General features: G+C 65.2%; 57 protein-coding genes and 1 other RNA gene (2 of these 58 running past the window's edge). 21 read left to right on the forward strand and 37 right to left on the reverse strand.

All coding sequences use genetic code 11. From position 1 onward, the window contains the following. A protein-coding gene (locus AC07NK_RS15005) for a squalene/phytoene synthase family protein (protein ID WP_495171401.1) crosses the window boundary here: on the reverse strand, positions 1-391 show its 5' portion. The gene continues 257 nt to the left of window position 1, outside the view; 391 of the gene's 648 nt are visible here — the first part of the coding sequence; the start codon lies at positions 389-391; its stop codon lies beyond the left edge, outside the window. Positions 392-502: 111 nt separating this feature from the next. Here AC07NK_RS15005 and AC07NK_RS15010 point away from each other — a divergent pair, with 111 nt between their 5' ends. The 3 genes from AC07NK_RS15010 to AC07NK_RS15020 are packed head-to-tail and all read left to right on the forward strand — an operon-like array spanning position 503 to position 3,842. Further along, positions 503-2,566: a TadE/TadG family type IV pilus assembly protein gene (locus AC07NK_RS15010; RefSeq protein ID WP_495171402.1), complete on the forward strand. Its 2,064-nt coding sequence runs from the start codon at positions 503-505 to the stop codon at positions 2,564-2,566. After that, entirely contained in the window at positions 2,563-3,183 is a 621-nt protein-coding gene (locus AC07NK_RS15015) for a TadE/TadG family type IV pilus assembly protein (RefSeq protein WP_495171403.1), read from the forward strand. The genes AC07NK_RS15010 and AC07NK_RS15015 overlap by 4 nt, the downstream gene beginning before the upstream one ends. Further along, on the forward strand, positions 3,180-3,842 hold the full coding sequence (locus tag AC07NK_RS15020; protein ID WP_495171404.1) for a TadE/TadG family type IV pilus assembly protein: 663 nt from the start codon (positions 3,180-3,182) through the stop codon (positions 3,840-3,842). The genes AC07NK_RS15015 and AC07NK_RS15020 overlap by 4 nt, the downstream gene beginning before the upstream one ends. Before the next feature lie 44 nt (positions 3,843-3,886). Here the strand turns inward: AC07NK_RS15020 and AC07NK_RS15025 are convergent, their stop codons facing one another. The 4 genes from AC07NK_RS15025 to eno form a co-directional block, all read right to left on the reverse strand. After that, complete coding sequence (locus AC07NK_RS15025; protein ID WP_495171405.1) at positions 3,887-5,284, reverse strand: pyruvate dehydrogenase complex E1 component subunit beta; 1,398 nt, start codon at positions 5,282-5,284, stop codon at positions 3,887-3,889. 1 nt (position 5,285) lies between these two features. Next, positions 5,286-6,347, reverse strand: coding sequence for a pyruvate dehydrogenase (acetyl-transferring) E1 component subunit alpha (gene pdhA / locus AC07NK_RS15030; protein WP_495171406.1), 1,062 nt, complete (start codon positions 6,345-6,347; stop codon positions 5,286-5,288). Positions 6,348-6,452: 105 nt separating this feature from the next. Further along, on the reverse strand, positions 6,453-6,764 hold the full coding sequence (locus tag AC07NK_RS15035; protein WP_495162369.1) for an FtsB family cell division protein: 312 nt from the start codon (positions 6,762-6,764) through the stop codon (positions 6,453-6,455). A 46-nt stretch (positions 6,765-6,810) separates the two neighbouring features. Then, positions 6,811-8,088, reverse strand: a complete 1,278-nt coding sequence (gene eno / locus AC07NK_RS15040) for a phosphopyruvate hydratase (protein ID WP_495171407.1) — start codon at positions 8,086-8,088, stop codon at positions 6,811-6,813. 144 nt (positions 8,089-8,232) lie between these two features. Between eno and AC07NK_RS15045 the strand changes: the two genes are divergently transcribed. The 5 genes from AC07NK_RS15045 to AC07NK_RS15065 all read left to right on the forward strand — a co-directional run bounded on the left by AC07NK_RS15045 (position 8,233) and on the right by AC07NK_RS15065 (position 10,069). Beyond that, positions 8,233-8,721, forward strand: a complete 489-nt coding sequence (locus tag AC07NK_RS15045; protein WP_495171408.1) for a hypothetical protein — start codon at positions 8,233-8,235, stop codon at positions 8,719-8,721. 21 nt (positions 8,722-8,742) lie between these two features. Then, positions 8,743-9,096: a phage holin family protein gene (locus AC07NK_RS15050; RefSeq protein ID WP_495171409.1), complete on the forward strand. Its 354-nt coding sequence runs from the start codon at positions 8,743-8,745 to the stop codon at positions 9,094-9,096. Next, positions 9,093-9,428 carry a hypothetical protein gene (locus AC07NK_RS15055; RefSeq protein WP_495171410.1) on the forward strand — a complete coding sequence of 112 codons (336 nt, stop codon included), beginning with the start codon at positions 9,093-9,095 and terminating at the stop codon, positions 9,426-9,428. The genes AC07NK_RS15050 and AC07NK_RS15055 overlap by 4 nt, the downstream gene beginning before the upstream one ends. Continuing rightward, positions 9,425-9,760 (forward strand): hypothetical protein, encoded by a 336-nt coding sequence (locus tag AC07NK_RS15060; RefSeq protein ID WP_495171411.1) that lies wholly within the window; start codon positions 9,425-9,427, stop codon positions 9,758-9,760. The genes AC07NK_RS15055 and AC07NK_RS15060 overlap by 4 nt, the downstream gene beginning before the upstream one ends. A 93-nt stretch (positions 9,761-9,853) precedes the next feature. Next, positions 9,854-10,069: a DUF4170 domain-containing protein gene (locus AC07NK_RS15065; RefSeq protein WP_495171412.1), complete on the forward strand. Its 216-nt coding sequence runs from the start codon at positions 9,854-9,856 to the stop codon at positions 10,067-10,069. A gap of 145 nt (positions 10,070-10,214) precedes the next feature. On the opposite strand, the gene greA is transcribed toward AC07NK_RS15065, so the two are convergent. The 4 genes from greA to carA form a co-directional block, all read right to left on the reverse strand. After that, complete coding sequence (gene greA / locus AC07NK_RS15070; RefSeq protein WP_495171413.1) at positions 10,215-10,691, reverse strand: transcription elongation factor GreA; 477 nt, start codon at positions 10,689-10,691, stop codon at positions 10,215-10,217. Between the two features lie 80 nt (positions 10,692-10,771). After that, complete coding sequence (gene carB / locus AC07NK_RS15075) at positions 10,772-14,104, reverse strand: carbamoyl-phosphate synthase large subunit (protein WP_495171414.1); 3,333 nt, start codon at positions 14,102-14,104, stop codon at positions 10,772-10,774. Positions 14,105-14,109: 5 nt separating this feature from the next. Beyond that, positions 14,110-14,364, reverse strand: coding sequence for a hypothetical protein (locus AC07NK_RS15080; protein WP_495171415.1), 255 nt, complete (start codon positions 14,362-14,364; stop codon positions 14,110-14,112). Then, positions 14,361-15,524 carry a glutamine-hydrolyzing carbamoyl-phosphate synthase small subunit gene (gene carA, locus AC07NK_RS15085; RefSeq protein WP_495171416.1) on the reverse strand — a complete coding sequence of 388 codons (1,164 nt, stop codon included), beginning with the start codon at positions 15,522-15,524 and terminating at the stop codon, positions 14,361-14,363. Before carA ends, AC07NK_RS15080 begins: the two co-directional genes overlap by 4 nt. 146 nt (positions 15,525-15,670) lie before the next feature. Here carA and AC07NK_RS15090 point away from each other — a divergent pair, with 146 nt between their 5' ends. Genes AC07NK_RS15090 through rpoD form a run of 3 tightly spaced genes read left to right on the forward strand, consistent with a single transcriptional unit; the run spans position 15,671 to position 20,054 of the window. After that, the gene (locus tag AC07NK_RS15090; RefSeq protein WP_495171417.1) at positions 15,671-16,123 is read left to right on the forward strand and encodes a GatB/YqeY domain-containing protein; all 453 of its coding nucleotides are present in this window, start codon (positions 15,671-15,673) and stop codon (positions 16,121-16,123) included. Between the two features lies 1 nt (position 16,124). Next, on the forward strand, positions 16,125-17,978 hold the full coding sequence (gene dnaG / locus AC07NK_RS15095) for a DNA primase (protein ID WP_495171418.1): 1,854 nt from the start codon (positions 16,125-16,127) through the stop codon (positions 17,976-17,978). Between the two features lie 51 nt (positions 17,979-18,029). After that, entirely contained in the window at positions 18,030-20,054 is a 2,025-nt protein-coding gene (rpoD, locus tag AC07NK_RS15100; protein WP_495171419.1) for an RNA polymerase sigma factor RpoD, read from the forward strand. Positions 20,055-20,116: 62 nt separating this feature from the next. On the opposite strand, the gene AC07NK_RS15105 is transcribed toward rpoD, so the two are convergent. From AC07NK_RS15105 to AC07NK_RS15125, 5 genes are read right to left on the reverse strand one after another with little or no spacing between them, the layout of a single operon-like run. Beyond that, a complete protein-coding gene (locus AC07NK_RS15105; protein ID WP_495171420.1) occupies positions 20,117-21,256 on the reverse strand; it encodes an ABC transporter permease in 1,140 nt (379 codons plus the stop codon). Next, a complete protein-coding gene (locus AC07NK_RS15110; RefSeq protein ID WP_495171421.1) occupies positions 21,253-22,185 on the reverse strand; it encodes an ABC transporter ATP-binding protein in 933 nt (310 codons plus the stop codon). The genes AC07NK_RS15105 and AC07NK_RS15110 overlap by 4 nt, the downstream gene beginning before the upstream one ends. Then, on the reverse strand, positions 22,182-23,150 hold the full coding sequence (locus tag AC07NK_RS15115) for an HlyD family secretion protein (protein ID WP_495171422.1): 969 nt from the start codon (positions 23,148-23,150) through the stop codon (positions 22,182-22,184). Before AC07NK_RS15115 ends, AC07NK_RS15110 begins: the two co-directional genes overlap by 4 nt. After that, entirely contained in the window at positions 23,147-23,761 is a 615-nt protein-coding gene (locus tag AC07NK_RS15120; protein WP_495171423.1) for a TetR/AcrR family transcriptional regulator, read from the reverse strand. The genes AC07NK_RS15115 and AC07NK_RS15120 overlap by 4 nt, the downstream gene beginning before the upstream one ends. 21 nt (positions 23,762-23,782) lie before the next feature. Next, the gene (locus tag AC07NK_RS15125) at positions 23,783-23,938 is read right to left on the reverse strand and encodes a hypothetical protein (protein WP_495171424.1); all 156 of its coding nucleotides are present in this window, start codon (positions 23,936-23,938) and stop codon (positions 23,783-23,785) included. Positions 23,939-23,947: 9 nt separating this feature from the next. Between AC07NK_RS15125 and AC07NK_RS15130 the strand changes: the two genes are divergently transcribed. Beyond that, positions 23,948-24,613, forward strand: a complete 666-nt coding sequence (locus tag AC07NK_RS15130; protein ID WP_495171425.1) for a DUF6975 family protein — start codon at positions 23,948-23,950, stop codon at positions 24,611-24,613. Positions 24,614-24,656: 43 nt separating this feature from the next. Here AC07NK_RS15130 and AC07NK_RS15135 read toward each other — a convergent pair whose 3' ends face one another. Next, the gene (locus AC07NK_RS15135; RefSeq protein ID WP_495171426.1) at positions 24,657-25,109 is read right to left on the reverse strand and encodes an MliC family protein; all 453 of its coding nucleotides are present in this window, start codon (positions 25,107-25,109) and stop codon (positions 24,657-24,659) included. 142 nt (positions 25,110-25,251) lie between these two features. On the opposite strand from AC07NK_RS15135, the gene AC07NK_RS15140 reads away from it, so the two are divergent. The 4 genes from AC07NK_RS15140 to AC07NK_RS15155 all read left to right on the forward strand — a co-directional run bounded on the left by AC07NK_RS15140 (position 25,252) and on the right by AC07NK_RS15155 (position 28,036). Further along, the gene (locus tag AC07NK_RS15140) at positions 25,252-26,100 is read left to right on the forward strand and encodes an AAA family ATPase (protein ID WP_495171427.1); all 849 of its coding nucleotides are present in this window, start codon (positions 25,252-25,254) and stop codon (positions 26,098-26,100) included. A 98-nt stretch (positions 26,101-26,198) separates the two neighbouring features. Further along, on the forward strand, positions 26,199-26,645 hold the full coding sequence (locus tag AC07NK_RS15145; RefSeq protein ID WP_495171428.1) for an SRPBCC family protein: 447 nt from the start codon (positions 26,199-26,201) through the stop codon (positions 26,643-26,645). Between the two features lie 79 nt (positions 26,646-26,724). Next, on the forward strand, positions 26,725-27,618 hold the full coding sequence (locus AC07NK_RS15150) for a DUF817 domain-containing protein (RefSeq protein WP_495171429.1): 894 nt from the start codon (positions 26,725-26,727) through the stop codon (positions 27,616-27,618). A gap of 160 nt (positions 27,619-27,778) precedes the next feature. Then, the gene (locus AC07NK_RS15155) at positions 27,779-28,036 is read left to right on the forward strand and encodes a YjhX family toxin (protein ID WP_495171430.1); all 258 of its coding nucleotides are present in this window, start codon (positions 27,779-27,781) and stop codon (positions 28,034-28,036) included. A gap of 43 nt (positions 28,037-28,079) precedes the next feature. Here the strand turns inward: AC07NK_RS15155 and AC07NK_RS15160 are convergent, their stop codons facing one another. The 15 genes from AC07NK_RS15160 to AC07NK_RS15230 form a co-directional block, all read right to left on the reverse strand. Then, complete coding sequence (locus AC07NK_RS15160; protein WP_495171431.1) at positions 28,080-29,081, reverse strand: NADPH:quinone oxidoreductase family protein; 1,002 nt, start codon at positions 29,079-29,081, stop codon at positions 28,080-28,082. Further along, the gene (gene leuD, locus AC07NK_RS15165; RefSeq protein WP_495171432.1) at positions 29,044-29,673 is read right to left on the reverse strand and encodes a 3-isopropylmalate dehydratase small subunit; all 630 of its coding nucleotides are present in this window, start codon (positions 29,671-29,673) and stop codon (positions 29,044-29,046) included. Before leuD ends, AC07NK_RS15160 begins: the two co-directional genes overlap by 38 nt. A 91-nt stretch (positions 29,674-29,764) precedes the next feature. Next, complete coding sequence (locus tag AC07NK_RS15170) at positions 29,765-29,899, reverse strand: hypothetical protein (RefSeq protein WP_495162343.1); 135 nt, start codon at positions 29,897-29,899, stop codon at positions 29,765-29,767. A gap of 3 nt (positions 29,900-29,902) precedes the next feature. Next, complete coding sequence (leuC, locus tag AC07NK_RS15175; protein WP_495171433.1) at positions 29,903-31,339, reverse strand: 3-isopropylmalate dehydratase large subunit; 1,437 nt, start codon at positions 31,337-31,339, stop codon at positions 29,903-29,905. A 69-nt stretch (positions 31,340-31,408) separates the two neighbouring features. Further along, the gene (locus AC07NK_RS15180; RefSeq protein ID WP_495171434.1) at positions 31,409-32,059 is read right to left on the reverse strand and encodes a ferritin-like domain-containing protein; all 651 of its coding nucleotides are present in this window, start codon (positions 32,057-32,059) and stop codon (positions 31,409-31,411) included. An 84-nt stretch (positions 32,060-32,143) separates the two neighbouring features. Beyond that, positions 32,144-32,683 carry a hypothetical protein gene (locus tag AC07NK_RS15185; protein WP_495171435.1) on the reverse strand — a complete coding sequence of 180 codons (540 nt, stop codon included), beginning with the start codon at positions 32,681-32,683 and terminating at the stop codon, positions 32,144-32,146. Between the two features lie 130 nt (positions 32,684-32,813). Further along, complete coding sequence (locus tag AC07NK_RS15190; protein ID WP_495171436.1) at positions 32,814-33,767, reverse strand: NAD-dependent epimerase/dehydratase family protein; 954 nt, start codon at positions 33,765-33,767, stop codon at positions 32,814-32,816. 35 nt (positions 33,768-33,802) lie between these two features. Further along, positions 33,803-34,199, reverse strand: an RNA gene (gene rnpB, locus AC07NK_RS15195) — RNase P RNA component class A. A gap of 42 nt (positions 34,200-34,241) precedes the next feature. Continuing rightward, the gene (locus AC07NK_RS15200; RefSeq protein WP_495171437.1) at positions 34,242-34,622 is read right to left on the reverse strand and encodes a hypothetical protein; all 381 of its coding nucleotides are present in this window, start codon (positions 34,620-34,622) and stop codon (positions 34,242-34,244) included. 10 nt (positions 34,623-34,632) lie between these two features. Continuing rightward, positions 34,633-36,354, reverse strand: a complete 1,722-nt coding sequence (ilvD, locus tag AC07NK_RS15205) for a dihydroxy-acid dehydratase (RefSeq protein WP_495171438.1) — start codon at positions 36,352-36,354, stop codon at positions 34,633-34,635. Positions 36,355-36,365: 11 nt separating this feature from the next. Beyond that, positions 36,366-37,097, reverse strand: a complete 732-nt coding sequence (locus tag AC07NK_RS15210; RefSeq protein ID WP_495171439.1) for an N-formylglutamate amidohydrolase — start codon at positions 37,095-37,097, stop codon at positions 36,366-36,368. Then, positions 37,094-37,822 (reverse strand): enoyl-CoA hydratase/isomerase family protein, encoded by a 729-nt coding sequence (locus tag AC07NK_RS15215; protein ID WP_495171440.1) that lies wholly within the window; start codon positions 37,820-37,822, stop codon positions 37,094-37,096. Before AC07NK_RS15215 ends, AC07NK_RS15210 begins: the two co-directional genes overlap by 4 nt. 181 nt (positions 37,823-38,003) lie before the next feature. After that, positions 38,004-38,828 (reverse strand): 4-(cytidine 5'-diphospho)-2-C-methyl-D-erythritol kinase, encoded by an 825-nt coding sequence (locus AC07NK_RS15220; RefSeq protein WP_495171571.1) that lies wholly within the window; start codon positions 38,826-38,828, stop codon positions 38,004-38,006. Beyond that, positions 38,828-40,318: a tetratricopeptide repeat protein gene (locus tag AC07NK_RS15225; RefSeq protein ID WP_495171441.1), complete on the reverse strand. Its 1,491-nt coding sequence runs from the start codon at positions 40,316-40,318 to the stop codon at positions 38,828-38,830. The genes AC07NK_RS15220 and AC07NK_RS15225 overlap by 1 nt, the downstream gene beginning before the upstream one ends. 121 nt (positions 40,319-40,439) lie before the next feature. Continuing rightward, entirely contained in the window at positions 40,440-42,101 is a 1,662-nt protein-coding gene (locus AC07NK_RS15230) for an electron transfer flavoprotein-ubiquinone oxidoreductase (RefSeq protein WP_495171442.1), read from the reverse strand. 117 nt (positions 42,102-42,218) lie between these two features. Here AC07NK_RS15230 and AC07NK_RS15235 point away from each other — a divergent pair, with 117 nt between their 5' ends. The 3 genes from AC07NK_RS15235 to moaB are packed head-to-tail and all read left to right on the forward strand — an operon-like array spanning position 42,219 to position 45,251. Then, positions 42,219-42,950 (forward strand): uracil-DNA glycosylase, encoded by a 732-nt coding sequence (locus tag AC07NK_RS15235; protein WP_495171443.1) that lies wholly within the window; start codon positions 42,219-42,221, stop codon positions 42,948-42,950. Then, positions 42,950-44,734 (forward strand): lytic transglycosylase domain-containing protein, encoded by a 1,785-nt coding sequence (locus tag AC07NK_RS15240; RefSeq protein WP_495171444.1) that lies wholly within the window; start codon positions 42,950-42,952, stop codon positions 44,732-44,734. The genes AC07NK_RS15235 and AC07NK_RS15240 overlap by 1 nt, the downstream gene beginning before the upstream one ends. Continuing rightward, on the forward strand, positions 44,724-45,251 hold the full coding sequence (moaB, locus tag AC07NK_RS15245) for a molybdenum cofactor biosynthesis protein B (RefSeq protein WP_495171445.1): 528 nt from the start codon (positions 44,724-44,726) through the stop codon (positions 45,249-45,251). Before AC07NK_RS15240 ends, moaB begins: the two co-directional genes overlap by 11 nt. A 10-nt stretch (positions 45,252-45,261) precedes the next feature. Here the strand turns inward: moaB and AC07NK_RS15250 are convergent, their stop codons facing one another. From AC07NK_RS15250 to AC07NK_RS15265, 4 genes are all read right to left on the reverse strand, one after another. Beyond that, positions 45,262-45,741, reverse strand: a complete 480-nt coding sequence (locus tag AC07NK_RS15250; RefSeq protein ID WP_495171446.1) for a nuclear transport factor 2 family protein — start codon at positions 45,739-45,741, stop codon at positions 45,262-45,264. A gap of 118 nt (positions 45,742-45,859) precedes the next feature. Beyond that, the gene (locus tag AC07NK_RS15255) at positions 45,860-47,314 is read right to left on the reverse strand and encodes an amidohydrolase family protein (protein ID WP_495171447.1); all 1,455 of its coding nucleotides are present in this window, start codon (positions 47,312-47,314) and stop codon (positions 45,860-45,862) included. A 75-nt stretch (positions 47,315-47,389) separates the two neighbouring features. Continuing rightward, complete coding sequence (locus AC07NK_RS15260) at positions 47,390-49,159, reverse strand: reverse transcriptase family protein (protein WP_495171448.1); 1,770 nt, start codon at positions 49,157-49,159, stop codon at positions 47,390-47,392. Positions 49,160-49,295: 136 nt separating this feature from the next. Next, positions 49,296-49,871 carry a TetR/AcrR family transcriptional regulator gene (locus AC07NK_RS15265; RefSeq protein WP_495171449.1) on the reverse strand — a complete coding sequence of 192 codons (576 nt, stop codon included), beginning with the start codon at positions 49,869-49,871 and terminating at the stop codon, positions 49,296-49,298. 147 nt (positions 49,872-50,018) lie between these two features. Here AC07NK_RS15265 and AC07NK_RS15270 point away from each other — a divergent pair, with 147 nt between their 5' ends. After that, positions 50,019-51,233: an MFS transporter gene (locus AC07NK_RS15270; protein ID WP_495171450.1), complete on the forward strand. Its 1,215-nt coding sequence runs from the start codon at positions 50,019-50,021 to the stop codon at positions 51,231-51,233. 111 nt (positions 51,234-51,344) lie between these two features. Here AC07NK_RS15270 and AC07NK_RS15275 read toward each other — a convergent pair whose 3' ends face one another. Then, positions 51,345-52,547: an MFS transporter gene (locus tag AC07NK_RS15275; protein WP_495171451.1), complete on the reverse strand. Its 1,203-nt coding sequence runs from the start codon at positions 52,545-52,547 to the stop codon at positions 51,345-51,347. Between the two features lie 144 nt (positions 52,548-52,691). Here AC07NK_RS15275 and AC07NK_RS15280 point away from each other — a divergent pair, with 144 nt between their 5' ends. Beyond that, positions 52,692-53,132, forward strand: coding sequence for an MAPEG family protein (locus AC07NK_RS15280; RefSeq protein WP_495171452.1), 441 nt, complete (start codon positions 52,692-52,694; stop codon positions 53,130-53,132). On the opposite strand, the gene AC07NK_RS15285 is transcribed toward AC07NK_RS15280, so the two are convergent. Then, positions 53,129-55,021 carry an XrtA/PEP-CTERM system amidotransferase gene (locus tag AC07NK_RS15285; RefSeq protein ID WP_495171453.1) on the reverse strand — a complete coding sequence of 631 codons (1,893 nt, stop codon included), beginning with the start codon at positions 55,019-55,021 and terminating at the stop codon, positions 53,129-53,131. The genes AC07NK_RS15280 and AC07NK_RS15285 overlap by 4 nt on opposite strands. A 57-nt stretch (positions 55,022-55,078) precedes the next feature. Then, on the reverse strand, positions 55,079-55,870 hold the 3' portion of the coding sequence (gene xrtA / locus AC07NK_RS15290) for an exosortase A (RefSeq protein ID WP_495171454.1). The gene runs 744 nt beyond the window's last position; the window shows 792 of its 1,536 coding nt (coding positions 745-1,536); the start codon falls outside the window, past its right edge; it ends in the stop codon at positions 55,079-55,081.

Here is a 55,870-nt window from a genome sequence, read left to right on the forward strand (position 1 = left end):
CTGCCCCGGCGCCCGCCAGCCGCCCCGCAAGCTCGAACAATCGCGCACCGCGCTGCGCAAAGGCCTTCAGCCCCGCAGCATCCAGCTCTTCCTGCAACACCGCCTGCCAGGCCAGCGCAATCTCCGCCACCGCGGCCCCGTTCACCCCGTCGCGCAGCACGTCGCGCGCCACCGCCTCCAGCACCGGCTCGGCGGGCGCGGGCCCCGTGTCGAGCCGCACCAGCGCGTCATGCCACCATTGCAGGCGGATCTGGCCCAGCATCGGCTCGGTCGTCGTGCGCACCGTCTCCGCCAGCCGGTCGTCCAGCGTCAGCAGCGCCGCCAGTCCCCGCCCTGCCGCGGCACCCGGCGCATAGGACAGGATCATCCGCCGTTCCGGTTCCGCAATCACCGGCCTGCTCCGTCCCGGATCGAGCCTAGACGTTTCGTTAACCATGCGCTTTCAGCCGGCGTTAGCGGCACCTGCGCCATAGCCCCCCATCGAACCGGGGAAGACGCGCCGATGAACATGCGAGCAGGGGCTGCAAAGAGCGCCTCCACATGGCTGACCTCTCTCGCGCGCGACACGCGCGGCAACACGATCGCGATCATCGCGGCGTCGATCATCCCGCTTGCGGGCATGGTGGGCGGCGGCGTGGACATCAGCCGCATGTACATCGTCAAGACGCGCCTGCAACACGCGTGTGACGCGGGCGCGCTCGCGGGTCGCAAGATGATGGGCGGCGGTGGATGGTCCGCGAACAGTTTCGCCGCGCGAACCGAAGCCGAGCGATTCTTCGACGCGAACTTCAATCCCAACGCATATGGCACCACGCTCGAGGCACCCGCCACGCGCCGCAGCTTCTCCGAGAGCGCGGGCAAGGTGACGGGGAGCGGACGTGCGGTGGTGCCGATGACGCTGATGCGCGTCTTCGGCAAAACCTCGGAAACGCTCACGGTCGCCTGCGACGCCGAAATGCGGTTGCCGAACACCGATGTGATGTTCGTTCTCGATACCACCGGGTCGATGGATTATTGCCCGAACGGCGATTCGAGCTGCAACGGCAATGCGAATTCGCGGATCGCCGGGCTGCGGATCGCGGTGAAGTGTTTCTATCAGATCGTAGCCCGGCTGGACGTGGCCGATACCGATTGCGAGGGCGAGGAGCCGAGCGGCGGCACCGGCAGCCAGGTTCAGATCCGCTTCGGCTTCGTGCCCTATTCAACCAATGTGAACGTCGGCAGACTGTTGCCTAACGACTATTTCGTTGACCAGTGGGACTATCAGACGCGCAGGGCCAATATGGCCGTGCCACCGCAGAGCACCTCCACCTATTGGGAAACCTATGGCGGCGGCTCCATCAACCAGACCGATTGCCTGACATTCATGAAGAATGAGGCGTTCGGAAACTTCACCCCGACAGAGACCAACTCGGGCGGGCCGGCGCCAGAGCCAACCGTCGTTTCGTCCTTCCCGCATGACGGCGTAGCCACTCAGGGCGGCAGCAGCGGCGAATGGGGCTGGTCGAACGCGTCTGACACAAGTGGCACGACGCGCAGCTGCCGTCGCCGCCGCACCGATACCACGACCTTCTACGCTGAGAAGTTCGCCAGCTGGACCTATAACCAGATGCCGGTCATCGTCAGCGGACTCAAAGCCGGCGGAAGCAGCTGGAACAGCAGCTTCACCATACCAGGCTCGCTCGCCGATCCGGACACCAAGTCGATCGCAGACCCGGTGACCGGTTCCAGTGGCCGCGATGTTCCGCAGTCCACCATCTACTGGTCCGGGTGCATCGAAGAGCGCCAGACGGAAGCGACGACCAATTATAACCCGATCCCGTCGGACGCGCTCGATCTCGACATCGATCTGATTCCCAACAGCGACGAATCGCGCTGGAAGCCGGCGTTGCCGCAGCTGATGTTCACCCGCGGCACCACCAGCGGCACCAATTGGGACGGCACCAGTTGGGGGAGTGGCAGCACCAGCAACTGGAGCACCGCGCCGATCACGACGAGCACTGACTATAACAACCGCTCGACCTTCTTCTGCCCTACCGAGGCGCGCAAGCTGCAGACCTGGAGCGATGCGTCGACCTTCCAGGGCTATGTCAACTCGCTGGACCCGAACGGCAACACCTATCACGATATCGGCATCATCTGGGGCGCGCGCCTCATGTCGCCGACCGGAATCTTTGGCAGCGAAAATCGGGCGACGCCGAACGGCGGCGAAATCGAGCGGCACATGATCTTCATGACCGACGGTGACACCAACGCGAACGCCTATGACTATGCCGCTTACGGCCTGCCCTTTTTCGACGCCCGCCAGACGCCGGCGAATCCCACCAAGGCCCAACTCCAGGAGCAGGTGAACCTGCGTTTCCTCGCGATCTGCAACTGGGTCAGGAACAAGAACATCACGCTCTGGGTGATCAACTTCGGCGAAGGACAGAGTCAGGACACGCTGGATCGGCTTGAGGCGTGTGCCTCGACCGGACGCTATTTCTCCGCAGCCGATTCAGCCGCACTTCAAACGACCTTCCAGTCGATCGCCAACCAGATTTCGCAGCTGCGGCTCACCCGATGAACCGTCGCGCTCATCAGCCGCTCGCAAACGACAAGCGCGGCGCCGCGCTTATCGAGTTCGCGATCGTGGCGCCGATGCTGGGGCTGATGCTGCTCGGCGCGTTCGATGTGGCGCATACCCTTTATGTGCGCGCAGCGTTGCAAGGCGTCGTCCAGAAGGCTGCCCGCGACCTGTCGCTCGAATCGGGCCTGCTCACCGCCAAGCAGAACGCGCTCGACGACAAGGTACGGGATCAGGTGAAGGCGCTGGCCAATAACGGCACGGTGACGATCACCCGGCAATGGTATCGGTCATACGAACATGCAGCTGCGTCGAAATTCGAACCCTGGACCGATTCCAATAACAACGGCACCTGCGACGGGCCTCAGGGAAGTACACCGGGTGAGCCCTATGAGGATACGAACGGCAATAATCGCTGGGATGCGACGGGCGGCAATGCAAGCCAGGGCGGCGCAAAGGATGCGGTGCTCTATACCGCGTCGATCAGCTACGCCCGCTTCTTTCCGATGTACAACCTGATCGGCGGCTCGCGCACCACCAAGGTCACGGCCTCAACCGTGCTCCGCAACCAGCCTTATGGGGACCAGGGTGTGCCCGTTGTGAGGAACTGCCCATGACATTCCTCGCTTTGATCGGAAACACCGGCCGCCGGCTCGGTCGCGATACCAGCGGCCTGGCGATGCTCGAATTTGCCTTCGGGCTGCCGGTCCTGCTGACGATGAGCCTTACCGGTGCCGAACTGACCAACTACGTCATCGCCAAGATGCGCATCAGCCAGATCGCGCTTCAGCTGGCCGACAACGCGGCGCGCGTCGGCTCGGGCAGCCAGCTCGAATCCAAGAAGGTCTATGAAAGCGACATCAACGATCTGCTCACCGGCGCGAATTTCCAGTCGGGCGAGTTGAACCTGTTCACCAATGGTCGCGTCATCATTTCCAGCGTCGAGCCGCATGCGACGACGGCGGGCCGGTACCGGATCCGTTGGCAGCGTTGCAAGGGCAGCAAGACCGCCTGGACGTCGAGCTACGGCACGCCTGCCACCGCGACCAACGTCACCGGCGTGGGTCCGACCGGACGTCAGGTGATTGCCCCGCCCAACGGCGTCGCGATCTTCGTGGAAGTTCGCTACACCTACCAACCACTCATCCAGACTTCGCTGTCCCCGGCGACGGAGATCAACGAGGTCGCGTCGATGATGGTGCGCGATGCCCGCAATACGACGGGCGGGACCAACGGTCTCTATCAACAGAGCGGTGTTACCGCCTCGACCTGCTGACCCCCCCTGCCACCTCCCCGCGGGGGAAGGTGGCAGGCCGGCAATCAACCCTTGTAGGTCACCTTCTTCACCGCCGCGACGACCTTGTCCGCGGTGATCAGCGCCAGCTTCTCGAGGTTCGCGGCGTAGGGCAGCGGAACATCCTCGTTCGCAACGCGCACGACCGGGGCATCGAGATCGTCGAAGCCCTCTTCCATCGCTATCGTCACGATTTCCGACGCGATCGAGCAGGTCGGCCAGCCTTCCTCGACCACAACCATGCGGTTGGTCTTCTTGAGGCTTTCCAGCACCGTCGCCTTGTCGAGCGGACGCAGCGTGCGCAGGTCGATGACCTCAGCCTCGATCCCCTCGCCCGCCAGCGTCTCGGCAGCTTCGAGCGCCAGACCGACGCCGATCGAATAGGATACGATCGTCACGTCCTTGCCCTCGCGGACGATGCGCGCCTTGCCGATCGGGAGCACCCAATCGTCGAGCTTGGGCACGTCGAAGCTACGACCGTACATCAGCTCGTTCTCGAGGAACACGACCGGGTCTTCGCTGCGGATCGCCGCCTTGAGCAGTCCCTTGGCGTCGGCCGCATCATAGGGTGCGATCACGATCAGGCCGGGGACGCTGGCATACCAGGGCGCATAGTTCTGGCTATGCTGCGCGCCGACGCGGCTCGCGGCGCCGTTCGGGCCGCGGAACACGATCGGGCAACGCATCTGGCCACCGGACATATAGTTGGTCTTGGCCGCCGAGTTGATGATGTGGTCGATCGCCTGCATGGCGAAGTTGAACGTCATGAACTCGATGATCGGCTTGAGGCCGCCCATCGCCGCACCCGTACCGATGCCGGCAAAGCCATATTCGGTGATCGGCGTATCAATCACGCGCTTGGCACCGAACTCGTCGAGCAGGCCCTGCGTGACCTTGTACGCGCCCTGATATTCGGCGACTTCCTCGCCCATCACGAACACGCGGCCATCGGCGCGCATTTCCTCGGCCATCGCGTCGCGCAGCGCCTCGCGGACGGTGGTCTTCACCATCTCGGTCCCCGCGGGCACTTCAGGATCGGCCACGGTCGCCGCCTTGTCGCTGGCGAGCTGTTTGGTGCCGCTGTCGGCCTTTTTCGGTCCGCCGTCCTCACCCGGAGCGGGTTCATCGGCCTTCGGTGCCGCCGCGGGAGCAGGCGCCGGTGCGGGGGTCGAGGCGTCCTCGTCCTCACCCGCGATCGTCGCGATCACGGTGCCGACCTTCACGTTATCGGTGCCCTCGGCGATCAGGATCGATGCAATCGTGCCTTCGTCGACGGCTTCGAATTCCATCGTCGCCTTGTCGGTCTCGATCTCGGCGAGGATGTCGCCGGATTTCACGGTGTCGCCTTCCTTGACCAGCCACTTGGCGAGGGTGCCCTCTTCCATCGTGGGCGACAGCGCCGGCATCTTGAGCTCAATCGCCATCTCAGTAGGTCCCCACCAGAACGTCGGTATAGAGTTCGGCCGGATCGGGCTCCGGCGTCTGCTCGGCAAAGTCGGCGGATTCGTTCACCGCCTTGCGGATCTCGGCCTCGATCGCCTTGAGTTCGTCTTCCTTGACGCCAACAGCTTCGAGTTCGGCCTTCACGCCCTCGATCGGATCGCTGTTGTCGCGCACCGACTGGACCTCGTCACGGCTGCGATACTTCGCCGGATCCGACATCGAGTGGCCGCGATAGCGATAGGTCTTCATCTCGAGGATGATCGGTCCCTTGCCCGCGCGAACCCAGGCCAGCGCCTCTTCGGCTGCACCGCGGCACGCCAGCACGTCCATGCCGTCGACCTGAATGCCCGGGATGCGGAAGCTCTCGCCACGGCGATAGAGCTGATCCTCGGACGAAGAACGGTTGACGCTCGTGCCCATGGCGTATCCGTTGTTTTCGATCACATAGATGATCGGGAGCTTCCACAGCTCCGCCATGTTGAACGATTCATAGACCTGGCCCTGGTTCGCCGCGCCATCGCCGAAATAGGCCATCGCGACGCCGCCATCCTCGCTATATTTGTGCGCGAAGGCGAGCCCGGTGCCGAGCGAGACCTGCGCGCCGACAATGCCATGGCCGCCGTAGAACTTCTTCTCGGTCGAGAACATGTGCATCGACCCGCCCTTGCCGCGGCTGATGCCTGCGGCACGGCCGGTCAGCTCGGCCATGATTTCCTTGGGATCGATGCCATAGGCGAGCATGTGGCCATGGTCGCGATAGCCGGTAATCACCGAGTCCTTCTCGCCGTCGAGCGCCGACTGCAGGCCGACAGCGACCGCTTCCTGACCGATATAGAGGTGGCAGAACCCGCCGATGAAGCCGAGGCCGTAAAGCTGTCCCGCCTTCTCCTCGAAGCGTCGGATAAGCAGCATCTGGCGATAGAATTCCAGCAGCTGCTCTTTCGACGCCTTGTACCGATCTGGTTCGTTTGGACGTTCGCGGTTAGTTACAACCGGTTCTACTTTTCGGCCTTTGGCCGGCGCTTTTGCCACGATAACCCTCATCCTGGGGAGAGATGGAAGCGGCCCTATAAGCCGGTTATCCGCCGGTGCGCAATGATGACGCGCGCGTAAGGCTGCGACGGGGCGCAGCCTTACGGTAACCGGTGTTCAATTGAGCGGGACGATCACTTCGTCGGGGTGAACGACGTTCAGCTTCTTGCGTGTCAGCTCGTCCACCATATCAGGGTCAGCCCCCTTCTGGTTGAGCAGGCTGACGCGATTGCGCAGCTCAGACCGCTCCTTCTCGAGCTTGGCAAGTTCCCCCTGCTTCACCGCAAGCTGGCGCTTGTAATCGCCATAGGTGAGCACCCCGTTCGGCCCCAATACCGCCGAATAGGCGAAGAAGCCCATGAAGATGATCGCGACGGCCGGGAGACCGGCTCGCGTCAGGATCGCCTTGAACGGGGTTGCACGTGCCATAGTTAATTGTCGCCCAACTCGAATCGCCAATCAAGCCCGAAGGCCATCAAGCCCGCAAAATCGAGCGTCCGGCATAGACCGCCGCGTCACCCAGCTCCTCCTCGATACGGATGAGCTGGTTGTACTTGGCGAGCCGGTCCGACCGCGCAAGCGAACCCGTCTTGATCTGACCGCAGTTGGTTGCGACCGCCAGATCCGCGATCGTCGCGTCCTCGGTCTCGCCCGAACGGTGCGACATGACCGCGGTATAGGACGAGCGCTGCGCAAGGCTAACCGCCTCAAGTGTCTCCGTCAGCGTCCCGATTTGGTTGACCTTGACCAGCAGCGAGTTGGCATAGCCGCCGTCGATGCCACGCTTCAGGCGCTTGGGATTGGTCACGAACAGGTCATCGCCGACCAGCTGAACCTTGCCGCCAAGCTTGTCGGTGAGCAGCTTCCAGCCGTCCCAATCATCCTCGCCCATGCCGTCCTCGATCGAGAAGATCGGGTAGTTGGCGCACAGGCCGGCGAGGAAATCGGCATTCTCGGCTGATGAGAAGGTCTTGCCCTCGCCAACCATCTTGTACGCGCCGTCGCGATAATATTCGGTCGCGGCGCAATCGAGCGCCAGCATCACATTGTCGCCGGGCTTATAGCCCGCCGCCTCGATGCTCGACATGATGAAGTCGAGCGCGTCGGTCGTGCTCGCGATGTTCGGCGCAAAGCCGCCCTCGTCGCCCACGCCGGTTGCAAGACCCTTATCGTGCAGCTTCTTCTTCAGCGTGTGAAAGATCTCCGCGCCGCAACGCACCGCTTCCGCCAGGCTGTCCGCACCGACCGGCACGATCATGAATTCCTGAAAGTCGATCGGGTTGTCGGCATGCTCACCGCCGTTGATGATGTTCATCATCGGCACCGGCAGGACATGCGCCGAAACGCCGCCGACATAGCGATAGAGCGGCAGGCCGCGCGCATCCGCTGCAGCCTTGGCAACCGCAAGGCTGACGCCCAGGATCGCGTTCGCGCCCAGCCGGCCCTTGTTCTCGGTGCCGTCCAGCTCGATCATCGCATGGTCGATATCGGCCTGATCCTCGGCGTCGAGACCGACGATCTCCTCGGCGATCTCGCCGTTCACGCCTTCGATCGCCTCGAGCACGCCCTTGCCCAGATAGACGCTCTTGTCGCCGTCGCGCTTTTCGACCGCCTCATGCGCGCCGGTCGAGGCGCCCGACGGGACCGCGGCGCGGCCGAAGCTGCCATCCTCCAGCAGCACATCGACCTCCACCGTGGGATTGCCGCGGCTGTCAAGAATCTGGCGCGCATGGATGTCGATGATTGCGGTCACGAAATGGTCTCCCTACCTTGGGGGCTGACAGTGTCGCGCGGGCCTCTATCCCGTTCGACGCCGCCGGGCAAATCATGTTGCAGATGGAACCGTCCGTCGGCGCCGTGGTTGACCCAGAGAGACTAGTGGAAGGGATTTTGCGCGATGGCGGACCAGACTAATTCGATCGAAGAAGGCGGCACGCTGGTCGGAGCCGATGCCAAGCGCGGCGCAGCCGAAAAGGTGCGTGAGGAAGCAGGCAAGCTCGCAGGGCAAGCCGGCGACAAGGCCCGCGCCTTTGCCGACACCGGCAAGGAGAAGGCGACCGGCGCACTCGACGGCTTCTCTGACCTGATGCGCGATGCCGCCGGATCGGTCGACGACAAGCTCGGCGAGCAATATGGCCAATATGCCCGCTCGGCCGCTGATCAGCTGTCGGGATTCGCCGAATCGCTGCGCGGCAAGCAGGTCGACGACCTTGTCGACGACGCACGCGAATTCGTGAAGAAGAGCCCGGCCGTCGCGATCGGAATCGCCGCCGGCGTCGGCTTCATCCTCGCGCGGCTGCTCAAGTCCGGCCTCGACGCCGCGGGCGACCTTGCGGACAAGGGCGCCGCCAACGACGACGCCGGTCCCGGCAAGCCCAAAGCCTGATCGCCAACTACGGGGGGTCAGGTGGACGAACGTCACGAGCCGGATGAAGAGGAAGGCATCGGCACGCTGATCGCGCGCGCGGTCGGCGACGGCCGCGCCTATGCCGAGGCGGAGATCGCCTATTGGCGAGCGCTGGCGCTCGACCGGCTGGCGGATGCGCGCGCCGCCGCGATCTTCGGAGTCGCCGTGCTGCTGCTGGCTCAGGCCGCGGCGATCGCGCTGATCGTCGGATTCGTGATGATCCTCACCCCCTATGTCGGCCCCGGCCTCGCCACGCTGATCGTCGTGCTCATCGCAGCCGGGGCGGCTGGCTTATTCGCCCGCGCAGCCCTCCGCCGCTTCCGTCGCGCGACCCGACCGAAGGACGCGCCATGAGCGACGACCAGCTTCCCGTCCCCCTGCTTGAAGCTCAGGCGCGCGCACGCAACGCCCGCCAACGGCTGTTCGGTACGCTCGACGAGATGCAGGGCCGGCTCAATCCGGTGACGCTGGCGCAGGACGCAGTCGAGAATGTCGCCGGCAGGCTGGTGCGCGACAGCGTGCAGGCGGTCCGCGCTCGCCCCAAGGCAATCGCCGCCGCCGCGGGCCTCGCGATACTGTTCATGGCGCGCAAGCCGCTGGCGAAGTTGCTGTGGTCCGGGACCAAGCGTGCAACCGCGGCGGGCGCGAAGAGTTTGAAACATTCGAAGAAAGGATCCAGCAAATGACCGAGAGCAACGGAGCACCCAGCCGCCGCAAGCGCGCGAGCGACGGGATCGAGAAGAATCCGCTCGCGCTGGTCGCGGGCGGCGTAGCGCTCGGCGCAGTGATCGGCGCGCTGCTGCCCCGCCTCGCCAAAGAGAAGGAACTGCTCGCCCCGGTCGGCAAGCGGATCGCCGAGGGCGCCACTGCCGCGGCCACCGCAGCGCGCGACGCGGGCAAAGCCGAGATCGACGCCTTACTGCCCCAGCGCGATGTCGCGAAGGATCAGCTCGGCAAGATTATCGGCACCGCCTTCACCGCGGCGAAGGATGCGGCGACCGCGAAGACCGACGCCTGAGCGACGCCCAAGCGACGCTTATCCGAACTCCACTTGAGTGCGGTGCGAGGTGCACGCTAAGGCGACCGGGATATTCAGTCCCCAGGAGTTTCCATGAGCAAGCTGCACCTCGTCTTCGGCGGTCGCGTGACCGATCCGATGACGCTCGACTTTCAGGACCCGACCAAGCTCGACGTCGTCGGCATCTTTCCCGACTATGCCAGCGCCGAAAAGGCATGGCGTGGCGCAGCACAGCGCACGGTCGACGATGCCGAAATGAAATATGTGGTGGTGCATCTGCACCGGCTGATGGAACCGGATCAGGCCTGAGCGCCACGCTTCCGGCAGCTTGGTCACCCCGGCCTTGTGCCGGGGTCCACCGCGCGGCGAATAACGCCCTTCAGGCTCCAGCGCAGTCCGCGCGGCACCGTGGATCCCGGCACGAGGCCGGGATGACGGTGGAGGGTCCGAACCCTCAGATAAACTCGATCTTGCTGACTTCGTACCAGCGGTCGCCCGCGGGCACGGTCACTTCGACCTCTTCGCCCACGCTCTTGCCGATCAGCGCGCGGCCGATCGGGGAGTTGTAGCTGATCCGGCCGGTCTTCACGTCCGCCTCGGCCAGGCCGACGATCTGATAGCGGATCGACTTGTCGTCCTCGTCCAGCAGCGTCACCGTGGCGCCGAACACGATCTTGTCGCCCGAAAGCTCCTTCGGATCGATGATCTGCGCGCGCGACAGCTTGTCCTCGATGTCGGCGATGGTCGCCTCATTCTGGCCCTGCTGCTCCTTGGCGGCGTGGTATTCGGCGTTTTCCGAAAGATCGCCATGCGCGCGAGCCTCCTCAATCGCATCCACGATCAGGGGTCGTTCGGCTTTGAGGCGCTTCAGTTCCGTCGAGAGCTTCTCATAGCCCTCCTGGAGCATCGGCATCTTTTCGACCGTCGCCATCACATTCGTCCTTCGTCAAAACCCCTTTCCCCGGCGCGCCATAATTGGCTCGCCCGCACCCTAACCTTCGTTGTGGGGGATCAATTGTGCGATTGCGAATAGTAGGACTGCAACGGGCGGACTTCAAGAGACTGGACCGCAAGTGCAGCAATTGCCCGCGCCGCTGCCACGCTCGCCGGGGCAGTTGTGAAGTACGGAATCTTGAGCGTCAGCGCCGATGCACGGATCGATTCGCTGTCCTTGAGCGACTGCCAGCCTTCGGTGGTGTTGAAGATCAGCGCGATATCGCCGTCGACGATGCGGTCGACGATGTGCGGGCGCCCCTGCGCCACCTTGTTGACGCGCTCAACCGGCACGCCATTGGCCTCGAGATAGTCCGCAGTGCCGCCGGTCGCGACGATGGCGAAGCCCTGCTCGACCAGGATGCGCACACCCGGCAGCACCACCGGTTTGTCGCCGTCCTTGACGCTGACGAACACGCGGCCTTGCTTGGGCAGGGTCATGCCGGCGCCGAGCTGCGACTTGGCGAAGGCCATCGGGAAATCGCTATCGATTCCCATCACTTCGCCCGTGGACTTCATTTCCGGTGACAGCACCGGATCGACGCCCGGGAACTTGTTGAACGGGAACACAGCTTCCTTGACCGCAACATAATCGATGTCGCGATCGATCTTCGGCAGGTCCTTGAGCTTCTCGCCCGCCATCACCCGGCTCGCGATCTTCGCGATGGGCGCGCCGATCGCCTTGGCGACGAACGGCACGGTGCGCGAGGCACGCGGATTGACCTCGATCAGATAGACTTCGCCGTCCTTGACCGCGAACTGGATGTTCATCAGCCCCTTGACGCTGAGGCCACGCGCCAGCGCCTCGGTCTGACGCTCGATCTCCGCGATGATCTCCGCCGACAGCGAGTAAGGCGGGATCGAGCAGGCGCTGTCGCCCGAATGGACGCCGGCTTCCTCGATATGCTGCAGCACGCCCGCGACCACGACATCGTCGCCATCTGCGATCGCGTCGACATCCACCTCGACCGCGTCGCGCAGATACTGGTCGATCAGCACCGGCGCATCGCCCGACACCTGAACCGCGGTCTGGATGTAATGGTCGAGCTGCTCTGGAGTATCGACGATCTCCATCGCCCGGCCGCCCAGCACGAAGGACGGGCGCGTCAGCACCGGATAGCCAATCCGCTCGGCCACCGCGATCGCCTCTTCGCGGCTGCGCGCAATGCCGTTGGCGGGCTGTTTGAGGCCAAGCCGGGACACCAGATCGGCGAATTGCTCACGGTCCTCGGCGAGATCGATCGCGTCGGGCGAAGTGCCAAGGATCGGGATCCCGGCCGCCTCAAGCGAACGCGCGAGATTGAGCGGGGTCTGCCCGCCGAACTGCACGATCACGCCGACCAGTTCGCCGTTCGACTTCTCGGTTTCGAGGATTTCCAGCACGTCCTCGGCAGTCAGCGGCTCGAAATAGAGGCGATCCGACGTGTCATAGTCGGTGCTCACCGTTTCCGGGTTGCAGTTGACCATGATCGTCTCGAAACCCGCATCCGACAGCGCGAAACAGGCGTGGCAGCAGCAGTAATCGAACTCGATCCCCTGCCCGATCCGGTTCGGACCGCCGCCCAGGATCACGATCTTCTTGCGATCCGAAGGCTGGCTCTCGCACTCGGGCTCACCAAAGCTCGGCGCCTCATAGGTCGAGTACATATACGGCGTCTTCGCGTCGAACTCGGCCGCGCAGGTATCGATCCGCTTGAACACCGGGCGCACGCCCAGCTTGTGGCGCAGCGCACGCACGTCCGCCTCGGTCACGCCGCCGGTCATCGCCTTGACGACCTCACCGATCAGCCCCGACGAGCGCGCCATCGCCCCCGCGCCTTCGCGCAGATTGGCCGATTGCAGCGCCAGCCAGGCGAGCCGCTTGTCACTGAAGCCCATCGACTTGAGCTTGCGCATCCCCGTCGCGTCCTGCGGCAGGCCATTGGTCGCGACCTCGCCCTCGGCGCGGATGATCTCCGCGATCCGCTCGAGGAACCACGGGTCGTACTTCGTCAGCGCATGCACTTCGGCGACGGTGAAGCCCTCCCGCAGTGCCTGCGCCGCGATCAGCAGCCGGTCGGGCGAACGGATCGCGAGTGCCGCCTCGATCTCGTCGCGCGGCGCGCCGGCCAGATGATCGACATTGTTGAAGCCGCTGAGGCCGGTTTCGAGGCCGCGCAGTGCCTTCTGCATCGATTCATGGATGTTGCGGCCGATCGCCATCACTTCGCCGACCGACTTCATCGCGGTGCCCAGCGTTGCTTCGGCGCCCTTGAACTTCTCGAACGCGAAGCGCGGGATCTTGGTGACGACGTAATCGATCGTCGGCTCGAAGCTCGCCGGGGTTGCACCGGTGATATCGTTCTCGATCTCGTCGAGCGTATAGCCGACCGCGAGCTTGGCCGCGACCTTGGCGATCGGGAAGCCGGTCGCCTTCGACGCCAGCGCCGAGGAACGCGACACGCGCGGGTTCATCTCGATCACGATCAGGCGGCCGTCCTTCGGATTGACCGCGAACTGCACGTTCGAACCGCCCGTTTCGACGCCGATTTCACGGAGCACCGCGATCGATGCATTGCGCATGATCTGGTATTCCTTGTCGGTCAGCGTCAGCGCCGGCGCGACGGTGATCGAATCCCCCGTGTGCGTGCCCATCGCATCGATATTCTCGATCGAGCAGATGATGATGGCGTTGTCGTTGCGATCCCGCACGACCTCCATCTCATATTCCTTCCAGCCGAGGAGCGATTCCTCGATCAGCACCTCGGTCGTCGGCGACAGGTCGAGCCCGCTGCGGACAATGGTGAGGAATTCCTCGCGATTGTACGCGATGCCGCCGCCCGAACCGCCCATGGTGAAGCTGGGACGGATGATCGCGGGCAGGCCGACCTTCTCCAGCCCCTCCAGCGCCTCGGCTTCGGTATGGGCGATCGCCGAACGGGCCGATTCCAGCCCGATCTTGGTCATCGCATCCTTGAACTTCAGCCGGTCCTCGGCCTTGTCGATCGCCTCGGCATCGGCGCCGATCATGATGCAGCCGAATTTTTCGAGTGTGCCGTCGTTCGCCAGTGCCAGCGCGGTGTTGAGCGCGGTCTGGCCGCCCATCGTGGGCAGGACGGCGTCGGGCCGCTCCTTCTCGATGATCTTGGCGACCACCGCCGGCGTGATCGGCTCGACATAGGTCGCGTCGGCCAGCTCGGGATCGGTCATGATCGTCGCCGGGTTCGAATTGACCAGGACGATGCGATAGCCCTCTTCCTTGAGCGCCTTGATCGCCTGCGTGCCCGAATAGTCGAACTCGCACGCTTGCCCGATCACGATGGGACCGGCGCCGATGACGAGGATGGAGGAGATGTCGGTGCGTTTGGGCATTGTTGTCAGTTCGCCATATCAGCTGTGGCGCCGAGCGTTTCCTGCTCAGCACGGATGCAATCGATTTGTGCCGTGGTCGTTCCGGAGCCGGTGAGGACGATCATCGGTTGACCATCGTCGGATCGCCTCAACTCCACTTTCTCGGAAAGCCGACACTTCTTGACGATCGTTGCGAACTGATCGTCATTCAAAGCGGGTCGAGGATCGACGGAACAGGCTGTCATCAGCAGCAGGGCAGCACAGGAGGCTAGGCGCCTCACCGCAACATCCCCACGAACCGCTCGAACAGATAGAAGCTGTCCTGCGGCCCCGGCGACGCCTCGGGGTGATACTGCACGCTGAACGCGCGGCCGCCGTCGATCTCGATCCCGCAGTTGCTGCCGTCGAACAGCGAGACATGCGTCTCGGTCACGTTCGCGGGCAGCGTGTCGCGGTCCACCGCGAAACCGTGGTTCATCGACGTGATTTCGACCGCGCCGTCGCTGAGGCGCTTGACCGGATGATTGGCGCCGCGATGGCCCTGGAACATCTTGGTGGTCTGCGCGCCGACCGCGAGGCCGAGCAGCTGATGGCCGAGACAGATGCCGAACAGCGGCTTCTTGGTCTCCAGCAGCTCGCGGATCACCGGCACGGCGTATTCGCCGGTCGCGGCGGGATCGCCCGGGCCGTTCGACAGGAAGATGCCGTCGGGGGCGAAGCTCAGCACCTGTTCGGCGGTCGCGGTGGCGGGCAGTACCGTCACCTTGGCGCCGGCCTGAACCAGATTGCGGAAGATATTGTGCTTCGAGCCGTAATCGATCGCCACGACATGCGGGCGAGCGTCTTCCTTGCCCTCGCCGCCATAGCCGAAGCCCAGCCGCCACACGCCGCCTTCCCAGCCGAAATGCGTCTCGGTGGTGACGGTGATGGCGAGGTCCATGCCTTCGAGACCCGGCCACGCCTTGGCGCGCTCGAGCAGCCAGGGGATGTCGAACTTGCCGTCCGCCGCATGGGCGATCACGCCGTTGGGTGCGCCCTGGCCACGGATGCGGCGCGTCAGCGCGCGGGTATCGATCCCGGCAAGACCGATCCGGTCATGCTTGCGCATCCAGTCGTCGAGCCGCTCGGCGCTGCGGAAGTTGCTCGGCTCGGTCACGTCCTCGCGCACGATCATGCCGAGCGCGTGGGGATTGTCCGCCTCGACGTCGTCGGGGTTGGCGCCGACATTGCCGATATGGGGGAAGGTGAAGCAGATCATCTGGCCCGCAAAGGACGGGTCGGTCATGATCTCCTGATAGCCGGTCATCGCGGTGTGGAAGCAGACTTCGCCCGCGGCATGGCCCTCGGCCCCGAATCCGCGCCCCCAGATCACTTCGCCGGTTGAAAGAACAAGGACTCCGGTGGCGCCTTCGGGCACAGCAATAGGCGTGGCTTCGGCCATCAGAGAAGGGCGCTCCTGTAAGTTTTTCCGGCGATGTCGCTAAGCGCTGCCCGCTAGACCCCTCCCCCTATTTCGTCAACCCTCGCGTCGGGCGTCCACGAGGGCTAAGGCCGGATAATTCCGATTCACCTGTGGGTAGATAGAAAATGATCCGCGACGATATCCAGGCCGCCGTCATCACCGCCATGAAGAGCGGCGACAGGGAAAGCACCGCCGCCCTCCGCCTGATCCAGAGCACGATCAAGAACCGCGATATCGAGGCGCGCATGCAAGCGCCGGTCACCGACGACAACGCGCTGGTGGTCGAAGTGCTGCAAAAGATGATCAAGCAGCGCCGCGAGTCGATCGAGATGTTCGAAAAGGGCGGCCGTCAGGAGCTGGCGGATAAAGAAAAAGCCGAAGTCGCCGTGATCGAGCGCTTTCTGCCCGTTCAGATGAGCGCAGAGGAGATCAGCGCGGCGATCGAGGCGATCAAGACCGAGCTCGGCGCCAGCAGCATCAAGGACATGGGCCGGGTCATCACCGCGCTCAAGACTCGCTACGCCACCCAGATCGACATGGCCAAGGCGTCGGGACTGGTGAAGGCGGCGCTCGCCTGACGTGGCGCTGACGCCCGCCTTTCTCGACGAGCTGCGCGCCCGCACCACGCTGTCCGCCCTGATCGGCCGCAGCGTGAAGATCACGCGTGCGGGGCGCGAGTGGAAGGCGTGCTGCCCGTTTCATAACGAGAAGACGCCGTCGTTCACGATCAACGACGACAAGGGCTTCTATCACTGCTTCGGCTGCGGGGCGCATGGCGACGCGATCCGCTGGATGACCGACCAGCAGGGCCTGCCCTTCATGGATGCGGTGAAGGAACTCGCCGCCGCCGCGGGCATGGACGTGCCGCAGGCCGATCCGCGCGCGGCGGAGAAGGCCGAGCGGGCGAAGGGCCTGCACGAGGCAATGGCCGACGCCGCCAAATTCTATGTCGACCAGCTCCACGGTCTCGCCGGCGCGGAAGCGCGCGCGTTGCTCGAACGCCGCCGCATCACCGCCGACACCGCCCGCGCCTTCGGCATGGGCTATTCGCCGGATTCGCGCACCCGGCTGCGCGAGGCGCTGAAGGCGTATGGCGACCCGATGCTGGTCGAGGCCGGGATGCTGATCCAGGTCGAGAACAAGGAACCCTATGACCGCTTTCGCGGCCGGCTGATGATCCCGATCAAGGACGCGCGCGGACGCGTCATCGGCTTTGGCGGGCGCATCATCGGCGAGGGCGAGCCCAAATACCTCAACTCCCCCGAAACCCCGCTCTTCGACAAGGGCCGCACGCTCTACAATCTCGATCGCGCCGCGGCCGCGTCACGCAAGACCGGACGGGTGATCGCCGTCGAAGGCTATATGGACGTGATCGCACTGGCGCAGGCCGGGTTCGGCGAAGCGGTCGCCCCGCTCGGCACCGCGCTGACCGAGCATCAGATCGAGCGGCTGTGGCGGATGGCCGATATCCCCTTGCTCGCCTTCGACGGCGATAAGGCAGGACAAAAGGCTGCGATCCGCGCCGCCCACCGCGCCCTCCCCCACCTCGGCCCCGGCCGCAGCCTCGCCTTCGTCACGCTGCCCGATGGTCAGGATCCCGACGATCTTGTCCGCGCTTCCGGCCCGCAGGCGTTCGAAGCGCTGCTTCAGGCCGCGCAGCCGCTGGCCGACCGGATCTGGCAGCACGAGCTCGCCGCCGAACCGCTGGAAACGCCCGAGGCGCGCGCGGGCCTCAAGCACCGCCTGTCCGATCTCGCTGCGACGATTCAGGACGGCAATGTCCGCCACGAATATGTGACGGAGTTCCGCAACCGCTGCGACGCGCATTTCGCGCCGCCATCGCGCAGCTTCACGCCCCGCGCACCGGGCAACCGCACGCCCGGTCGCCCCGGCCAGCGCTGGCAACCGCCCGAACCGCCCCCCAGCCCTGCCGTCCAGGCGCTTGGCGCGACCGGAATCGATCGCGTGCTGGCAAAGGCCGTACTCGCCGGCCTGATCCGCCACCCGGCCGAAATCGCGCGGCATCTGGAGACATTGTCCAGCCTCCGTCTCGCCGACGGCGCACTCGGCCGGCTGTTCGAAGCGGTGGTCGATGTCGCCCTTGAAGATCATGCGCTTGATACGGCGCGCCTGCGCACCATATTGGCGGCGTCCGGTTTTGATCAGATAGCAGCCGAATTGCTGCGCGCAGACACGCTTCCCTTCACCTTCACGCAGAAAGAATGGGATGCGGGGCGGGCGGCGCTCGACCTTGGTGAAGCGATCGCGGTGCTTGTCGCAAGGCCGCAAGTCGATGCCGCGCTGGCAGAGGCAACGACGGCGGTTCAGATGCGTTTCAGTGACGAAGCGTTCGAGCGTCAGGTGGCGCTGGTACGGCGCAAGGCGGAGCTCGAAGCGCGACTCGCGAATCTGATGCTTGCGGACGAGGACTAATTCAGCGAATAGGCGGCGTATAATAGCCGCCATCCGATACAAAGGCATTCGATGGCAAAGGCAATTATGGCAGACGACGGCGATACGACCGAGACCGGCGACGCGCCGCTGATCGACCTCAACGAAGGGTCGATCAAGAAGCTGGTCGCGCGTGCCAAAAAGCGCGGTTACATCACTGTCGACCAGCTCAACGAGATGCTGCCGCAGGATCAGTTCACGACTGACCAAATCGAAGACGTGATGTCGGCGCTGTCCGACATGGGCGTCAACGTCGTCGAGAATGAAGACGTCGGCGAGGACGAACAGCCCGAGGATGACACCCCGGATGAGGTCGATGCGTCCGACAAGGACGACGAGCCCTTCGAAATCGCGAAGAAGAAGGAGACGGTCGATCGCACCGACGATCCCGTCCGCATGTACCTGCGCGAGATGGGCGCCGTCGAGCTGCTCAGCCGCGAGGGCGAAATCGCGATCGCCAAGCGGATCGAGGCCGGTCGCGACACGATGATCCTCGGCCTGTGCGAATCGCCGATCACCTTCAACGCGATCATCGGCTGGTCGGACGCCCTCAACGAAGGCACGATGCAGCTGCGCGAGATCCTCGATCTCGATGCGATGCTGTCCAAGGGTCCGTCGGCCGAGCAGGTCGAGGGCGCCGAGGAAGACGATAACGGCGAGATCAGCGAAAAGACCGCCGGTGCCTCGTTCAAGGAAGAGGAAGAGCCCGAAGAGGCCCCCGCCGACGACGAGGACGACGAGCTGACCGAGCGCCGCACGCCGCGCCAGTCAGACGACGAAGAGGAAGACAACACCCTCTCGCTCGCCCAGATGGAGGAGACGCTCAAGCCGCAGGCGCTGGAGCGCTTCGCGAGCATCACCTCGATCTACAAGAAGTTCAGCAAGGTCCAGCAGAGCCGCCTCGACGCGATGGCCGCGGGCGGCGAACTTACGGCTGCGGACGAGAAGAAATATCATAAACTGCGCGAGGAGCTGACCGCCGAGGTCGAGTCCGTGCAGTTCCATCAGGCGAAGATCGAGTATCTCGTCGATCAGCTCTACAGCTTCAACCGGCGCCTGACCGCGCTGGGTGGCCAGATGCTGCGCCTTGCCGAGCGCCATAAGGTCAACCGCAAGGACTTCCTCGACCGCTACGTCAACCACGAGCTGGACGAGAGCTTCATCGCCTCGGTCGAGAAGATCGACAAGAAATGGGCCGCCTTCGCCGCCAACGAAGCCCCCGCCGTCGACCGCATCCGCATCGAGATCAGCGAGATCAGCCAGCAGACCGGCATGGCGCTCGCCGAGTTCCGCCGCATCGTCAACATGGTGCAGAAGGGCGAGCGCGAAGCGCGTATCGCCAAGAAGGAAATGGTCGAGGCGAACCTGCGCCTCGTCATCTCGATCGCCAAGAAATACACCAACCGCGGCCTGCAGTTCCTGGATCTCATTCAGGAAGGAAACATCGGCCTGATGAAGGCCGTCGATAAGTTCGAATATCGCCGCGGCTACAAGTTCAGCACCTATGCGACCTGGTGGATCCGTCAGGCAATCACCCGCTCGATCGCCGATCAGGCGCGCACCATCCGTATTCCGGTGCACATGATCGAGACGATCAACAAGCTGGTCCGCACCAGCCGCCAGTTCCTCCACGAGCAGGGCCGTGAGCCCACGCCCGAGGAAATGGCCGAGCGCCTGAGCATGCCGCTCGAGAAGGTGCGCAAGGTGATGAAGATCGCCAAGGAGCCGATCTCGCTCGAAACGCCGATCGGCGACGAGGAAGACAGCCATCTCGGCGACTTCATCGAGGACAAGAACGCGATCATCCCGGTGGATGCCGCGATCCAGGCAAATCTCAAGGAAACCGTCACCCGCGTCCTCGCCAGCCTCACCCCGCGTGAGGAGCGCGTGCTGCGCATGCGCTTCGGCATCGGCATGAACACCGATCACACACTTGAGGAAGTCGGCCAGCAGTTCTCGGTTACCCGCGAACGTATCCGTCAGATCGAGGCGAAGGCGCTGCGCAAGCTCAAGCACCCGAGCCGCTCGCGCAAGATGCGGTCGTTCCTCGACCAGTAAGGTCCGATCGACAGACACAAGGAAAAGGGCGGGTCATCCCCGCCCTTTTTCGTTCTGGAGCGCTACTCCAGCGTATCCCCGTATCGCCGCACCGCGATCACCGCGAACACGCCGCCCAGCGCCGCGAGGATCAGCAGCTGAGTCAGCGCCTCACTGGGGTACCAGCCCTTGAGCATCACCCCGCGCACCACGCGGAGGTAATGGGTGACGGGGAGCAGTTCGCCCAGCCACTGCGCCCAGCGCGGCATCCCGGCATAGGGGAATGCAAAGCCCGACAGCAGGATGCTGGGCAGGATGTAGAAGAAGCTCATCTGCATCGCCTGCATCTGCGTCTTGGCAAAGGTCGACAGGGTGAAGCCGAGCAGCAGGCTCACGGTGATGAACACCAACGTCGCCAGCGCCAGCAGCCACGCCGCGCCCGCGAACGGCACGTGGAAGATTAGCCCCGCCAACACGACGATGATCACCGTCTGCGCCGCGCCGATCAGGACGTAGGGCAGGATCTTGCCCGCCATCACCTCCATCGGGCGCAGCGGCATCGCGAGCAGGTTTTCCATCGTCCCGCGCTCGCGTTCGCGGGCAACCGCGATCGAGGTCATCATCACCATCGTCATCGACAGCACCACGGCGAGCAGGCCGGGCACGATATTGTGGCTGGTGATCCCCTCGGGATTGTAGCGGCGCTGGATCACCACCTCGACCGGGGACGGCGTCGCGGCGCGCGCGGCCAGCGGCCCGATCAGGTCGTGGCGCAGGCCCGACAGCACTGCTTGCTCCACCGCAGCCGTCGCATTGCCGGTGGCAGCCGGATCTGTGGCATCGGCCAGCACCAGCAACTGCGGTCGCTCGCCACGGATCAGGTCGCGGGTGAAGTTGCTCGGCACGACGATCAGGAACTGCACCGAGCCGCGGCGCAACATCGCCTCCCCCTCGCCCGGCTTGTTCACCGGAACCAGCTCGAAATAGCTGCTCGCCCGCAGTGAGCTTTCGACCGTCCGGGTGATCGAACTATGGTCGTTCATCTCGATCGCGGCGCGCAAGTGGCGCGGATCGTTGTTGATCGCGAAGCCGAACAGGATCAGCTGGACCAGAGGCAGCCCCACCGCCATGCCGAAGGTCAGCGGATCGCGGCGCAGCTGATGCACCTCCTTGACCAGCACGGCCCAGATACGCCGCCAGGCGAGGACGAAGCCCTGCGTCATGCGCGCGGCTCCGTGCTGTTGTCCGTCGCGCCGCGCATCAGGTGAATGAACACATCCTCCAGCGTCGGATCGGTCTCGCGCCAGCTGATCTCGGGCGCAACCTCAGCGACCGCCGCCCGCAGCGCGGTCATGTCACGGCCGCAGACATGGACCGTCGGCCCGAACGCCGCCGCCATCGCCACGCCCGGCGCCTTCTCCAGCTTCGGAGCGAGCCGGTCGGCACCCGGCCCCTCCCCGGCCAGCGCGACGAGGCCGGATTGCGCGACGATCTCGTCCGCCGTGCCGCGCGCCAGCAGTACGCCATAAGCGATGTACGCGATGTCGTGGCAGCGCTCGGCCTCGTCCATATAATGGGTCGAGACGAGCACGGTCGTGCCCTCGGCCGAAAGCATGTGCACCTGATCCCAGAATTCGCGCCGCGCGAGCGGATCGACGCCTGCTGTGGGTTCGTCGAGCAGCAGGATTTCCGGATCGTGCAGCACGCAGGCAGCAAGCGCGAGACGCTGTTTCCATCCGCCCGACAAGGTGCCGGCAAGCTGGTCGGCCCGCGTCTCGAGGCCGAGCCGCTCGAGCGCCGCGTTCACCCGCTGCGTCTTTGCGTCGAGGCCATAGGCGTCGGCGACAAAGACCAGATTCTCGCGGATCGTCAGATCCTCGAACAAGCCGAAGCGCTGGGTCATATAGCCGATCCGGCGCTTGATCAGCTCGCGCTGGGTCAGCAGGTCCATCCCCAGCACCTCGCCGCCCCCGCCATCGGGGATCAGCAGGCCGCAGATCATACGCAGCGTGGTGGTCTTGCCCGAGCCGTTGGGGCCGAGGAACCCGCAGATGCGCCCACGCCCGACTTCAAGGCTGACCTTGTCGACCACCGTCCGGTTGCCGAACCTTTTGGTCAGCCCCTCGACCGAGATCGCCGCGTCGACACTCACCGCGGTTGCACCTCAACGGGAAGGCCGGGCCGCAGCTTCTCCACACCGCTGTCCGGATAGGCCTCGACCAGAAAGACCAGTTTCGAGCGGGCACGTTCGCTGTAGATCACCGGCGGGGTGAACTCGGCTTGCGGCGCGACATAGCGCACCGTGGCAACCACCGGTCCATCGCAACCATCGCAGGTTACGGTGACCTTCGATCCGGGCTTCAGCGCCGACACCACCCCCTGCGGCGCGTAGAAGCGGATCTTCACCCGGCCGGGGGGCAGCAGCCGTACCACCGGCGTGTTGGCGGTCACCCACTCGCCGGGGTTGAAATAGGTCTGCTCGACCAGCCCTGCGGCGGGTGCGACCGGGGCGATCTCCTCCCCGCGCCGGCTCTGCGCCGCGATCGCAGCGCTTGCTGCCGCGATCTGCGCATCGGCGGCGGCGATCTGATCCGTTCGGCCGGGAAGCTCGCCCGACGCCTCGCTCGCCTGCGCCTGACTCAGCGATGCGCGGGCACTTTCGGCGGCCGCACGCGCCGCGTCGAGTTGAACCTTGGTCGCAAAACCGCGCTGGGCGAGCGTCGCGATCCGCTGATAGTCACGCGCCGTCCGCGTCACCTCGGCGCGCGCCGCCGCCTGCTGCGCACGCGCGACGTCGAGTTCGGCGGGCCGCTGCCGCGCCTTGGTCAGGTCGTCGCGCTGCGCCTGTGCGGAGGCGAGCTGCGCCTGAAGCCGTTTCAGCTCCGCTTCAGTCGTCGCGGCGTTGAGCGCGAACAACGCCTGCCCCGCCGCGACCTGTCCGCCGCGCTGGACGTTGAGCGCGGCAAGCTGGCCCGACACCGGCGCCGCGACCTCGATCGCTTCGCCCTCGACATAGCCGAGCCAGGGTTCCGGCGCCTGTTCGCGTCCGAACGCCCACCAGATCAGCGCGGCAATCGCCGCGATCCCGATCGCCGCCACAGGCAAGATCCGCTTCACGTTCGCTCTCCCGTCACAAGCCCATGCAGGATCACATCGATATGCGAGGCGGCAAGCGCCGCCATATCCACCGGCTTCGCACCGACCGGCTCGAATACCGTCTTCCACAGCGCGCCCAGCAGCAGTGCGCCCGCAATGCTCCGTGCGGTCAGATATGGGTCGACTCGCCGGAAGCTCCCGTCCGCAACGCCCCGCGCGACGATGTCCGCGACCAGCTTAAGTATCCGGTCCACTGCACGATCATGATAAGTCCGCGCCATTTCGGGGAAATTCCCACCCTCGCCGATCACCAGCCGGGGCAGGAATGCGATCTCCGGCTCGGCAAGCTGCGCCGCGCCCAACCGCACGAGCGCCTCCAGCTGCGCCGCCGGCCCCGCTGATTCGAGTGCGGGCGGAAGCGCTGCGGGCAGCCGCGTTTCCAGCATCCAGTCCACCAGTTCCTGAAACAGTGCCGCCTTATCGGCGAACTGCAGATAGAGCGCGGCCTTCGAGATACCGACACCCGCCGCGACATCCTCCATGCGCGTTCCCGCATAGCCTCGCGCCGCAAACTCGATGCGGGCGGCGTTCAATATCGCCTCGCGGCGGTTGGGCGGGGTACGGCGTGGCATATGAGGTAAATAACTGACCAGTCAGTTATTGAAAAGCGCTTCGTCTCCGCTGATCGCGCCCTGCGATCCCTTCACCGTGGTAAACTCGATATCAACCAGGTCTTTACGTGCTTCGGTATAGACCTGTGGGCCACAGCAGTTCCGCAGGCGCCGGATTCCCCGGTGCGGATCAGGCATGGGGATCGAATGGCTTTGGAGTCGGTGCAAACGGCGGGGCTTGGCGGCGCTTCGGGCACTCTGACGGCGCTGGTCGCCGCAGATGGCAGTGCGAGCCATCGCTTCCTGACGCGGTTGACCACCGGCATCGCGCCGATGCGCGATCTGGCGGATGCCGTGCACATGATCTGCCTGCTCCACGCTCGCCACCCCGATGTTGTCGAGCAAGCCGCATCGCACTCGCGCGAGCCCGCCACCACAGGCTGGATGGCGCAGGCAGCGGAAGGTTTTTCGGCCGAGCGGGCGTTCATCGTGCGCCTCGTCGCATCAGCCGGTCCGCTGCCCAGCACGCCCGGCCAGGCCCAGTCCGAAGCCGCGGTCGCGGCCCAGCGTCACGCGCTCGACATGCTTGCCCAGTCGGATCGCACCGGTTGCGCCGACGGCACCGCAATCGCGCTGGTGCTGGATTGGCCGGCGATCCGTGGCCTCCTCGACATCGCGGCCGGGCGCCTCGGCCTCGACACGCCCGAGTCGCTCCTGCCCCCGGTGCACGAGAGCGCGACCGTGATCGACGCGCTGGCTTCGACGCTGCCCGCCGAGCGCGCGATGCTGTTCGGTGCCCAGCAGATGCTGGCGCAGCATCGTGGCATCTGGGACGTACTCGAAGCCCGCGCATCCGCCCGCGATATGCTCTGATTTCGGAAGGCGGGGCGCGACAAGTCGCCCCCGCCCCTCTTGATCAGCTCTTGCGTTCGCTGCAGCTCGAAACCTTCTTCTCGTCGGCGTCGGTGCCACCGACCTTGCCCTCATAGAGGGTGCCCTCCGGACCCTTGGTCCACCAGACCAGTGTCTTGCCAGCCGAGCGGCCCTGGTCGGTGACATATTTCGCGCCGCTCGCCGCCTGCACACCCGTCAGGTCGTAACTCTTGTCGCCGATCGTCAGCTTCGCCTTGGGCGCCGCACCGCTATTGTCGTAGGCCGCGCTCAGCAGAAGTGCGGGCATACAGTCATAGCCCACGGTCACAGGCGCCGCCGCCATTGCGTTGCCGGGCGCGACCGACTCGTTGGCGGTCAGGGCAGGCTCGTTCGTGTTCGCCGGCGCGGTCTCGCTCTTCTTTCCGCACCCGGCAAGGAGCGCGAGAGCCAGGACAGGCGAGCTGGCAAGAAGGATTCCGGAGTACGACTTGGGCATCGGACGTTCCTCTCTGTTGGGGCGCGGAGTCGAACCGCGCGCGAACACTACGAAAGCGCCACCCTGCTGGCAAACCGCTTGCGTCCATGCGTTCAATCCCGCTACCCGCATACCCGATCTTCCAATTACGGCGAGGGCAGGAATGCGCTTCGAAGGCACCCAGAGCTATGTCGCGACCGATGACCTCAAGGTCGCGGTCAATGCCGCGGTCACGCTGCGCCGTCCGCTGCTGGTGAAAGGCGAGCCGGGCACCGGCAAGACGGTGCTGGCGTACGAGATCGCCAAGGCGGTCGGCGCGCCGCTAATCGAATGGAACGTCAAGTCGACCACCAAGGCGCATCAGGGCCTGTACGAGTATGACGCCGTCGCCCGCCTGCGCGACGGTCAGCTGGGTGAGGAGCGCGTCCACGACATCTCCAACTATATCCGCAAGGGAAAGCTGTGGGAGGCGTTCACCTCTCCTACTTTACCCGTGCTGCTGATCGACGAGATCGACAAGGCCGATATCGAATTCCCGAACGACCTGCTCCAGGAACTCGATCGCATGGAATTCCATGTCTACGAGACCGGCGAGACCGTCCGCGCAACCGAACGCCCGATAGTCGTCATCACCAGCAACAACGAGAAGGAACTGCCCGACGCCTTCCTGCGCCGCTGCTTCTTCCACTATATCAAATTTCCCGATCGTGAGACGATGCAGGCGATCATCGACGTCCATTTCCCCGGGATCCAGAAGATCCTGGTGAGCAAGGCGATGGATATCTTCTACGACATCCGCGAAGTCCCCGGCCTCAAGAAGAAGCCCAGCACCAGCGAGTTGCTCGACTGGCTCAAGCTGCTGCTGCACGAGGACATGCCACTCGACGTCCTCCAGTCGCGCGACCCCAGCAAAGCGATCCCCCCGCTCCACGGCGCGCTGCTCAAGAACGAGCAGGACGTGATGCTGTTCGAACGACTCGCGTTCATGGCGCGGCGTCAGGGTAACAAGTGAAGCGCGCAATCACGCCAGTATTGTAACTCCCGCCCGCCGATCCCGCGGTTCTACCTGATTGCGCCGCCGCACCGCGGTGCAATCACTGGAGAACTGCAATGCCCGATATTCTGCACAAGGTGACGATCAAGGCGTCGCCGGCCGAAACCTATAACGCGCTCGCCACCGTCGACGGCCTGTCGACATGGTGGACGTCCGATACACGCGGGACGAGCGAAGTAGGAAAGGTCGTCCATTTTCAGTTCGGCGATCACGGTTTCACCGACATGAAAGTCGTCGAGTTGGCGCCCGAGGCGCGCGTGGTCTGGGAGGTAATCGACGGCGCGGAATCGTGGATCGGCACGCGGATCAGCTTCCACCTGAAGCAGGACGATGACCAGGTCGCGATCCTGTTCAAGCATCAGGACTGGCGGGAAGCGAACGAGTTCATGCACGCCTGCACCACCAAATGGGCGATGTTCCTGATGAGCCTCAAGGCCGCGCTCGAGACAGGCACGGGTGCCCCTTTCCCGAATGACGTGCACATCACTCACAGTGGCTACTGAGCCGCCTCACGCTCAATCGACACGGCCTTGTTTCAGCATCCTCAGCCAATAAACACCTTTACCGCTTGCGGCACAGAAGATGCTGAAACAAGCTCGGACGGACACGAGAGGCAGACGATTGAACGATCCGACTGGCGCCACCCGCTTCGCCCGCATCCGCACGCGGCTCGAGGCGGCGCAACCAACCTCAGGCTGGCAGGGTGCGCTCTACGAATTTCTGCTGTTCGGCTTCAAACAGGGTTGGGCGTGCCTGTTCGGCGGATTGATGCTCGCGCTGCTGATCGCGACGCATCTCTTCTACCCCTCCGATGCGCCAATTGCGCGCTACGATTTCCTGACGGTCGGCGCGATCGCGATCCAGCTCGGGATGCTCGCCTTCCGGCTGGAGAGCTGGAACGAGGCGAAGGTGATCCTCGTCTTCCATATCGTCGGCACGGTGATGGAGCTGTTCAAGACCGCGTACGGCTCGTGGCTCTACCCTGAGCCGGGTTTGCTCAAGATCGGCGCTGTGCCACTGTTTTCGGGTTTCATGTACGCCGCAGTGGGCAGCTACATCGCCCGTGTCTGGCGTATCTTCCACTTCCGCTTCGACCACTACCCACCGCGCTGGGCAACCTATGCGCTGGCGGCGGCGATCTATGTCAACTTCTTCGCTCACCATTGGCTGCCCGACATGCGGCTAGCGCTGTTCGCGGCAACCGGCCTGTTATTCTGGCGGACAAAAGTGCGGTTCACGTCGTTCAGGATTGAGCGGTGGATGCCGCTGCTGGTGGGCTGGCTGCTGGTCGCGCTGTTCATCTGGTTCGCGGAGAATATCGGAACTTTCTCGCGCGCCTGGCTCTATCCGGGGCAGGAACATCGCTGGGCGATGGTCCACCCGGGCAAGCTCGGCGCCTGGTATCTGCTGATGATCATCTCGTTCGTGCTGGTGTCGCTGGTGCATCGCGAGCGCCCGGTGACCACATCCCGCTGATTTGACACCAACGGCCACGACGTACAAAGCGGCGGCCTATGTTTGAACTTGTGTGATCATCCCAGCGTCCCGGTGACCGGGACTGCCGACGACCATGGCAGACGCGCGCCCGCGCGTGATGCCGATCGTCTGAGGATCCGTCTCATCCACGAGTCATCCAATGAATGTTTCACGACTGGAGCAGCGCGTTTTGCACGTGCTGGCTCAAGGCGGCTATATTCGTCACCAACGTGACGAACACGGCCGCGTCTTCGAAGTCCTGTGCTTCACGCGCGAGGGCTATGTTCTGTCGACCTGCTCGATCGAGGTCTTCAAAGGCTTGCGGCGCAAGCGCCTGATCGAATCCAGGGCTTCGGGACCCTATCGCATCTCCCGGATCGGGCGATGCTCGGTACGCGCGCAACCCGACAACCGGTAGCGCGCGAAACGACGGGCGAGCCCTCAGTTGAGGGCTCGCCCGCTCAGTCCGCCACCTTCACCACCAGCTTGCCAATCGCGCCACGGCTGGCGAGCTTGGCGATCGCCTTGCCGCCATCCTCGAACGCGAAGGTCTCGCTGACATGCGGGTTGATCTTCCCTTCCTCCCACAGGCGGAAGAGGTGATCGACATGCGCGGCGTTCGCCTTCGGGTCTCGCGCAGCGAACGCCCCCCAGAATACGCCGCACACATCGCAGCTCTTCAGCAGCGTCAGGTTGAGCGCGATCTTCGGGATCCCCGCCGGGAAGCCGACGACCAGATAGCGCCCTTCCCAGCCGATCGAGCGCAGCGCGGGCTCGGCATAGTCGCCGCCGACGGGGTCGTAGATCACCTGCGCGCCATCCGGGCCAACCGCGGCCTTGAATTGCTCGGCCAGCGCCCTGGACTGGTCCTTGTCAAAGGGCGCGCGGCCATAGATCACCGTCGCGTCGGCGCCGACGGCCTTTGCCGCCGCCGCCTTCTCTTCGCTCGATACCGCCGCGACCACGCGCGCGCCGAACGCCTTGCCCAATTCGATCGCCGACAGGCCGATACCGCCCGCCGCGCCGAGGATCAGCAGCGTATCCCCCGCCTTGAGACGCCCGCGGTCGAGCAGTGCATGGATGCTCGTGCCATAAGTCATCAGCAGCGACGCACCCTGCGCGAAGCTCTTGCCTTCAGGCAGCGCGAACAGTCGGCGCTGATCGACCGCGATCTTCTCGGCAAGCCCGTTCCAGCCAGTCATGCCGAGCACGCGGTCGCCGGGTTTCAGGGCAGTGACGCCCTCACCCACCGATTCCACCACGCCCGCGATCTCGCCGCCCGGCGCGAAGGGGCGCGGCGGCTTGAACTGGTATTTATCCTCGATGATGATGACGTCGGGATAGTTGAGCGCGCAGGCCTTGACCGCAACCACCACCTCACCCGGCTTTGCCACCGGGTCGGGCAACTCACCAACGGTTAGAGTTTCAGGTCCGCCCACTTCCCGCGATAGCAAGGCCTTCATTGCCGCTCTCCCGCTTAAGCCATGGCCGCGCTTCGGCGACCACCGACTCATATTTCGAAATCACGGTATCCTTTGCCAGCGTCAGCCCGACCTCGTCCAGCCCTTGCATCAAACAATCGCGGCGGAACGCATCCATCTCGAAGGTGAAGCGGTCCTGATAGGGGGTCGTGACGGTCATCGTCTCGAGATCGATCGTGACGGGATCGGTCTTCGCCACCTCGACCAGCCTGTCGACCGCGTCCTGCGGAAGCACCACGGCAACAATGCCGTTCTTGAACGCATTGCCCGAGAAGATGTCGGAATAGCTCGGTGCAATCACCGCGTTGATGCCCATGTCCTTCAGCGCCCAGGCGGCGTGCTCGCGGCTCGACCCGCAGCCGAAATTCTCGCCCGCGATCAGGATCGGCGACCCGGCATAGAGTTCGTCGTCGAAGATGTTGCCCGGCTCCGCGCGCACGCTCTCGAACGCGCCTTTGCCCAGCCCTTCGCGGCTGATCGTCTTGAGCCAGTGCGCAGGGATGATGATATCGGTGTCGATATTCTTGGCGCCCCAGGGATAGGCGCGCCCCTCGACCTTCTTCACCGGTTCCATGTTTAGCTCCGTTCCATCGTCGGACGGCACACACCGGCAAGGGCGCCCGCCCCTGTCCGGACGGCCGCCCGAAATTCGTCGATCCGGCAGATCAGCGGGTGATGCGGCCCTGCGGCTTCGCCACCCCCGGCTTCGCCGTAGGTGCGCTCGCGTTCGCGGCCGCGTAGACCGCCGCCGCCCCGCTCAATACCGTGCCCGCCACCAGCAACACCAAAACACGCTTCACGGGTCATCCCCCTACAAGGTCACGCACGTCGGTGAGCCTTCCCGTTACCGCCGCCGCCGCCGCCATTGCGGGTGAGACGAGGTGGGTTCGGGCCCCCGGACCCTGTCTTCCTACGAAATTCCGGTTGGAAGTGGAAGCGCAGCGTTCGCCGGGCGGCACCTTGTCCGGGTTCATCGCCAGACACATCGAACAGCCCGGCTCGCGCCATTCGAACCCGGCCTCAAGGAAGATGCGGTCCAGTCCCTCGGCCTCGGCCTGCCGCTTGACCAGCCCCGATCCGGGTACGATCAGCGCCTGACGGATGCCGCCGGCGACATGCCGCCCCTTCACCACATTCGCGGCAGCGCGCAGATCCTCGATCCGGCTGTTGGTGCAACTGCCGATGAAGATATTCTCGACCGCGATGTCCTGCATCCGTGTCCCGGGTGCGAGCCCCATATAGTCGAGCGACTTCTGTGCCGCGACGCGCTTGGCGGGGTCGGCGAAGCTTTCCGGATCGGGAACGACGCCGGTGATCGCCACCACATCCTCCGGGCTGGTGCCCCAGGTGAGCGACGGCGCGATATCGCTGCCGTTGAGCGTAACGACACGATCATATTGCGCGCCCGCGTCCGTCGGCAGCGTCTTCCACCACGCCACCGCCTGCTCCCATTGCTCGCCCCTGGGCGCCATCGGGCGGCCCTTGAGATACTCGAAGGTCTTCGCGTCCGGCGCGATCAGGCCCGAACGCGCACCACCCTCGATCGACATATTGCTGACGGTCAGCCGCCCCTCGATCGACAGCGCGCGGATCACTTCGCCGGTATATTCGACGACATAGCCGGTGCCGCCCGCAGCGCCGGTCTTGCCGATGATCGCCAGCACCACATCCTTCGCCGAGACGCCGAAGCCGAGCGTGCCGTCGACGCGGATCTCCATCGTTTTCGACTGGCTGAGCAGCAGCGTCTGCGTTGCCAGCACATGCTCGACCTCGCTGGTGCCGATGCCGAACGCCAGCGCGCCCAGCGCACCATGCGCCGAGGTATGGCTGTCGCCGCACACCAAAGTCGTACCCGGCAGCGTGAAGCCCTGCTCGGGACCGACGACATGGACAATGCCCTGCTCGGCCGCAGTCGCACCGAAATAGTCGATCCCGAACTCGGCAACGTTACGCTCGAGCGCGGCAAGCTGCTGCGCGCTCTCCCGGTCCGCGATCGGCAGTCGGTTGCCCGCCGCATCGACGCGCGGCGTGGTCGGAAGATTGTGATCCGGCACCGCGAGCGTCAGGTCCGGCCGCCGCACCCGCCGCCCATTGGCGCGAAGCCCTTCGAACGCCTGCGGACTGGTGACTTCGTGGACGAGGTGGCGGTCGATATAGATCAGGCACGTGCCGTCGTCGCGGCGTTCCACGACGTGCGCGTCCCAGATCTTCTCGTACAAGGTGAGCGGTCTGCTGGACATGATGCCGCCCACTTACGCCTTTGTTGCGCGGGGGCAAGCGCAGGCGGCATTTTCGTGCGCGAAGCTCAGCTAGGCCGGATCCACCGCATCCGCCCAATTGTCCCGCCGTCTGAGCCACGGATTGAGGAACAGCGCCGGCAGCTTGAGGAATAGCAGTTCGGAATGGATGAAGCTGTCGATCCCACGCTCCCACCATCTCGAATCGCGCTTGCCGTTCGCCCTGAGCCAACCGTCATACGGCGCCCAGTGACTCGGCTCGTCACGGTGGATCACCTCGAAGATGCGGATCAGCGCGCGGTCATGGCGCACCAGTGGGTGCCGCAACAGGATCTCGACCTGCCGGAAACCGCGTTGCTCGGTCAGCGATATCACCCGGCACAATTTCTCGAACAACGCGTCCTGCGCGATGATCGCGTCGGTATCGAGCTCGTCGATGGTCTGGCGAAACATGATCTCGACAAACCGGTCGATATGGCCGCAGGTGCGGTCGACCCGCAGCGGCATCTTCCCGCGCAGCTCGAACCAGCGCTTGAACATCATATAGTGTTTGTGCTCGTCGGCGCGGTGCTTCTCGATCGCGGCGATCAGTGCATGATCATCCGGCGAACGCGCGCGAACCGCCTCCAACACCCGATCGATGCTCGTATAACCGCGATGCTCGTTATAGATATATATCGAGCAGAGAAGGTCCAGATAACGGCGGCGGAACCACGCGATCATAGGCAGATGCTACGCCTCCCCCCGCCCCGCGGCAAGCGCCGCGCATGGGGCAGAGAGAGGCATAGCGATCGCACGACGGCATCTCTATCCGAACCAGATCTCCGCGACCCGGCCGCCCACCAGTCCGATATTCACGCGCCGCTCGATATAGTCCTTCGTCAGCGCATCGCCGACGTCATAGACCCGGCAAATCCGGCCATAGAGATCCTCGATCGTCGCCGGTGCACAGCCATGCCCGGGAAAGCCGACCGCTTTGCCGTCAGGGGCCTTTACGACGTAGTTGCCCTCGCTGCCTGCAAGCAGACGCGCGGCATAGTTGCCTTCGCTTCCTGAAAGCAGTCGCTCGGCATCGCCATCGGCCCAGGGCCGGAAGCCGATCGGGCCGACAATCCCGTGAAACAGCAGCCAGAAGCCCAGCTCGGTCAGTTCGAACGCGTTCACCTGCCCCGTCGGCGCGCCGCAGAGCGGGATGATCGGCCCGGAAAGCGTCCGTTTCTCGCCGTTGAGGATATTCTCCTCACCGATGATCGCAGCGAGCGCCGCACGCGCCTCATCCAGCGTCTCTTCGGTGCCAAAGCCGCATTGCAGCGTGCCGTCGTGCCGCCAAACCCATCTCGATGTCATGGTAGTTTCCCCCTTTATGGAACGGTGGAAACGCAAACCGGACCGGCCTCAGCCGAGTCGAGGCGGGAGTATCGTTGACGGCGCGCAAACCACAATAGGCGTCGCACCCGAGACGAAATCACGCTCCGCGCTACGCGACTTCTTTGGGCGAGATATAGTCCGCGTCATGCTCGAACGGCAGCGGGGTGCCGTCGCGGAGCGCAGTCAGAATCTTCGCGAAGTCCGTGTCGAACGCGAAGTCCAGCTCGCGCACGATCCGGCCGCTGTCATAGACGCGCCCGATCCGCGCCGGCAGCTCCCAGCCGCGCGCGGCGTAGAGCGCCGGCGCTTCCGGGAAATACCGCGCGACCACGGCTGCGGCATCGCGCTTCAGCTCCGCCGCATCCTCCCGTGCGAACGGCGTCGGTGCCGAGACAAGGTAGGTGCCGAAACCGATCTCTGGCGCCTTCTCCAACGCCGCGATATGCGCGCGCGCCGCATCCTCGACCGTCAGCCGACGGTGCAGAAACTCATTGGCCTTCAGGTTCTCGCCCGGCGGGTGGCTGTGGGTGTCATCCTCCTCGGGAAAGAAGCGCCCGGTGCGCAGGACGATGTTGTTCAGCCCATGCTCGGCATGGAACAGGCGGCAAAGCTGCTCGGCTGCATATTTGGTCGTGCCATAGATGTTGCGCGGCTCGATCGGGCCGCTGTCCTCGTCGAGCCACACCGCGGCATCCCCCGCCTCATCGCGGATCGCCTGGCTGATCATCAGCGAGGTGGTGGAAGTGCTGACGAAACGGTCATGCCCGGCACGCACCGCGGCTTCGAGCAGGTTGAGCGTACCGGTGACGTTGACGTCGATGAACGTCTGCTTCGAGTAGCGGACGATATCGGGCTTGTGCAGCGCGCCGCCATGAATGACGGCCTCGATGCCATGGTCGCCGAAGACACGCTCGACCAGCGCGGCATCCGCCACGCTGCCGATCACATCGGTATCCACGCCCGGAGCGACATCGAGCCCAACGACCTGATGCCCCGCGTCACGAAGCATCGGCGCAAGATAGCGGCCGAGCCAGCCGGACGAACCTGTCAGAAGAATACGCATGGCCGCGCGATTAGCCGGTTCCCGCGCGCGGCGAAAGTGTCAGAGGGCCTGTAAGCCGGGTTCTGTCCACGCGGCCCTTTCCTTGCGGAGGTGCACGCGATGGGCGACCATTCCTCTAGGCCTGCACTTGCGTGCAGGCTCAAGCAATCAACCCGGGTCGCGAGGCGGAACACCCCATATGCGACCCCTATTCGATCTTGCTCCCGGTGGGGTTTGCCGTGCCGCTTCCGTTGCCGGTCGCGCGGTGCGCTCTTGCCGCACCCTTTCACCCTTGCCCTTAGTCCGAAGACCAGTGGGCGGTCTGCTCTCTGTGGCACTTTCCCTGACCCCGGCCGAAACCGGAGCCGCCGGGCGTTACCCGGCACCGTTTTTCCGTGGAGCCCGGACTTTCCTCGGTGCGCTTGCGCGCAACGCGGCCGCCCGGCCCTCTGACCTGGCCGGGATAGAAGGAAGCTCAGCGCAACGCAAATCGCGTTATTTCGCCGCGCCCGCCTTGACCGTCGCGGGCAACCGATAGCGTGCATGGTCGATCGCGACCTCGATCGCACCGTCGCCGATGACCGAGACCTTCGCTTGCTGCGCGCCATCCGCCGCGATCACGCCGCGCCCGTCGGTGGTGACGCGCAGGCGGTGGAATCCGCCATCGGCATGGCGCACGGTCAGGATCAGCCCGTCCTGCGTTCGCTCGCGCTCGATCGTGCAGTTGGTGGCAAACTCCGCCTTCTCGCCGATCGCGCAGGGAATGCGCCCCTCAGCCTCGGCGCGCGCGAGATCCGCCTTCTCGCGCTGCGCGCGCTCGGCGTCGGTCTCGACCTTGGTGCCACAGGCGGTGAGCGACAGCAGCGCCGCGCTCACCGCCAGTATCTTAGATATCCGCGTAGACATGCTTTTCGGACTTTGCCCCCGGGTGCGTTACCGCTCCCTTATAGGCGGGTCCGACAGTCTGCGAATAGCGCCAGAGTGCCCCGGATTGGTACGCATTCTCACGCGGCTGCCACTTCGCGCGGCGCTCGGCGAGCACATCCTCATCCACGTTGAGGTCGATCGTCCCCGCTTCGGCATCGATGCGGACGATGTCGCCATCCTCGACCAAAGCGATCGGGCCGCCCTCGGCCGCTTCGGGCCCGACATGGCCGATGCAGAACCCGCGCGTCCCGCCCGAAAAGCGCCCGTCGGTGATCAGCGCGACCTTCTCGCCCAGGCCAAGTCCATAGAGCGCCGCCGTGGTCGACAGCATCTCGCGCATGCCCGGACCGCCCTTCGGTCCTTCGTAGCGGATGATGATCACCTCGCCCTCGCGGATCGAGCGTTCCTCGACCGCGGCAAAGGCGTCTTCCTCGCAATCGAAGCAGCGCGCAGGCCCCTCGAATTGCAGGCGATGCATGCCCGCGACCTTCACGATCGCGCCATTGGGCGCCAGCGTGCCGCGCAGCCCGACCACGCCGCCGGTAGGGGTCAGCGGCGTCTTGACGTCATAGATCACCTTCTGGTCGGGGTTCCACGTCACCTGATCGATGTTCTCGCCCAGCGTCTTGCCGGTCACCGTCAGGCAATTGCCATCGAGCAGGTCGTTGGCGAGCAGCGTCTTCATCAGCATGTAGACGCCACCCGCCTCGTACATGTCTTTCGCCACATACTTACCACCGGGTTTCAGGTCGGCGATATAAGGTGTTGATTTGAATATCTCTGCGACATCGAACAGATCGAAATCGATCCCCGCCTCGCTCGCCATCGCGGGCAAGTGCAGCGCGCCGTTGGTCGATCCGCCGGTCGCCGCGACGATCCGCGCCGCGTTGACGAACGCCTCGCGCGTACAGATGTCGCGCGGGCGGATATTCCGCTCGAGCAGTTCCATCACCTGCCAGCCCGCCGCGACCGCGATTTGCTCGCGGCTGGTATAGGGTGCCGGGACCATGTTGCTGTTGGGCAGCGACAGCCCGATCGCCTCACCCACGCACGCCATGGTGTTGGCGGTATACTGGCCGCCGCACGCACCGTGACCCGGGCACGCAACCTTCTCGAGCGCGTGAACCTCGCTGATCGGGCACGTCCCGGCGGCGAACTTACCCACCACCTCGAACACATCGACCACGGTCACGTCGCGGTCCTGATAGCGGCCGGGCAGGATCGATCCGCCATAGACGAAGATCGACGGGATATTGAGGCGGAGCATCGCCATCATCATCCCCGGCAGCGACTTGTCGCACCCGGCGAAACCAACCAGCGCGTCGTAGCAATGGCCGCGCACCGAGAGCTCGACCGAATCCGCGATCACCTCACGGCTGACGAGCGAAGACTTCATCCCCTGATGCCCCATCGCGATCCCGTCGGTGACGGTGATCGTGTTGAAGCGGCGGGGCATCCCGCCATTGTCCACAACGCCCTTGCGCGCGGCATCGGCCTGCGCGTCGAGCGTGGTGTTGCACGGCGCGCTGTCGTTGCCGGCGCTGGCGAGCGCGACGAACGGGCGGGCAATCTCCTCTTCGGTGAGGCCCATCGCGTAATAATAGCTACGGTGCGGAGCGCGTTCGGGACCGACGGACACGTGGCGCGACGGCAGGCGGGATTTGTCGAAACGATTGGTCATGGCGCGAACGCCTATGTCGCCGCGGACCCGGTTTGCGCAAGTCTGTTGCGCGCGTCTTTTACTATTCCCGCCAATAGCTGCGCCCAATGCGCAACACCTTCGGGGTCGGAGATCAGGTCGTTGCGGATCTCGACGCCCAGATAGGGGATGCCATTACCCTCGGCGTGACGGTTCATCGTCGCGTTGAGGATTCGGCCCGAATAGGGTTCGTTGTCGCCAGTGACGACGCCGACAGCCTTGAACAGCTCGATCGCGATCCGCGCCGCGCGCGCATCGCGATTATAAAGAATGCCGATCTCCCACGGGCGGTCGTTGCCGTCATGCTGCTCCAACCGCGGCGTGAAGCTGTGCACCGAGACCAGCAGCTTCGGACGCCGCGCCCGGATCGCGTCGGCGATGGTGCGATGATAGGGCGCATGGAAACGCGCGATCCGCTCGACGCGCGCGACCTCGCCATTGCCGGAAATCCGGTGCCCGTCGCTGACATGCGGGATCAGTCCGGCGCTGTCCGGTTCGCGATTGAGATCGATCACGAGCCGTGAAACCGTGGCGAGGATAGCAGGCGCGCCGAGATGCGCGGCCAGCGCCTCGCTCACCGCCGCCGCGCCGATATCGATCGCGATGTGCTTCGCCAGCAGCGCGGGCTCGATGCCCAGATCGACATCGGACGGCACTTCATTCGAAGCATGGTCGCACAGGATCAGGACGTCCGCGGTCCCATCGACGCTCCGCGCCACACTCATCTCTTACCCTCCAGAAACGCACCAAGGCGGGCGCGGAAAGCGTCCGAACCAAAGGCGTCGTCAAATGCTTGCCGATGGCCCGCCCCACCCGGATCGCGCAACACCGCCTTCAGCGCGCGCACCGCCTCAGGCACATTCGCCGCAATAACATTGGCAAATTCGTGCGCTGCAGGCTGGGCATGGTCGGCGCGACGATGCGCCAGGCCGATCCGCGCCGCCTCGTCCGCATCGATCCGCGCGCCGGTGAACAGCATCAGCCCCGCTTGTCCCTCGCCCACCCGCGCCGTGAGCCGCGCGACATCGCCCGCCGGATAGGTCAGGCCGAGCCTGGCGGGCGTGGTCGCGAACACCGCCTGATCTCCTGCCAGCACGATGTCGCACGCCAGCGTCAGCGCGACGGCAGCACCGAAACAGCCCCCATCCACTGCACAGATCACCGGCATCGGCAGCGCGGCAATCCCCTCGATCCCCGCGGCCATTGCCTCGCGAAAGCGGACGCGCCGCACAAGGCCTTCGGTCAGTTGACGAAATTCAGCGAGATCGGCGCCCGCCGAGAAGACACCCGGCATCGCCGAACGCAGGATCACGGCTCGCGCCTGCGACTCCGCGATTTCACACGCAGCGGCCGCCAGCGCCTCCCACCCTGCGGTCGGAATTGCGTTGCGCGCACTGCCGCGGTCAAGCGTGAGGATCGCGATGTGGTCATGGAGTTGCCAGCCGATCATGGCTGGTCTCGATAGCGAGGATAGCGCCCGCTCGCATCAGCGAGCGGGGGCCATCCACGGACGTTTCGCTCCCGGCGCATGGCCCGCACCGAACCTACAGCAAATCTGGGGCCAATTTCGATTCCCCAGAGCGCGCGGGGGCCCCTTGCCACCAATCGCTCCATTTTGGAACAACCAACTGTCACAGCAGCACCGTTTTGAGACACCACCAGCCGGAATGCGCCGCGTTCACCGCGTCCGCCGCAGCATCGCGCGCATCGACGTCATCGAACAGCGCGAAACAGGTTGCCCCCGACCCCGACATCCGCACGAGAGCTCCCCCCGGCTGAGCCGAAAGCAACTCCAGCACCTCCCCGATCACCGGCGCCACCGCCAGTGCCGGCACCTCCAGATCGTTGCGTCCCGCTCGTGCCACATCGAGCAGATCGCCCACCTCCAGCGCGCCGCGATCGATCCCGTCCCAGCCGCCGAAAACCTGCGCCGTCGACACCGCAACACCCGGATTGACCAGCAGCACCGGCGTGCCGCTTGCCCCCGCGATCGGCTCCAGCCGCTCTCCTCGCCCACGCCCGATCGCCGTACGGCTAAAGAGGCAGGCCGGCACGTCCGACCCCAATGCATCGGCACAGGCAAACAACCGTGGATCGTCAAGCGCGACCCCCTCGCGGTGCGCGAGCAGCCGCAGTGTCGCCGCCGCATCCGCCGATCCGCCACCCAGCCCCGACGCCACCGGCAGCCGCTTGGTCAGCGTGATCCGCCCCGACGGTTCGATCCCGAACGCCTCTGCAAACCGCGCCGCCGCCCGCGTGACGAGATTATCCCCTTCTCCCGCCAGCGCGCCCGCGAACGGCCCGTCCACCGCGAACCCTTCGCCATCGCCCAGCGTCACGCTGTCGCCATCCGCGACAAAGGCGAACAGCGTCTCCAGCTCATGATAGCCGTCCGCACGCCGCCGCCGCACGTGCAAAGCGAGGTTGAGCTTGGCCGGTGCAGGCTCGGTCGGAATCAGTTTGCCGCCGTCCTCTGGTTCATCCCGTCGGCGACCTTGGCCGACAGCCGCGTCTTCTGTTCACCCTCGGCATAGAGCGCCGCCGCGCTCCAGGCATAGCGCGCCTCGAACCGGCGCCCTGTCCGCCAATAGGCGTCGCCCAGATGCTCGTTGATCGTCGCGCTGGCCGAATCGCTCTGCGCAGCCCGTTCGAGCAGCGGCAGCGCCTTCGCAAAATCGCCCTGGCGGAAATAGGCCCAGCCGAGCGAGTCGGTGATCGCTGCGTCGTCGGGCCTCAGCTTGCTCGCGCGTTCGAGCAATCCCGTCGCCTCGACCAGATTCTCGCCACGCTCGACCTGCGCATAGCCCAGATAGTTGAGCGCCACCGGCTGCTCGGGCGCGAGCTCGACCGCCTTGCGCAGGTGCGGAAGCGCCGCTTCCCACTTGCCCGCGCGCTCCAGCGCGCCGCCAAGCTGAAGGTAGTTGACCCAGCTCGCCTTCTCGCCCGCCTGTGTCAACGCACCGGCATAGACATCGGCCGCTTCGCTCTCACGCCCCTGATTGGCGAGCAGGTCGGCATAGCGCTGCCGGTCGGCCACACTCGCACCGGGTGCCTTCGCCAACGATGCCGCCAGCGCCAGCGCTCCGGCAATATCGCCCTGCTTGCTGCGCAGTCCCACCCGCTCGCTCAGCGCAGCGGGATAGAAGGCGCTGTCCTTCTTCACCGTGTCGAGCGTGCCGATCGCGCGATCATAGGCCCGCCCCCCGGCCAGCGCATCGGCGAGCAGCAGGCGCGCACGATCGTCGGCAGGGTCGAGCAACAGAGCGGAACGGGTCAACAGGATCGAGAGCGTCTGCGCCTCCTGCCCCGCCAGATCCGCCGCGAGCCGGGTGAAGGCGCGGCTCGCACCGAACGCGGCGCCCGGCTTCGGCCCCTTCTTCAGCCGCGCGCGCAGCCCCGACAACACCGGATCGTCACCGGCGAGTAGCGACAGCGCGATATCGCGCTTGCCCTTCGCCGCCAGCAACACCGCCGCGTTCCAGCGCAGGTCGATGCTCCCCGGATCGGCGCCCACCGCGGCTTGCAGCGCGGCGATGCCGTCCTCCGTCCGGCCGGTCGCGATCAGCAGCAGCGCGCGGTGCTCGGCGATATAGCGGCGGCTCAGCCCGCTCTCGTTCGCCTTGTCGAGCAACGGCATCGGATCGGCGCCACGGTCGAAGGCGATCCAGGCACGCAGCACCGGCGCAAGGAAATCGAGCGGCCCCGTGCCGATCTTGCCGAGCGCCTCCTCCGCAGCTGCGGTATTCCGCCGTTGCAAGGCGACGGCAAAATCGAGGATCGAAACGTCCGCGGGAGCGACATCCGATCGCGTTAGCACCGCCGCCGCACGCTGGGCCAACACCATGTCCCCGGCCGCCAGCGCGTTGCGATAGGCACGGATCGCTACCACCCCGTCATCGGGCGAGGCGGCCATCGCCGCAGCATAGCCTGCCGCGGCCACGTCCACCGCCCCGTCCGCCGCCGCCGCCCGGGCGCGGACATAGGCACGCGCATCGGCCAGCGCAGCGGTCGGCAGGACCAGCCCGGCGACAACCAGTCCGGCGGGGGCCAGCGACAGGATCAGGCGCTTACATGTTGGGATAGTTCGGTCCTCCGCCGCCCTCCGGCACCACCCAGTTGATGTTCTGGGTCGGGTCCTTGATGTCGCACGTCTTGCAGTGGACGCAGTTCTGCGCGTTGATCACGAACTTCGGCATCCCTTCCGCCTCACCTGTGATCTCGTAAACGCCCGCCGGGCAATAACGCTGCGCCGGCTCGTCATACATCGGCAGGTCGTACTCGACCGGGATGTCCGGGTCCTTGAGCGTCAGGTGGATCGGCTGGTCTTCCTCGTGATTGGTATTCGACAGGAACACCGAGGAAAGCCGGTCGAAGCTCAGCACGCCGTCGGGCTTGGGATAGTCGATCGGCTGGACCAGATCCTTGCGCCACAGGCTTTCGTGATCGGGCTTATGTCCCAGGGTAAAGGGCATCTTGATGCCCCAGCTCTCAAGGAACATGGTGACGTTGGCGAGGCCCGATCCGACCATGTCGCCGAACTTCTTCACCAGCGGCACGACATTGCGGACGATGCTCAATTCCTTGTGCATCCAGCTCGCTTCGAACCCTTCGGTGTACGCCGTCAGCTCGTCGCCGGTACGATCCGCCTGCACCGCCGCGAACGCCGCCTCGGCGGCGAGCATGCCGCTCTTCATCGCGGTGTGCGTGCCCTTGATCCGCGGCACGTTGAGGAAGCCGGCGCTGTCGCCGATCAGCACGCCGCCGGGAAAGGTCAGCTTGGGGATCGACTGCAGCCCGCCGTCGCTGATCGCGCGCGCGCCGTAGGAGACGCGCTTGGCGCCCTTCAGAATCTCGGCGATCGCCGGGTGCGTCTTCCAGCGCTGCATCTCGTGGAAAGGCGACAGATACGGGTTGGTGTAGTTGAGCCAGGTCACGAACCCCAGCGCCACCTGCCCGTTGGCCTGATGGTACAGGAAGCCGCCGCCGTTCGAACCCCTGGTCTCATTAAGCGGCCAGCCCTGCGTATGGATCACCCGGCCCGGCTCGTGCAACGCGGGGTCGATATCCCACAGTTCCTTGATGCCGATGCCGTAAATCTGCGGCTCGACGCCTTCGCACAGGTTGAACTGGCGCTGGACCTGCTTGGACAGATGCCCGCGCACGCCTTCGCCGAAGAAGGTGTAGCGCGCATGCAGCTCGAGACCGGGCTGATAGTCGGGCTTGCGCGTGCCGTCGCGCGCCACGCCCATGTCGCCGGTCGCGACGCCCTTCACCGACCCGTCCTCATTGTAGAGGATCTCGGCGGCGGCGAAGCCCGGGAAGATCTCGACCCCAAGCCCTTCGGCCTGCTCGGCCAGCCAGCGGCAAAGATTGCCGAGGCTCCCGGTATAGGTGCCTTCATTGTGCATGAACTTGGGCACGATGAAGTGAGGGACGTCCCATTTGCCGCTTTTGCTCAGCAGCCAGTGCTGGTTGTCGTTGACCGGCACCTGCGCGAGCGGACAGCCCTGCTCGCGCCATTGCGGCAGCAGTTCGTCGAGCGAGCGCGGATCGATCACCGCGCCCGACAGGATGTGCGCGCCGACCTCGGATCCCTTTTCGAGGACGCACACGCTGATCTCGCCGCCGGCCTCGGCAGCAAGTTGTTTCAGCCGGATCGCGGCGGAGAGGCCCGCAGGCCCGGCACCGACGATCACGACGTCGTACGGCATCGACTCGCGTTCGCTCACATTCTGTCTCCCCTTGGGGACTCGTCCTGCACATGTCGTCGCATCTGCGGCGCGTCCTGTCCCTCCCCCGATGGCGGTAGATTGACGGTGGCGTCAAGGCATGACTCTGTGAAATCCATGGGTAATGCGGGGGTAGTGGATTGGCGGGCCGAAGCCGCCAGCGCGCTGGAATGGTGGCGTGACGCGGGCGTGGACATGCTCGTGGACGAGGATCCGCGAGACTGGACCGCGCGCGAGGCAGCGCCTGCCGTAGCGTCGGCTGCGGCCCAGCCCGCGCTTGCCGAACCTGAGCCGGAAGTCCCGCTGCCCGCGACGCTCGAGGCGTTCATCGACTGGCGCTTCGGCAGCGGCGCGCCTGAATCGAGCTGGGTCGAACCGATCGTGGCGCCGACCGGCAATCCTGCCGCGCCGCTGATGGTCATCACCGATTTCCCCGAATCGGACGGCGACACCCCGTCCCTCATGGCCGGCCCCGCCGGGCGGCTGTTCGACCGGATGCTCGCCGCGATCGGCCTCGACCGCGACTCCGTCTATTTCGCGCCGCTCTGTGCCGCGCGCCCGATCACCGGGTCGGTCCCGCGCGACGCAGAGGAGCGGCTGGCCGAGCTGGTTCGCTACCACGTCTCTCTTGTCGCCCCGCCGAAGCTGCTCTTGCTCGGCCAGACGGTGAGCCGTGCGGTTCTCGGGGCCGACAGCGGTCTGCAACGCGGTCGTTTACAGCCTGTTAACCAGGAAAATGGACAATCGCTGATGGTCGCGACCTTCCATCCGCGGTTCCTGCTGACCAGACCCGCCGCGAAGGCCGATGCCTGGAAAGACCTGCAGTTGCTTCTTGAGGGGCAAGCCTAGTGAACCCGCGTATCCTGCTTACCGCCACCGCCATCGCATTGGCCCTTCCCGCCGTCGCCCACGCCGCGGATGAATCCGCGCCGGTCGAGCGCGACAAGCGCGGGACCAGTGAGGGCGTCCCTACCCAGCTCGACGGTTCCGAGCGCGATTCCTATCGTGCGGTCTTCGCCGCGATCCGCGAGCAGCGCTGGGCCGACGCCCAGCTTCGGCTCGACGCGATGCGTCCGGGCCTTCTCCACGCCACCGCGCGCGCCGAGCTTTACGTGGCCAAGGGTTCGCCGCGCGTCGAACTGCCCCAGATCATGGCGCTGCTCGGCGAGGCGCCCGAGCTTCCTCAGGCCGAGCAACTCGCCCGCCTCGCCCGCACGCGCGGCGCGGTCGACCTTCCCGCGCTTCCGGTCGCCCAGCGCATGGTGTGGCACAACGCTGCGCCCGCGCGCATCCGCTACAAGGCGACCCCAGCGGCTGACGCCGCGGCGATGCAGGTCGTGCTGATGATGCAGCCCCTGATCAAGGCCGATGACGCCGCGGGCGCCGAGGCGCTGATCGAAGGCCGTGGCCTTGAGCTTTCGCCCGAAGTCCTCACCGAATGGCGCCAGCGCGTCGCGTGGATGTACTATACCACCGGCCGCGATGCCGATGCGCGCCGCGTCGCCGCGAAGGCGCAAACCGGCAGCGGCGAATTCGCGCCGCTCGCCGACTGGGTTCAGGGTCTCGCCGCGTGGCGGCAAAAGGATTGCGCCGCGGCGCAGGCGGCCTTCACCTCGGTCGCGCAGCGTGCCGTCGACACCGAAAAGCGCACCGCCGGCCTCTACTGGGCCTCGCGCGCCGATATGGCGTGCGGTCGTCCCGACCTTGTCAGTGCGCGGCTCAAGAACGCTGCCCAGCATGGCGAAACCTTTTACGGCCTGCTTGCGCGGCAGATGCTGGGGATGAAAGAAACCCCGGTCCGTCCGGAAAAGTTCGTGTCGAGCGATTGGAAAGCGATCGAGCGCCGCCCGAACGTCCGCGTCGCCGCGGCGCTGGTTGAGATCGGCGAAGACAATCTCGCCTCCGACGTGATCCGCTATCAGGCCCGGATCGGCGACGCGCGCGAACATGCCGCGCTGACCCGTCTTGCTGCCCGGCTCGCGCTGCCTGCGACCCAGCTCTGGCTCACGCACAACTGCCCGCCCGGTGCCAGCCCGCTCGAGGACGCGCGCTACCCCGCTCCCGACTGGACGCCGGACGGTGGCTGGCGGATCGACAAGTCGCTGGTGTTTGCGCACACGCTTCAGGAATCACGCTTCAACCGCACGGTCGAAAGCCCCGCGGGTGCCTATGGGCTGATGCAGATCAAGAGTGGTGCTGCGATTGATGTGGGCCGCCGCCGCGGCGTCACTATCGGCCGCAGCGACCTCTCGCGTCCGTCGACCAATATGGAAGTCGGCCAATCCTATATCGAGCAGCTCCGTGACCAGAGCTTCACCGGCGGCCTGCTGCCCAAGGTGATCGCGGCGTACAATGCCGGGCCGACCCCGGTGACCAACTGGAACTACCAGATCCGCGATAATGGCGATCCGCTGCTCTATATCGAGAGCATCCCGTACTGGGAGACGCGCGGCTATGTCATGACCGTGCTGCGCAACTACTGGATGTACGAGAAGAATGACGGCCGCGACAGCGCGAGCCGCTCGGCGATCGCACAGGGCCTCTGGCCCAAGGTTCCCGGCCGCAATGGCGGCGGCGCGGTGCGGGTGCAGGCGACGGTCGCGAGCGTACCGGGCACCACCAGTGCCAATTGACTCCGACGCCGCGTTCCGCCCGGTGCGGATCGCGGTGCTCACCGTCTCCGACACGCGCACGCACGAAGATGACAAGTCCGGCGATACGCTGGCCGGGCTGCTCACCGCCGCCGGCCACATCCTCGCCGACCGCGCGATCGTCCGCGACGACCCCGAACTGATCGTCGGCAAGCTCCACGCCTGGATCGACGACTTCACAGTGGACTGCATCATCACCACCGGAGGCACCGGCGTAACGGGACGCGATGTCACGCCCGAAGCGCTGGAGCGGGTCGCCGACAAGATGATCCCCGGCTTCGGCGAGCTGTTCCGGTTCCTCAGCTACGCCAAGATCGGCACCTCGACGATCCAGTCGCGCGCCACCGCCTGTGTCGCGCGCGGCACCTATATCTTCGCTTTGCCCGGCTCGACCGGCGCGGTGCGCGACGGGTGGGACGGTATCCTCGCCCACCAGCTCGACAGCCGTCACAAGCCCTGCAACTTCGTCGAGCTGATGCCGCGCCTCACGGAGCGTTAGAGGACCGCGCCTAGTTTGCTGGCACGGGCGGACGAATGGCGTGGAAGAACTTGTTCATGATCTTCCATTCACCGTCGACCTTCAGCAGCGGCATATGGTCGATGAAGGTCACGCCCGGGTAGACCAGTTCGACCCGTGCGACGCCCGTGGTCGCAGTCAGATCGAGGATCCGAAAGCTCCGTTTGCGCTGTGCCTCGTCCGCGTTGGGAGTACCGGTCAGTCCCTTCATCCACTCCTCGATCGGCATCGAGACGAAACCGTTCCGCCCGTTGCCGATCATCCGCGCGTCCTTGTGAAAGGCCAGCCGCGCATAGTCGATGTTGCTGGTCTGCAGCGCCTTGATATAGTTCTCCACCGGCACCGAGGCGGCCTTGATCTCCGCCTCGCTCGCCGCCGTTACGGCTGCCTGTGCCGGCACGTTCGACGCCAGCGCAGGCGAAGCGAACAGGGGCGCCAGGAACAGGGCGGTGACTGCATATGCGATTTTCATAGATTGCCTCTCCATCTTGAACGACTACAACTGTAGTCATTCAAGATGGATCGCGCGTTACGCTTTGACCAAGCGCCATTTGCGTTCGACAAACGACAAAATCAGCCGATCACTCAGCTTACTTCCCCTCCGCCGCATTCCATGCCGCAACCTTGCCGCGCGCCTCAGCCAGCATCGCATCCAGCGCGGCGCGATCATAGACCTTGCCATTCATCACCACCGTCCGGATCGCCCGCGTCGCCGCGATATCCTGCAGCGGGTTGCGATCGAGCAACACCAGGTCCGCCGCCATCCCCGGACGGATCGCGCCATAGCGATCGAGCTTGCCGAACCAGGCCGGTCCCGCCCGCGTCGCCGCCGACAGCGCCTGCGCCGGGGTCAGCCCGTATTTCACGAACACCGACAGCTCGTCGTGCAGCCCGATACCGGGATAATTGAACGAGTTGAGGAACCCCGCATCGGTCCCGGCGATGATCGTCACGCCTGCCTTCTGCAGCAGCGGCAGGATCGCGCCCATCCGGTCGATATGCGCATGGCGCGCCGCAATCGCCGCCGCGTCGGCCTGTGCCGCGCGCTGAACGCGCCAGTCATAGGTCTTGCGCAGCTTCGGCCCGATATAGGCGAGATACGGATCGTTCTTGTGATCGTCCTGGTCGAGCCAGGCGATGATCCGGCTGCCGTTGAGCGTCGGCGTCACGAACACGCCCTTTGCCGCGAAGTTGCGATACGCCGCCATCGCGGTCACAGGATCGAACCCCACCGCCAGCCGCCGGTTCGCCTCGGCCCGGTCGATGCGTCCGGCGGCAAACTCAGCCGCGATCTGCGCCTCGTCCTTCACACCCGCCTTGTAGGCATAGTCGAGATGCTCGATCGAGCTGATCCCGGCATCGACCGCCTGCCCCACGGTCAGTGCCATCGGGATATGCCCCGACGTGCGCATCCCCCGCGCCTTGGCCTGACGCAGCGCGTAGAGGAACAGCTCGGGCTTGAGCGTACTGTCGGTGATCTTGACGAAATCGACCTTGTCGCGCTGTTGAAGCCGGTCGAGCGCGCGATCGATATCGGCCTCGCTCCCGGTCTCGATCGTTCCCTTCCACACCGGCGCCAGCCCCTCGATCTTGGCGCCCGAGGTCATCAGATGCGGTCCGAACAGCGTGCCGCTCGCAATCTCACCGCGCCAGCCCAGCACCTGATCGGGCAGATCGCCCGACGCGTCGCGGATCGCGGTGATGCCGTGCGCCACGTACAGTGGCAGCAGCGCCTTGTTCTCCTCGATCAGCTCCGGTCCGCCACCGAAATGGACATGCATGTCCCACAAGCCGGGGATCAGGAAACGGCGCTTGCCGTCGATCGCGCGGGTGGCACGCCACTCGCGTGCGATCCGTGCATCTGGCCCGACCGCAACGATGTCCTTGCCGCGCAGCACCACCGTCTGCCCCGCGACCGGCCTGGCATGCTCGACATCGATCACGGTGAGGTTGCGGATCGCCACATCCGCGGTTTGCTGTTTGGCCAGCGCGGGCGAGGAAACGGTAGCAAGCAGGGCGGCCAATGCCGCGAACAGGGTCTTCATCGTCAATCCAGTCTGTCGAGTCGAATGGCGGGCTTCTGCCACGGACATGGCATCGCCTCTACCCGGTCGGCATCGTCAGGGAGTCCAGGGCTCGATCGGCCTTCGGCGCGAATATTCAATGCCATGATCGAGATCGGCGATCACACGGATTTTGTCGCGCACCCGCTCGAACATCAGCCGCTCTCGCGATTCAGGCTTGCCCTCGGCCACCGGCTTCGATTGCAGATATTTGCCCAGCACGCCCAACAGGAAGTCGGGCACGCTGACGCGCATGTCCGGCTTCGACACGAACTGGACATCAATGACCAGCGGATGGCGATCCCGGGCCTGTCTGAGCGCATCATGGGCGTCGCGAACGCAAGCTTTGATCGCTTCGCGCGAGACCTTGTCATTCTCTTCGAAGCACAGGATCGCCGCCTGGCTTTCCGCGGCCTTGAGACGCCGGAAGATCAACGCGCTCAGCAAGCGCAGATAGGTCGCCTGATAGTCGCTGGGCTCGGCACAGGTCGCGAATGCGACAAAGCCTTCAAACGGCATCTGCTCGAGGCGCCGCACATAGTCGAGGCGCAGATCCTCGGTGGCGTCGGCGAAGTGCATCCCTCGCTTCTCGATCGCCCCGACATCGCCCGCGGCCCAGAGATCCTCGAGCGTTGCCGCAAGAACCTCCCGCGTTTCATCGACGATACGCCGGGCATGCTGGGTAACCGCCATCCCCAGCGCCAGCACCTTCTTCCCATCCCGCACGAACTCGGCTTCGTCGATGAACAGATGGAAGGGATTGCGATGCTGATTCTTGGGTGCGAAGCTCGGCCGCATACCGCTGGCGCGCAAGGCCGTGGCCCAGTCGTTCTTCAGGCGTCCGGACAGGCTCGGCTCGTGATGCGCAACAAACTTGACCAGCCCGTCGAGCCGATTGACCTCCTCCTGTACGCGCTGCGAGCTGTTGATGCCCAGATGCGCGAAATGGCCATCGATCCCGAACTTCCCGGCATAATAGAGTTCCTGCCGCAAAATGCGTTTCCGCGCTCTCGGCACATGCGGACGGATGGGATCGCTGATGCTGAGGCCGGTGACATAATGCGCCTGACCGATCTTCGAACGGCGCGTCTTCGCCTCCGCGAGCGCGAAACCGTGCCGCTCGATATAGCCCCGGATCATCTCGACATCGGGCAACGCGCCATCGCTAGAAAAGCTCAGATCGTCGGCATAGCGTGAATAGGTCACACCCCTGGCTTCGGCCATCGCCTGCAGCTCGATGTCGAATGGCACAAGGATCGCATTTGACAGTGCCGGGCTGGTCGGGAGTCCCAGCGGCAAGGCGCCGCCGATGGTCACGAACCCGCTCAGCAGCTTTGCGACCTCCGCCTCGACCCCTAGCCCGGCAAACAGCGCCTCGATCCGCGCCGCGGAGATCGATGGAAAGAAGCTGGTAATGTCGAGCGCGAGCAAATGCTTGTGTCCGGCATGCGCCTGCGCATTCTCGCGGATATTGCGCCCGGGATAGTAGCCAAAGGCGCGATCGTTCGGATAACCGTCCAGTGCCAGGCGGAAGAATGAATCGAGCCGCCGGGCCAGCGCCTTGTATTCGTTCTTCAGGAAGGCCGGTTCCCACACCGTCCGATACCCGCGATCCGGGTTGCTCTTGGGGATGTCGTGGCGAAGGAAGAGCATCGCGGACTGCGAGAACAGGCGCGTATTTGCACTAAGCTCGGCATGCTCTGCGCTGCCAAATCGGGGCGGCGGGTCGAACGCGATCACCGCGTCGAGCCTTTCGTCATCAATCCCCAGCGCGCGGATCAGCGCTGCGCGGCTTTGAATTCGGCGAAGATCGAATGGATAAGCCACAGCAGCTCAGAAGAGAGTTGGAACAGCATAACACACGAAGCAAGTGGTCCCGAAATCGGCAGGTGCGACTCGCACCTTAAACCTTGTAGCCATGCTGCTCCGCCCCCTTGCTATGTCGTGCGCCGCCGCTGTGCAATCACCCAGCGCGCGCCAGCAATCCTTCCAGCATCGCCTTGAATGCCGGGATTGCACGGCGCGAGGTTTCGGCCGGGTTGGGCGAATTGGCGATCCACATCGCGGCGTCGGTAGAAGAACCGGTGACCATCCGCGCCGCCGCCTCGGCATCGATCTCCGCGCGCACCACGCCATCGGCCTGCAACTGCTCGATGCTTCGACGGATCGACGCGATACAGGCGAGCGCGCCGGGCCAGTTGGCCGGATCGCCCAGCACCGCCGGACCATCGCGCAGCATGATCCGCTGCACGCCCGGCTCGAGTGCCAGCTCGATATAGCCGATATTCTCGGCCACCAGTCCCTCCCAACGGCTTGGTGCTGCCGTGGCGACCCCCTTGAGCCGTTCCGCCATCTCGGTGTCGATCTGGGCGATCACCGCCTCCAGCAGGCCCTGCTTGCCTCCGAAATGATGATAGAGCGCACCGCGCGTCAGCCCGGCCGTCGCGGTCAGGTCGTCCATAGACGCCTCGGCATAGCCATGTTCGGTAAACGCCGTGCGCGCCGCCGCGATCAGCTTGGCGCGGGTTTCGGCGATCATCTCGGGGCGCGATCTGCGCGACATTGCATCCTCGAAAAAATTCCCGAGCGCTGCATTGACATACACCGCGTATGTCACCACCTCACTCGCATACGAAACGTATGTAAGCCGTACAGGCCTGCATTTCCAGTGATGAGAGTTCGAGCCATGTTCGGAAATTACCGCGAAATCTTTCGTGCCCCCGGCACCAGGGGTTTCGCCGCCGCCGGGTTCATCGCCCGCCTGCCGATCGCGATGGCCCCGATCGGGATCGTCACGATGATGGCACAATCGGGCAGCGGCTATTGGCTCGCCGGCGCGATCGCCGCGACCTTCACGCTGACCAACGCCGTCGCTGCGCCGCAGATTTCGCGGCTGGTCGATCGCCATGGCCAAAGCCGCCTGCTCATCCCCGCCACCACCGTAGCGGTCATCGCCTTCTCGTTGCTGATGCTCGCGACCCACCTCGACTGGCCGGTCTGGACGCTCTTCGCCTCCGCCCTCGCGGCTGCCGCGATGCCCAGCATGCCCGCAATGGTCCGCGCACGCTGGACCGAGATTTTCCGCGACACGCCCGAGCTCAACACCGCCTTCGCCTTTGAATCGGTCGCCGACGAGCTGGTCTATATCGCCGGGGCCTCGATCTCGGTCGGTCTCAGCGTCGCGCTGTTTCCCGAAGCCGGCGTTCTCGTCTCGACCTTGCTGCTCGCTGTCGGAATGACCGCCTTCGTGCTCCAGCGCAGCACCGAGCCAAAGGTCCGAGTCACCGAAACCAGCGCGCACCGCTCGGCGATCTTCCTGCGCCCGGTCCAGCTCGTCACGCTCACGCTGATCTTCGTCGGCGCGATCTTCGCCACCGCCGAAGTCAGCACCGTCGCGCTCACCCGCGATTTCGGTCAGCCGGGGGCCGCCAGCCTCGTGATCGGCGTCTATGCGATCGGATCGTTCGCGGTGGGATTGATCCTCGGCGCGCTCAACCTGCGCTTCCCGCTGCATCGTCAGCTGCTGGTCGTGCTGGCGGTATTGCTACTCACCACCCTGCCCCTGCTGCTGGTCGGCAGCGTGCCTGCACTCGCCGCCGCGATCTTCCTCAGCGGCGTAGCGGTCTCGCCCACTTTCATCACCGCTTTCGGCCTGGTCGAGCGTCGCGTGCCGCCCGAAGTGCTGACCGAAGGCATCACCTGGGTGATGACCGGCATCGGCATCGGCATGGCGCTCGGCGCGTTCGTCGCCGGCTGGGTGGTCGATCATTTCGGGGCGCAGAACGGTTTCTGGGTCTCTGCCGCAGCCGCCACGCTCGCCCTGGTGGTCACAGCTTTCGGCCAGCGCGTCCTCGGCGGCGAGCAGACGGCGGAGGTGGAACCGGTGGTCAGCGCGGCCTAGGTCAGCCGCACCACTGGATCATGGCGCCCAGCAGCACATCTGGCCCCACCACCTGCCACAGCCATAAGCCGCCGGCCAGCACCGCGGCCAGCGCGATCAGGCCCAGCGTCTTCATGCCGTAGCTTCCCTCAGTCGCGGCACGGGCCGGTCGGGGATCGGCATGTGCACCAACGCGGCGGCAAAGCCGAGTACCACCGACGCCGCCCAGATGCTGTCATAGCTGCCCGTCAGGTCGAACATCAGCCCCGCACTCCATGCGCCGAAGAAGCTGCCGACCTGATGGCTCAGGAACACAATGCCGTACAGCGTCGAGAGGTAGCGGATGCCGAAGATCTGACCGATCAGTCCGCTGGTCAGCGGGACGGTGCCCAGCCACAGGAACCCCATCGCCGCCGCAAAAGCGAGCGCGGTGAACGGCGTCAACGGCAGCGCGAGGAAGGCGATCATCACCACGCTGCGCGCGGCATAAAGGCCGCTCAGCAGGTATTTCTTGCTGCGCTTGTCGCCCCACATCCCGAACAGATACGAACCGAAGATGTTGAACAGCCCGACCAGCGCCAGCGCGTTGGCGCCGATCGACAGGCCCAGCCCCTTGTCGGTGAGATAGGCCGGGAAGTGCGTCGCGATGAACGCGATGTGGAAACCACAGACAAAGAAACCGGCGTTGAGCAGCCAGAAGCCGCGATGCCCCGCCGCTTCGCGCAGCGCCTCCTTGAGCGACTGGGTCGGCGCATCCCCCTTCGCGGCCTGCATGGCAGGTTTACCCGCGACGCCGATCGCCAGCACCATCACCACAGCGACGATACCCGCCATCGCGACCAACGCCATCCGCCAGCCCAGCTCGCCGATCAGCAGCTGCCCGGTCGGCACGAGCAGGAACTGGCCAAGCGATCCGCCCGCGGTGACGATGCCGAACGCCACGCTGCGTTTCTCCGCCGGTACTGCGCGTCCGACCGCGCCGAGCACGACGACATAGGTAGTCGCCGACAGCGCCACGCCGATCAGTACGCCGAATGAGAGGTGCAACCCGATCGCGCTCGTCGCGAAGGACGCGCCGATCAGGCCCACAATATAGACAAGCGTGCCCACCGCGACGACCCGGCCCGCGCCATGCTTGTCGGCAATCGCCCCGACAAATGGCTGAGCAAGCCCGAACAGCAGATTCTGAAGCGCAAGCGCCAGGCCGAAGCTCGACCGGCCGATGCCCAGGCTGACGCTCATGTCCGGCAGGAACAGGCCGAACGCCTGGCGCACGCCCATCGCGAGAGTGACGATGATCGCCGCGGCGGCGATGACGATGGATGCGCGCTTCATTCTCAGACCCCCTGCCAGCGGACAGGCGCCCTATATCGTGCATCCCCTCCCGACTTCCATGCCTCATGGGTTTTGAAATGAAATCTTTTCAAGCGGCGCGCGCTGGTGCAGCTTCGCACAACTGACTTCGGGGGAGGACAATCAATGCACGCACAAATTCTGGGACCAGTGATCGTGCTGATCGGCTGGTCGCTCGTGATGTGGGTATGGCTCTACGCGCGCCGCATCCCGGCGATGCGTGCGGCGAAAATCCAGATCAGCAAACTCACCGGGGGAACCGGCAAGGATCTCAAGCAGATCATTCCGGCACAAAGCCAATGGCCCGCCGACAATTACAATCACCTGATGGAGCAGCCGACGCTCTTCTACGCGATCTGTCTGACGCTCGCGCTGCTCGGGCAGGGCGACAATCTCAACGTCCATATCGCCTGGGCCTATGTCGTCCTGCGCATCGCCCACAGCCTCGTGCAGGCGACGGTCAACCGCATCATCATCCGCTTCGCGCTGTTCACACTGGCGACAATCCCGCTGGTGATGCTGACGGTGCATGCCGCCATGGCGTTCTGGGGATCAAGCCACCCCTAAGCGAACAGGCGGGCAAGGCTCCGTTCGAGCATCATCAGCTGCCACAGCGTCCGCCCGTGTTCGGCGCGGCCGCTGCGGTGCTCTTCGGCCAGGCGCGCGATCGCCTTCGGCTCGAACCAGCCGCTGCCCGCCAGCACCGCTGACCGCGACAGCGCCGCCGCCTCGTCCGCCAGCGCCTTGCGGAACCATGCGGACACCGGGGTCACGAACCCCATTTTCGGGCGATAGAGGATGTCCCTGGGCAGATACGGCTCGAGCGCTTTCTTCATCAGCCATTTGCCCTGCCCGCCGCGGATCCGCATCGACGCCGGCAGCGTCGCGGCGAATTCGACGAAGCGATAGTCGAGCAGCGGCTCGCGCGCTTCCAGGCTGACGGCCATGCTGGTGCGGTCCATCTTGGTCAGGATGTCGCCGGGCAGCCAATGCTTGAAATCGGCATATTGCGCGCGGTCGAGCCCGTCGCGCGCGGGCGCGTTGCGCATCGTCTCGACATAGCGGTTCTCGGCGCGATGCCCGCTCAGCAGTGCGCGCGCAGCATCGGTGTAGAGGCTCATCCGCACCGAAGGCACCGTCACCCCCACCGCCTTGGCATAGGCGGCACCGCCATCTTCGGCGAGCGCGAGCAAGGTTGTCTTTGCACGCAGCGGCCGCGGCGCCCAGTCGGCCTTGGGGTAGAGGTTGCCAAGCGTTCCGAACACGCCCTGCCGTACCGCCGCCGGCATCAGTCCGCGCACCCGCTCCTCGCCCGCATGAAATTTGTAGCGGCGGTATCCGGCCAGCGCCTCATCCGCGCCGTCCCCCGACAGCGCCACCGTCACCGTCTCGCGCGCCAGCTCGCACACGCGATAGGTCGCGAGCGCCGAAGCATCCGCGAACGGCTCGTCGAAATGACGGACCAGCGTGTCGATCAGCGCGAAATCGTCCGCCTCGACGGTACGGGTACGATGCTCGGTACGGAAGCGCTCGGCGATCGCGCGCGCATAGACACGCTCGTCATGGCCGGTCTCGTCGAACCCGATGGTGCAAGTCTTCACCGCATTGCGGCTCGCTTCGGCCATCAGCGCGACCACCGCACTCGAATCCACCCCGCCCGACAGGAAGGCGCCGAGCGGCACGTCGGCGATCATCCGCGATCGCACCGCCGCGCGCATATGCTCGACCAGTTGCGCTTCGAGATCGCGGACCGATCCCTTCGCCCGCTTCGAGAAATCGACGTCCCACCATTCGGTCGATGCCGGCACTGGCTTGCCGCGCTCGAGCAGCAAATAATGCCCGGCCGGCAGCTTCTTCACGCCGGCCAGTACCGACGTATCGTCGGGAACATAGCCAAGGCCAAGAAAGTCCTCGACCGCACTGAAATCGGGTTGCCGCCGGAACAGAGGATGCGCGAGCAACCCCTTGATCTCAGAAGCAAATGCGACCGCGCCATCCGACAGCTCGGCATAGTGAAGTGGCTTCACGCCCAGCCGGTCGCGCGCCAGCAGCAGCGATTGTTTCCGCGCGTCGTAGAGCGCGATCGCGAACATGCCGTTGAGCCTGGACAGCATCGCCGGCCCCCAGGCGCGCCAGCCGTGCAGCAGCACCTCGGTGTCGCTGTTGCTCAGGAACTTTGCGCCCTTCGCCTCCAGCTCGGCGCGCACTTCGAGGAAATTGTAGATCTCGCCATTGTAGCTGACGACACAATCGCCCTCGGGCGTCGTCATCGGCTGCGCGCCACCGGCGAGGTCGATGATCGACAGGCGGCGATGTCCCAGCCCCACGCCCGGCGCGACCCACACACCCGACCCGTCCGGTCCACGATGCGCGAGCGCATCGGCCATCGCCTTGACGCGCATCGGCTCTACCGGTTTCGGCACGCCCGGATAGTAAAGCCCCGCAATCCCGCACATCAGCTGGTTCGTCCCGCCCCGTATCGCACTGTTCCTCCCGCTTTCGCGGGGATGGCGTCAAGGTGCAAGCGTCACGCGGTCGGCAACCTGTTCGACCGGACCGATTGCGCCTAGGAACCGTTTGATCGCGGCACGCGTCGGCAGCTCGCCTTTTTCGGCCGAAACCATCACCGCCACTGCACGCTGTTTCCCGCCCAGCAGCTTGGCCTTGAGTGTTTCTGCCTTCACCCGCGACTCGCTCGGCGTCAGCACCTCACCGATACGGTACCAGGTGACCACCTCGCGCTCGACCGGGCCGGGCGCAGTCATCCGCATCGCCTTGCCGCCATCCAGCTCGGGCAGATCCTCGATCCGCACCCATTTGTCGTTCTCGCGGATCGCGCCCTGGCCGAAGCCGACCAACTCCTTGCCCTCGCGCTGGCTGCCATAGATCGCCAGCACCAGATCGACCTCGGCGCCCATTCCGTCCGAATAGCGGCCCATCATAAAATGGTCGGCACCGGGGAAATTGGGCTTCCACTCGGCGCGCTTGCTCAGCGGGACCTGAGTCCAACCTGCGACCTGCGGCATCGCGACCTTCGCGGGCAGCGTGTCGGCGCGCGAAGCGATCGCCCCGCCCCAAGCCATGAACAGGCTCACAACGAACAAACCGGTCAACGCGACCACTGCGGGCATCTTCGCGGTGCCCCACCAGCGCGCTTGCAGCTTCGACGCATCGAACCACGGCGCGTCCGGATCGCGGTCGAACCATTTCCAGCCGATCGCCAGCACGCCCGCCATCACCGCGCCGAAAAAGAACCAGCCATAGACAATGTGGTCATAGCCCGTCGCTGCCTCGACCGAGGTCAG

It is taken from the genome of Sphingomonas sp. GW821-FHT09B04 (assembly GCF_059418285.1).

What these genes read in the sequence shown, in the direction of transcription:
- ilvD (WP_495171438.1), bottom strand. Translation starts at nt 36,354, where the DNA reads ATGACCAATCGTTTCGACAAATCCCGCCTGCCGTCGCGCCACGTGTCC.
- rpoD (WP_495171419.1), top strand. Translation starts at nt 18,030, where the DNA reads ATGGCAAAGGCAATTATGGCAGACGACGGCGATACGACCGAGACCGGC.
- AC07NK_RS15055 (WP_495171410.1), top strand. Translation starts at nt 9,093, where the DNA reads ATGAGCGACGACCAGCTTCCCGTCCCCCTGCTTGAAGCTCAGGCGCGC.
- AC07NK_RS15090 (WP_495171417.1), top strand. Translation starts at nt 15,671, where the DNA reads ATGATCCGCGACGATATCCAGGCCGCCGTCATCACCGCCATGAAGAGC.
- AC07NK_RS15135 (WP_495171426.1), bottom strand. Translation starts at nt 25,109, where the DNA reads ATGCCCAAGTCGTACTCCGGAATCCTTCTTGCCAGCTCGCCTGTCCTG.
- AC07NK_RS15120 (WP_495171423.1), bottom strand. Translation starts at nt 23,761, where the DNA reads ATGCCACGCCGTACCCCGCCCAACCGCCGCGAGGCGATATTGAACGCC.
- leuC (WP_495171433.1), bottom strand. Translation starts at nt 31,339, where the DNA reads ATGTCCAGCAGACCGCTCACCTTGTACGAGAAGATCTGGGACGCGCAC.
- AC07NK_RS15215 (WP_495171440.1), bottom strand. Translation starts at nt 37,822, where the DNA reads ATGATCGGCTGGCAACTCCATGACCACATCGCGATCCTCACGCTTGAC.
- AC07NK_RS15210 (WP_495171439.1), bottom strand. Translation starts at nt 37,097, where the DNA reads ATGAGTGTGGCGCGGAGCGTCGATGGGACCGCGGACGTCCTGATCCTG.
- AC07NK_RS15275 (WP_495171451.1), bottom strand. Translation starts at nt 52,547, where the DNA reads ATGAAGCGCGCATCCATCGTCATCGCCGCCGCGGCGATCATCGTCACT.
- AC07NK_RS15190 (WP_495171436.1), bottom strand. Translation starts at nt 33,767, where the DNA reads ATGCGTATTCTTCTGACAGGTTCGTCCGGCTGGCTCGGCCGCTATCTT.
- AC07NK_RS15105 (WP_495171420.1), bottom strand. Translation starts at nt 21,256, where the DNA reads ATGACGCAGGGCTTCGTCCTCGCCTGGCGGCGTATCTGGGCCGTGCTG.
- AC07NK_RS15060 (WP_495171411.1), top strand. Translation starts at nt 9,425, where the DNA reads ATGACCGAGAGCAACGGAGCACCCAGCCGCCGCAAGCGCGCGAGCGAC.
- AC07NK_RS15140 (WP_495171427.1), top strand. Translation starts at nt 25,252, where the DNA reads ATGCGCTTCGAAGGCACCCAGAGCTATGTCGCGACCGATGACCTCAAG.
- AC07NK_RS15125 (WP_495171424.1), bottom strand. Translation starts at nt 23,938, where the DNA reads ATGCCTGATCCGCACCGGGGAATCCGGCGCCTGCGGAACTGCTGTGGC.
- AC07NK_RS15065 (WP_495171412.1), top strand. Translation starts at nt 9,854, where the DNA reads ATGAGCAAGCTGCACCTCGTCTTCGGCGGTCGCGTGACCGATCCGATG.
- AC07NK_RS15265 (WP_495171449.1), bottom strand. Translation starts at nt 49,871, where the DNA reads ATGATCGCCGAAACCCGCGCCAAGCTGATCGCGGCGGCGCGCACGGCG.
- AC07NK_RS15270 (WP_495171450.1), top strand. Translation starts at nt 50,019, where the DNA reads ATGTTCGGAAATTACCGCGAAATCTTTCGTGCCCCCGGCACCAGGGGT.
- AC07NK_RS15155 (WP_495171430.1), top strand. Translation starts at nt 27,779, where the DNA reads ATGAATGTTTCACGACTGGAGCAGCGCGTTTTGCACGTGCTGGCTCAA.
- AC07NK_RS15025 (WP_495171405.1), bottom strand. Translation starts at nt 5,284, where the DNA reads ATGGCGATTGAGCTCAAGATGCCGGCGCTGTCGCCCACGATGGAAGAG.
- AC07NK_RS15150 (WP_495171429.1), top strand. Translation starts at nt 26,725, where the DNA reads ATGCTGAAACAAGCTCGGACGGACACGAGAGGCAGACGATTGAACGAT.
- AC07NK_RS15235 (WP_495171443.1), top strand. Translation starts at nt 42,219, where the DNA reads ATGGGTAATGCGGGGGTAGTGGATTGGCGGGCCGAAGCCGCCAGCGCG.
- AC07NK_RS15130 (WP_495171425.1), top strand. Translation starts at nt 23,948, where the DNA reads ATGGCTTTGGAGTCGGTGCAAACGGCGGGGCTTGGCGGCGCTTCGGGC.
- carA (WP_495171416.1), bottom strand. Translation starts at nt 15,524, where the DNA reads ATGGCCGAAGCCACGCCTATTGCTGTGCCCGAAGGCGCCACCGGAGTC.
- AC07NK_RS15160 (WP_495171431.1), bottom strand. Translation starts at nt 29,081, where the DNA reads ATGAAGGCCTTGCTATCGCGGGAAGTGGGCGGACCTGAAACTCTAACC.
- AC07NK_RS15250 (WP_495171446.1), bottom strand. Translation starts at nt 45,741, where the DNA reads ATGAAAATCGCATATGCAGTCACCGCCCTGTTCCTGGCGCCCCTGTTC.
- AC07NK_RS15145 (WP_495171428.1), top strand. Translation starts at nt 26,199, where the DNA reads ATGCCCGATATTCTGCACAAGGTGACGATCAAGGCGTCGCCGGCCGAA.
- carB (WP_495171414.1), bottom strand. Translation starts at nt 14,104, where the DNA reads ATGCCCAAACGCACCGACATCTCCTCCATCCTCGTCATCGGCGCCGGT.
- AC07NK_RS15015 (WP_495171403.1), top strand. Translation starts at nt 2,563, where the DNA reads ATGAACCGTCGCGCTCATCAGCCGCTCGCAAACGACAAGCGCGGCGCC.
- greA (WP_495171413.1), bottom strand. Translation starts at nt 10,691, where the DNA reads ATGGCGACGGTCGAAAAGATGCCGATGCTCCAGGAGGGCTATGAGAAG.
- AC07NK_RS15280 (WP_495171452.1), top strand. Translation starts at nt 52,692, where the DNA reads ATGCACGCACAAATTCTGGGACCAGTGATCGTGCTGATCGGCTGGTCG.
- AC07NK_RS15285 (WP_495171453.1), bottom strand. Translation starts at nt 55,021, where the DNA reads ATGTGCGGGATTGCGGGGCTTTACTATCCGGGCGTGCCGAAACCGGTA.
- leuD (WP_495171432.1), bottom strand. Translation starts at nt 29,673, where the DNA reads ATGGAACCGGTGAAGAAGGTCGAGGGGCGCGCCTATCCCTGGGGCGCC.
- AC07NK_RS15010 (WP_495171402.1), top strand. Translation starts at nt 503, where the DNA reads ATGAACATGCGAGCAGGGGCTGCAAAGAGCGCCTCCACATGGCTGACC.
- pdhA (WP_495171406.1), bottom strand. Translation starts at nt 6,347, where the DNA reads ATGAGGGTTATCGTGGCAAAAGCGCCGGCCAAAGGCCGAAAAGTAGAA.
- AC07NK_RS15020 (WP_495171404.1), top strand. Translation starts at nt 3,180, where the DNA reads ATGACATTCCTCGCTTTGATCGGAAACACCGGCCGCCGGCTCGGTCGC.
- AC07NK_RS15255 (WP_495171447.1), bottom strand. Translation starts at nt 47,314, where the DNA reads ATGAAGACCCTGTTCGCGGCATTGGCCGCCCTGCTTGCTACCGTTTCC.
- AC07NK_RS15035 (WP_495162369.1), bottom strand. Translation starts at nt 6,764, where the DNA reads ATGGCACGTGCAACCCCGTTCAAGGCGATCCTGACGCGAGCCGGTCTC.
- AC07NK_RS15045 (WP_495171408.1), top strand. Translation starts at nt 8,233, where the DNA reads ATGGCGGACCAGACTAATTCGATCGAAGAAGGCGGCACGCTGGTCGGA.
- AC07NK_RS15180 (WP_495171434.1), bottom strand. Translation starts at nt 32,059, where the DNA reads ATGATCGCGTGGTTCCGCCGCCGTTATCTGGACCTTCTCTGCTCGATA.
- AC07NK_RS15185 (WP_495171435.1), bottom strand. Translation starts at nt 32,683, where the DNA reads ATGACATCGAGATGGGTTTGGCGGCACGACGGCACGCTGCAATGCGGC.